At 61.3% G+C, this 57671-nt stretch carries 42 protein-coding genes and 2 pseudogenes (2 of these 44 running past the window's edge); 29 read left to right on the top strand and 15 right to left on the bottom strand.

Going from position 1 to position 57671, the window contains the following annotated elements:
* From ACVW1C_RS05180 to ACVW1C_RS05145, 8 genes are all read right to left on the bottom strand, one after another.
* Positions 1-928 carry the 5' end (the start) of a type I secretion system permease/ATPase gene (locus tag ACVW1C_RS05180; protein WP_456757474.1) on the bottom strand. Its footprint begins 1199 nt before the window's first position, so only the first 928 of its 2127 coding nucleotides appear in the window; its start codon is at positions 926-928; its stop codon lies beyond the left edge, outside the window.
* Positions 929-1221: 293 nt separating this feature from the next.
* Positions 1222-2925: a TolC family outer membrane protein gene (locus ACVW1C_RS05175; protein ID WP_456757473.1), complete on the bottom strand. Its 1704-nt coding sequence runs from the start codon at positions 2923-2925 to the stop codon at positions 1222-1224.
* A 447-nt stretch (positions 2926-3372) separates the two neighbouring features.
* Complete coding sequence (locus tag ACVW1C_RS05170) at positions 3373-3909, bottom strand: LabA-like NYN domain-containing protein (RefSeq protein ID WP_456757472.1); 537 nt, start codon at positions 3907-3909, stop codon at positions 3373-3375.
* Positions 3910-7603: 3694 nt separating this feature from the next.
* On the bottom strand, positions 7604-7870 hold the full coding sequence (locus tag ACVW1C_RS05165; RefSeq protein ID WP_456757471.1) for a hypothetical protein: 267 nt from the start codon (positions 7868-7870) through the stop codon (positions 7604-7606).
* Between the two features lie 1639 nt (positions 7871-9509).
* Positions 9510-10247, bottom strand: coding sequence for a hypothetical protein (locus tag ACVW1C_RS05160; RefSeq protein WP_456757470.1), 738 nt, complete (start codon positions 10245-10247; stop codon positions 9510-9512).
* Between the two features lie 322 nt (positions 10248-10569).
* Positions 10570-10947: a hypothetical protein gene (locus ACVW1C_RS05155; protein WP_456757469.1), complete on the bottom strand. Its 378-nt coding sequence runs from the start codon at positions 10945-10947 to the stop codon at positions 10570-10572.
* Between the two features lie 51 nt (positions 10948-10998).
* Positions 10999-11337: a hypothetical protein gene (locus tag ACVW1C_RS05150; protein ID WP_456757468.1), complete on the bottom strand. Its 339-nt coding sequence runs from the start codon at positions 11335-11337 to the stop codon at positions 10999-11001.
* A 30-nt stretch (positions 11338-11367) separates the two neighbouring features.
* Positions 11368-14553, bottom strand: coding sequence for a glycosyltransferase (locus ACVW1C_RS05145; protein ID WP_456757467.1), 3186 nt, complete (start codon positions 14551-14553; stop codon positions 11368-11370).
* Between the two features lie 979 nt (positions 14554-15532).
* Here ACVW1C_RS05145 and ACVW1C_RS05140 point away from each other — a divergent pair.
* Positions 15533-15907 (top strand): hypothetical protein, encoded by a 375-nt coding sequence (locus tag ACVW1C_RS05140; RefSeq protein ID WP_456757466.1) that lies wholly within the window; start codon positions 15533-15535, stop codon positions 15905-15907.
* 88 nt (positions 15908-15995) lie between these two features.
* Positions 15996-16379 (top strand): annotated as a pseudogene (locus ACVW1C_RS05135) (DUF4347 domain-containing protein); the annotation flags it as partial.
* A gap of 323 nt (positions 16380-16702) precedes the next feature.
* Here ACVW1C_RS05135 and ACVW1C_RS05130 read toward each other — a convergent pair.
* The 3 genes from ACVW1C_RS05130 to ACVW1C_RS05120 form a co-directional block, all read right to left on the bottom strand.
* Positions 16703-21520 carry a hypothetical protein gene (locus tag ACVW1C_RS05130; protein ID WP_456757465.1) on the bottom strand — a complete coding sequence of 1606 codons (4818 nt, stop codon included), beginning with the start codon at positions 21518-21520 and terminating at the stop codon, positions 16703-16705.
* A 313-nt stretch (positions 21521-21833) separates the two neighbouring features.
* A complete protein-coding gene (locus tag ACVW1C_RS05125) occupies positions 21834-22238 on the bottom strand; it encodes a hypothetical protein (protein WP_456757464.1) in 405 nt (134 codons plus the stop codon).
* A 144-nt stretch (positions 22239-22382) separates the two neighbouring features.
* Positions 22383-22742: a hypothetical protein gene (locus ACVW1C_RS05120; protein ID WP_456757463.1), complete on the bottom strand. Its 360-nt coding sequence runs from the start codon at positions 22740-22742 to the stop codon at positions 22383-22385.
* Between the two features lie 154 nt (positions 22743-22896).
* On the opposite strand from ACVW1C_RS05120, the gene ACVW1C_RS05115 reads away from it, so the two are divergent.
* From ACVW1C_RS05115 to ACVW1C_RS05100, 4 genes are all read left to right on the top strand, one after another.
* Positions 22897-23685, top strand: coding sequence for a hypothetical protein (locus tag ACVW1C_RS05115; protein ID WP_456757462.1), 789 nt, complete (start codon positions 22897-22899; stop codon positions 23683-23685).
* A gap of 125 nt (positions 23686-23810) precedes the next feature.
* Entirely contained in the window at positions 23811-26678 is a 2868-nt protein-coding gene (locus tag ACVW1C_RS05110) for a peptidase domain-containing ABC transporter (RefSeq protein ID WP_456757461.1), read from the top strand.
* Positions 26675-28075, top strand: coding sequence for an HlyD family type I secretion periplasmic adaptor subunit (locus ACVW1C_RS05105; protein WP_456757460.1), 1401 nt, complete (start codon positions 26675-26677; stop codon positions 28073-28075). The genes ACVW1C_RS05110 and ACVW1C_RS05105 overlap by 4 nt, the downstream gene beginning before the upstream one ends.
* Before the next feature lie 40 nt (positions 28076-28115).
* The gene (locus tag ACVW1C_RS05100; RefSeq protein WP_456757459.1) at positions 28116-29885 is read left to right on the top strand and encodes a tetratricopeptide repeat protein; all 1770 of its coding nucleotides are present in this window, start codon (positions 28116-28118) and stop codon (positions 29883-29885) included.
* A 256-nt stretch (positions 29886-30141) separates the two neighbouring features.
* Here ACVW1C_RS05100 and ACVW1C_RS05095 read toward each other — a convergent pair whose 3' ends face one another.
* The gene (locus ACVW1C_RS05095; protein WP_456757458.1) at positions 30142-31713 is read right to left on the bottom strand and encodes a hypothetical protein; all 1572 of its coding nucleotides are present in this window, start codon (positions 31711-31713) and stop codon (positions 30142-30144) included.
* A 640-nt stretch (positions 31714-32353) separates the two neighbouring features.
* On the opposite strand from ACVW1C_RS05095, the gene ACVW1C_RS05090 reads away from it, so the two are divergent.
* From ACVW1C_RS05090 to ACVW1C_RS05080, 3 genes are all read left to right on the top strand, one after another.
* Positions 32354-32872, top strand: coding sequence for a hypothetical protein (locus ACVW1C_RS05090; protein ID WP_456757457.1), 519 nt, complete (start codon positions 32354-32356; stop codon positions 32870-32872).
* Positions 32844-33857 (top strand): hypothetical protein, encoded by a 1014-nt coding sequence (locus tag ACVW1C_RS05085; RefSeq protein ID WP_456757456.1) that lies wholly within the window; start codon positions 32844-32846, stop codon positions 33855-33857. Before ACVW1C_RS05090 ends, ACVW1C_RS05085 begins: the two co-directional genes overlap by 29 nt.
* A gap of 289 nt (positions 33858-34146) precedes the next feature.
* Positions 34147-34359 (top strand): hypothetical protein, encoded by a 213-nt coding sequence (locus ACVW1C_RS05080; RefSeq protein ID WP_092125446.1) that lies wholly within the window; start codon positions 34147-34149, stop codon positions 34357-34359.
* On the opposite strand, the gene ACVW1C_RS05075 is transcribed toward ACVW1C_RS05080, so the two are convergent.
* Complete coding sequence (locus tag ACVW1C_RS05075; protein WP_456757455.1) at positions 34340-34492, bottom strand: hypothetical protein; 153 nt, start codon at positions 34490-34492, stop codon at positions 34340-34342. The two genes, ACVW1C_RS05080 and ACVW1C_RS05075, sit on opposite strands and share 20 nt — an antisense overlap.
* A 302-nt stretch (positions 34493-34794) precedes the next feature.
* On the opposite strand from ACVW1C_RS05075, the gene ACVW1C_RS05070 reads away from it, so the two are divergent.
* The 13 genes from ACVW1C_RS05070 to ACVW1C_RS05010 all read left to right on the top strand — a co-directional run bounded on the left by ACVW1C_RS05070 (position 34795) and on the right by ACVW1C_RS05010 (position 49094).
* On the top strand, positions 34795-36045 hold the full coding sequence (locus ACVW1C_RS05070; protein WP_456757454.1) for a glycosyltransferase family 87 protein: 1251 nt from the start codon (positions 34795-34797) through the stop codon (positions 36043-36045).
* A gap of 771 nt (positions 36046-36816) precedes the next feature.
* Positions 36817-37029 carry a hypothetical protein gene (locus ACVW1C_RS05065; RefSeq protein ID WP_456757453.1) on the top strand — a complete coding sequence of 71 codons (213 nt, stop codon included), beginning with the start codon at positions 36817-36819 and terminating at the stop codon, positions 37027-37029.
* 284 nt (positions 37030-37313) lie between these two features.
* Positions 37314-37820 (top strand): A24 family peptidase, encoded by a 507-nt coding sequence (locus tag ACVW1C_RS05060; protein ID WP_456757452.1) that lies wholly within the window; start codon positions 37314-37316, stop codon positions 37818-37820.
* Position 37821: 1 nt separating this feature from the next.
* A complete protein-coding gene (cpaB, locus tag ACVW1C_RS05055; protein WP_456757451.1) occupies positions 37822-38769 on the top strand; it encodes a Flp pilus assembly protein CpaB in 948 nt (315 codons plus the stop codon).
* On the top strand, positions 38769-39971 hold the full coding sequence (locus tag ACVW1C_RS05050; protein WP_456757450.1) for an AAA family ATPase: 1203 nt from the start codon (positions 38769-38771) through the stop codon (positions 39969-39971). The genes cpaB and ACVW1C_RS05050 overlap by 1 nt, the downstream gene beginning before the upstream one ends.
* Positions 39968-41419 carry a CpaF family protein gene (locus ACVW1C_RS05045; protein WP_456757449.1) on the top strand — a complete coding sequence of 484 codons (1452 nt, stop codon included), beginning with the start codon at positions 39968-39970 and terminating at the stop codon, positions 41417-41419. Before ACVW1C_RS05050 ends, ACVW1C_RS05045 begins: the two co-directional genes overlap by 4 nt.
* Positions 41416-43251 carry a type II secretion system F family protein gene (locus ACVW1C_RS05040; RefSeq protein WP_456757448.1) on the top strand — a complete coding sequence of 612 codons (1836 nt, stop codon included), beginning with the start codon at positions 41416-41418 and terminating at the stop codon, positions 43249-43251. The genes ACVW1C_RS05045 and ACVW1C_RS05040 overlap by 4 nt, the downstream gene beginning before the upstream one ends.
* Positions 43252-43266: 15 nt before the next feature.
* Complete coding sequence (locus ACVW1C_RS05035; protein ID WP_456757447.1) at positions 43267-43740, top strand: TadE/TadG family type IV pilus assembly protein; 474 nt, start codon at positions 43267-43269, stop codon at positions 43738-43740.
* A gap of 11 nt (positions 43741-43751) precedes the next feature.
* Positions 43752-45146: a TadE/TadG family type IV pilus assembly protein gene (locus tag ACVW1C_RS05030; protein ID WP_456757446.1), complete on the top strand. Its 1395-nt coding sequence runs from the start codon at positions 43752-43754 to the stop codon at positions 45144-45146.
* Between the two features lie 561 nt (positions 45147-45707).
* Positions 45708-47360, top strand: coding sequence for a type II and III secretion system protein family protein (locus tag ACVW1C_RS05025; protein ID WP_456757445.1), 1653 nt, complete (start codon positions 45708-45710; stop codon positions 47358-47360).
* Positions 47361-47372: 12 nt separating this feature from the next.
* Positions 47373-47774, top strand: a complete 402-nt coding sequence (locus ACVW1C_RS05020; protein ID WP_456757444.1) for a hypothetical protein — start codon at positions 47373-47375, stop codon at positions 47772-47774.
* Positions 47775-47888: 114 nt separating this feature from the next.
* Positions 47889-48437, top strand: coding sequence for a tetratricopeptide repeat protein (locus tag ACVW1C_RS05015; protein ID WP_456757443.1), 549 nt, complete (start codon positions 47889-47891; stop codon positions 48435-48437).
* Positions 48438-48575: 138 nt separating this feature from the next.
* On the top strand, positions 48576-49094 hold the full coding sequence (locus ACVW1C_RS05010; RefSeq protein ID WP_456757442.1) for a hypothetical protein: 519 nt from the start codon (positions 48576-48578) through the stop codon (positions 49092-49094).
* 432 nt (positions 49095-49526) lie between these two features.
* On the opposite strand, the gene ACVW1C_RS05005 is transcribed toward ACVW1C_RS05010, so the two are convergent.
* On the bottom strand, positions 49527-49964 hold the full coding sequence (locus ACVW1C_RS05005) for a DUF5658 family protein (protein ID WP_092125461.1): 438 nt from the start codon (positions 49962-49964) through the stop codon (positions 49527-49529).
* Between the two features lie 405 nt (positions 49965-50369).
* On the opposite strand from ACVW1C_RS05005, the gene ACVW1C_RS05000 reads away from it, so the two are divergent.
* The 7 genes from ACVW1C_RS05000 (at position 50370) to ACVW1C_RS04970 (ending at position 56901) form a co-directional block, all read left to right on the top strand.
* Positions 50370-50741 (top strand): hypothetical protein, encoded by a 372-nt coding sequence (locus ACVW1C_RS05000; RefSeq protein WP_456757441.1) that lies wholly within the window; start codon positions 50370-50372, stop codon positions 50739-50741.
* Between the two features lie 753 nt (positions 50742-51494).
* The gene (locus tag ACVW1C_RS04995; protein ID WP_456762998.1) at positions 51495-52469 is read left to right on the top strand and encodes a TackOD1 domain-containing metal-binding protein; all 975 of its coding nucleotides are present in this window, start codon (positions 51495-51497) and stop codon (positions 52467-52469) included.
* On the top strand, positions 52462-52752 hold the full coding sequence (locus ACVW1C_RS04990; RefSeq protein WP_456757440.1) for a hypothetical protein: 291 nt from the start codon (positions 52462-52464) through the stop codon (positions 52750-52752). The genes ACVW1C_RS04995 and ACVW1C_RS04990 overlap by 8 nt, the downstream gene beginning before the upstream one ends.
* Before the next feature lie 9 nt (positions 52753-52761).
* Positions 52762-54039 carry a glycosyltransferase gene (locus ACVW1C_RS04985; RefSeq protein WP_456757439.1) on the top strand — a complete coding sequence of 426 codons (1278 nt, stop codon included), beginning with the start codon at positions 52762-52764 and terminating at the stop codon, positions 54037-54039.
* A 23-nt stretch (positions 54040-54062) separates the two neighbouring features.
* A complete protein-coding gene (locus tag ACVW1C_RS04980; protein ID WP_456757438.1) occupies positions 54063-55190 on the top strand; it encodes an HlyD family secretion protein in 1128 nt (375 codons plus the stop codon).
* A 274-nt stretch (positions 55191-55464) separates the two neighbouring features.
* Positions 55465-56238, top strand: a complete 774-nt coding sequence (locus tag ACVW1C_RS04975; protein WP_456757437.1) for a hypothetical protein — start codon at positions 55465-55467, stop codon at positions 56236-56238.
* A gap of 441 nt (positions 56239-56679) precedes the next feature.
* Complete coding sequence (locus tag ACVW1C_RS04970; protein WP_456757436.1) at positions 56680-56901, top strand: hypothetical protein; 222 nt, start codon at positions 56680-56682, stop codon at positions 56899-56901.
* A gap of 543 nt (positions 56902-57444) precedes the next feature.
* Here ACVW1C_RS04970 and ACVW1C_RS04965 read toward each other — a convergent pair.
* Positions 57445-57671, bottom strand: a pseudogene (locus ACVW1C_RS04965) (ERF family protein); it runs 926 nt beyond the window's last position.

The following is a 57671-nucleotide window of genomic DNA, read 5'->3' as shown; positions in this document are numbered from 1 at the left end:
TGGCGCGATCGAGCGGGCGTTGCAGGAGGAATCCGATCAGCATGACGAGCGGCAGCATGATCAGCGGGATCCAGGCCAGCGGTCCGGCGATGATGAACAGCACGCCGACAAACAGGATGGCGAACAGCAGGTCAGTCGCCGAAACCACGCTTCCGGACGTAAAGAACTCGCGCACCGAGTCGAAGTCCCGGAGCTGATTGGCGATGATGCCGACCGAGGTCGGCCGCTGCGCCATCTTCACGGACATCACATGCTCGAAGATGTTGGCGGCGAGCACGACGTCGATGGTCTTGCCGGTCACGTCGATCATGCGGCTGCGGACCATGCGGAAGATGAAATCGAAGAGGATGCCGAGCCCCATGCCGATCGAAAGCGCGATCAGGGAGGGAATCGCTCCGTTGGGGATGACGCGGTCATAGACGCTCATCGTGAACAGCGGCGTCGCCAGCGCGAGGATGTTGGTCAGAAAGGCGGCGATCGCGATGTGTCCGTAGCTGCGCCAGTGCGTCTTCACCACCGACCAGAACCAGTGGTTCTTGGGAATGTCTCCCGCGGCAACGGCGCGCGCATCGGCCTGCGCGGCGCTTCTCACCAAGAATGCGTAGCCGGTATAGTCCGCCGCGATCGAAGCAACTTGAGCGATGCGCGGGGCGTTCGGCGTCGCCGGATCAACGAACTTGATGGCCTTGTTCGCCGGGTCCACGCCGAGAAGGATGAGCGCGGAGCCGTTCTTCATGATGAGGACGGCCGGCAAGACCAGCGCGGGAATGTCCGAGATGTCGCGCTTGACGGCCTCGGTCTCCAGACCCGCGCGTCTGGCTGCACGGTCATAGAGCGAAACGGACAGGCGTCCGTCCGTGATCGGAAGTCCGCCGAGCAGCGCTTCGCGGCTGACGGCGCGGCCATGATAAGCCGCGAGATAAGTCAACGTTGCGGTGAGGGGATCGTCGCCGAGCGCGCGCGGCCGACTTGTCGCGGCAGGTTTTGAAGTTGGGTCATCCGACGGGGGGCGGACGGCGTCAGCCGCCGCGCTGGGGGTCCGAAATAACAACTGAAACCTCGACAACCAAAATGGAAATGCAGAAATCGCGTTCGATGATTTGGTGCAGGCTACAACAAATAGCGAACGAAATCAGCGAAACTTGCTTTAAGTATTAATACGGGAATCGAAAGGGCCCCGTTTGGGGCCCTTTCTGAAGTCCTGATGTTGGCTGGCCGCTGCTATTGAGCGGAACTGGGGAAGGCCGACAGGAGCCAGTGGGGCTTTGTCGACGCATAGGAGCTCGCATTCGCCGTGACCGACGGATCCGCGTAAATGACATTAGGGCCGTCCGCAGTGCGCTTTTGCTGCTGCATCCATTCCGCAGAGCCGGGCACGGCGGCGGTCGTGGTCGAGCCGGTGAAGCGGTCGGCAAAGCCGATATCCTTGGGCTGAGCTGCCGCATAGGTCTTGGTGGGACGGGCAGCGGCGACGGGGGCCGGAACGGCGACATGCAGCGGTTCTGAGCCGGTTTGCGGCAGGTTCACGCGGAGGGTGGGGAACGAGTAGCGCGGCAGGCCGATCGAAAGCATGTCGGTCGGTGCGGCATCGACCGGCGGCGGAGCCTTCAGATATTCGATCAAGGTCCCCATCGCGGCCAGCAGCTGGTAGTCGGCGAACACGACGACGCTGCGGGCGGAGGTGAGCGAGACCGATGCGTTGAAGAACTGATTCTGCGCGTTCAGCAGATCGATCAGGGAGCGCTGGCCGAGTTCGTATTCCTTCTGGAAGGCCGCGATGGTCTTCCGGTCTGCTTCCAGCTGGCGCGTCAGAGCCGCGATGCGTGTGGCTGTAATCGTACGGGCATTCCACGCCTTGTCGATCGATTCATAGGCGTCGCGCTGCAAGCGGGCGTGGCGCATCGTGGCCTCGGTAAAGCGCTCGGCCTTCTCCGACCTGTTCCAGGCATCCTGGCCGCCGCGGAAGATGTCCCACGACATCACTACCTTGCCGCTATAATCCTCATGCGTAACGGCGGGAGTTCCGGGGTTCGACACGTAGGGGAACGAGTTGTCGTAATGGGTTGCCCGTCCCTCGAGATAGAACTTCGGACCGAACGTTCCGTCGGTGGCCTTGAACGCATGCTTGGCGGCGTCGGCGTCGGACTGTGCCGCCGCGATCGTCGAATTGAACCGGAGGGTGGTCGCCAGCGCCTCGTCGCGGCTGTGCGGCAAACCTGCAAGAGGGCTCGGGAAGCGAACATTGATCGGCTCAAGCCCGACAACCTTACGGTACTTCGCCCTGGCATCGTCGAGGCTGCGTTGGAATTCTGCGAGGGCCGCGCGGGCACTCTCGACCCGCTCGCGCGCCTGCTCCAGGTCGCCTTCGCCGGCGCGGCCACCCGAGAAGCGGGAGTTCACGTTGGAAAAGATCTTCTCGTGATTGGCGACGTTCTGCTGGGCAAGGCTCACTAGCCTGATATAGCGCACGACGTCCATGTAACCTTCGGCAGCGTCGAGGGCAAGCAGCTCGGTTCGTTCCTTGACGCGGGAGGCCGCCGCATTGACGCGCGCGGTCTGGCGCCAGACGTCATAGATTGACGAGAAGCCATCCCAGAGCAACTGGCGCACCACCACCGATTCCTGGCTGCCGTTGCGCCATGGTCCTGCACCCACAGTCGGCGCCTGAATGGACGGGGAGATGAAGCCCGGCGGCTGATCGAATTTTTCCGGTCCGTAGCTGGCGTCAACGCGCACCTGCGGCAGCAGCGTGCTCTGAGTCTGTCGCAGTTCGCTTTCGGTGGCCCGGCGATTTGCGGAAGCTTCACCGACGCCCGGGTTGGTCAGCATCGCCTGTCGTAATGCATCGTTAATGGAAAAAACCTCGGCACATGCCGGCGTTGCCGCCAGGCAAAGGCACGCGATGACCGCAAATGCCGACTTCATAATTACCCGCCCCAATTCACAAAAAGTATTCCTAGAATCCGCGACAGCGTAACGTAGGGCGGTTCCCCAACCTATGACATTTCAGCCACACAATCGCCCCAAGTGGGGCAGAGCGCTAAGGTGCTGGGGTGCGCGAATCCAACGATTTTGATTACAATTCAATGTTTTGGCTGTTGTTGAGCCTGGATACGGCCTGCTGCCAACCTGCAGCACCAGTGACCCAGACCAGAAAGATCAGTTAAGTTTTTCTTTCCGGTAGCCAGGCGCAACCACTGCTCCCGACGGGTTGCCAAATATGCTGTAGCTACGCGGACCTTGCGCCGCCGGGCGGCTGGTCAGTATTTAAAGCGACGTGCGACGTGCCGCCAGAAATGAGAGCCGGACCAGCCGGGTCGGGGACCGCTTCCGGGCGATGCCGGCGGGGAACGTCGGAAGGCGCCCGCGACGTCACTCCGGCGCAATCGGATGCGGCGGACGCTCGATCGACGCCCTGAGGCTCTCGAGTTCAACGAAGACATCGGCGTGTCTGCGAAGCTCATCGGCGATCATCGGAGGCTTCGTTCGAATGCTGGAAACGACGGTGACACGCACGCCCATCCGCCTGACAGCTTCGACAACGGCTCGCAAGTCACCATCGCCGGAGAACAGGAACGCATGGTCGATGCGGTGTGCGATCTCCATTGCGTCGACCGCGAGATCGATGCCGATGCTGCGCTTCATTCGTCGCCGTCCCTCGCCGTCGTCGTGCTGCTTGGCGGCCTTTCTCCTCACCGCATATCCGTTGTAATCGAGCCAATCCACCAGCGGCCGAAGGCTGCTGAACTCGTCGTCGTCCCTCACGACCGTGTAGAAATAGGCGCGGACGATTTGCCCATGCTTGCCGAACTCCGAGAGCAATCGGCGGAAGTCGATTTCGAAGCCGAGGTTCTTGACCGTCGTGTGCAGATTCGCACCGTCGATGAAAAGTGCAATACGATCGGTCATCTCAAGTCCCCATGAGGCCCGGATCAGTCGCCTTTTTGCTTTTCGTTCTAAGATTTTCTTGAGCGCATCGCGGGCGCCACCTAATGTCTTCGCTTAAATCACTTATCCTAAGGCAAGGGCTCGGTCGGGAAAAAGCACAGATTTGAGCGACGCGATCATCACGCTGATCGTGCGCCTATTGATAAAGATGCCTGAGCCGCGCGGAGCCCGAGTGCAGACGGACCAGTGCACGTTGAACAATGATGCTTGCCGGCCCCCCGACGTACACACACGTTCAGCTAGCAAGAGAATTGCCCGCTATGGCGCTTTGATGGCATCGGTTGCAATGACCGGGTGTTCTTATCTCCAATTCGAATATCCGTCGGCCCTCGGAACAACAACCCTAGCTTCGTCGGCGAAAGGTCCGTAGATGACGCCAACAGTGCGGCGAGCAGTGATAACGGTTGTCGCGCACAGGGTTACGTGGCCAACGAAATTACATGGAAAATTCAATCCAGAGTACCGTTGCGTTTGCTGCTGACGCGATATTTCGAGATACCACTTTTTTGCAATTCGGGTCTTTCGCCGGCAGCGAACCTTGCCGGCTAGTCCGAGTGAGTTTGCGCTCCCTGGTTGTGCAGACAAATTACTGTTGCTGGCGGGGATAACCGTCGCCGCGTATCTGTTGCGCGGCCTCAAAATCCTTTCACCGTCATCGATTACAAACCGTCGCGATCGACCAGCTGCTTGATGTGATGCTCGTTATCAGCAGGCGGCAAGTGGCTCGCAACGAGGGCTTGAAGTAAGCGACACAACAATCGGGCGTCCGATCGAGAGGCGAGCCAGGGCAGATTGGTTACGGCGCGAGGATGCTTTGTTAGCGCCTTGCTCTGCATCCTGCTGTCCTGTTGGGGGCCGCCGCTCGCAAACTATCGACGAGGAGGCCGATCCGGCGAACGGCAATGACAGCAAAAACGATCACCTGAACCGCACTCGTACGAGTAGAACGACTCCTTTCCGGAAAAAAACTGATTGGAGGATCGAGCCCCCGAACGCCCTGTCTTATCAGGCGTCGACCCCCGTCCGATCGGTGGCTTGTGGCTCGTCTTTTGTTTTTCCGGTCTTTGCCTCGGGAGCCAGCTCAGCATGAGCCTTCGGAATGATGGACCACCTGTCGAAGGACTGCGCTAAAGCAGGGCAGACACGCTGGGAATCCACAGCAAGCGCCAAGCGCGAAAGAGCGCGATCGCCTGGCCGCGGAATTGGCAGCCGCGGAGCGCGAGAGGGCGGTGAAAGCCTTCCGCGCGATCTTCGAGCGTTTAAAGGCAGAGCGCTTAGCAAGAGAAGCCGCTGAGCGGGAATAGGAACTTGTCGTAAGAGCGGATGTACCTGTCACGACCAGTGAACGGCCTCTAAGTCGGCTTCGGATGCTCTTTTGCGTTTGACTTGCGCGAAGAGCGCAGCGCACTCGGCCATCGCTGGGTCGTCGTTGATCCAGCGCTTCATTATCCCAAGTGTTCGAGCCTCTCATCGCCTGCCGTACTGCGCATGTCGCTCGTCGAACCATAGCGGAATACGCTCGCCTGCATCGAACCTGGTTTGATCACGAATGCCTCGCTTGCGGTCCGGTAACGCTCAACGCAGGTCGCATCCTTCTCCGGAACTAGCGCTTCCATGCCTGCCGCTCGTCGTCGAATTTCTTAAAGACGGCGACGGCAATACTATGATCACGGCATCATACTTGCGGCGACATTTATCTTTACTTCAGGATCTGCAATCACCCAAGTAGTTATAAGGGAGGGGAAATGGCTTGGACCTGGCGCTGGTGGGTATTCCTTGGACTATTGATTCCGATCGTCATCGCTGCGGCGACGGTGCGGCAATCAATGAACAGCCGGAACGTCGCCAGACTGGGCAAGGGCGATTTCCTCTCTTACGACACGACCGGGTGCTACCGTAACCGGGACGCTTGTCGTCGGCGCGACATACTCTGCGATCATCACAGCCCTGACCGGATTTATCCTCAAAATTTCAAACTGAAACACCCAGCTGGCACAAACTGTAGATATCAAATTTCTTTATGAGAGAACCAAGTTGTTCTCGCCCGGAGAACACCGGAGGCAGTTTGTGCCAGAATACTTAAACCTCGTGGCGTTTGCGCGATAACCCGCAAAGTTATCCCTTAGATACTCGGGATTATTGTGCATTGCACATTGGTGCTAGGCGCGACTGGCTGAGAGCTGGAACAAATGGTCCTGGTATCCAGTTATTGAAACGCTCGGCGCTTATCCACTTTATGGCGTCGGGTGTCTCTGTGGAAGCAGGCCCCGGCGCGCGACTAGCCCCCGCGTCGGGGCCGTTTTCAATCCCGCAGACTCGGCTCAGTACTGCTTCGCTGGGTCCGTTTCTTGTGGACTGGAATCATTCAGCCTTCTTGGGGGACGACGGTTGTTGCTTTGAAAACGTAAGCTTTAGATTTTCTGAATGTTCTTAAAACAGATAGTTCGCACCCAACAAGAACGGCGGAAACAATGGCCATCATCATTGCAATCAACAAATACTTCCAGAAGTAAACTTCTTGATCACATCAAGGATCGATTCCTTTACGGCCCTTGTGTTTTCTTCCTCTATTCTATCTGCGATAGACGGCTGGATTGCACCAGCTTCCCACCTCGAGCTCGTGGAACTGCGGCGAAAAGCTGTGCAGTATCTTAAATTTGCTGCGCGCGTCTCTGCTTCTTCCCGCAAATATATGATGGGGATGATGAGCCCGTCGAAGGATTGAAGACAGGGCCGCCAACCGAGGCGGTCTTACACTCCGAAGGAGTGCCTCATCTGACTCGCCATGCGCTGAACGGCGTCCGTGTACTGACCGTGATTGAAATGCTGATCGGCGGCGTAAAGAACCAAAATGATGCCGACCGCTTGCAATAAGCCTTTCATGAAACCGACGCTCCTTAAGATCTAGGCGGCTCCAAATGTCGTTAAGATTCTGGCAATCTATGCGGGACTTTCGTTCGCGTTAGCTCTGGCAATCGGCTCGGCTCCAACGTCTGCTCTCGCATCATCCAGCCGGCGAGTCGAGCGTAGCCGCGCCTCAGCGCTGATATGAACCATTCCCATGGTTCGTCTCGATCCATGCACTCAATAATAACGCGGCTGGATTTAAGAAACTGTTGATCCGTTATCGCCAGAAATACTCCGGAGGCCTCCACATTGATTAGGCAACGCCGGTCGGTCTGGACCTTGCCCAGTTCCCGTGATTGTGATGCCTTGGAATGCGGCCCCGTCACTCGCTCAGCATGGCGAGGTCTTTCTGCCGGAGAGAATGGCTATAGCACCTCGCGCGCGATGTTCTCGGAGACGTCTTCCGACTATCGCTCGCAGGTGTTGAAGCCGATGACGCGGTGGGAGTACTGGCCTGAGATCAAGTCCCCGGTCCCGGTCTCCGGTCAGTCGCCTCCTCGCGCCACGAGTGGCCGATCGGCCGCAGCCGTCTGCGACAACATGAACCCTCGGACGCCTCCAAGTAATAAGCTGGCTCGGCCGCATCCGTTGTTTCCAGGCGGGCGCACTGCGGTCGGCCGACAGAAGTAATAGGCAGGACACGGGAGATGCACCATCCCATCAGCTCGCAAGGACGGCCCCAGCGAGGAGGACAAGCTGGGGCCGAGCCTGCGTGGAGCAATTCCGACGAACCGTTCCGACGCGTGGCTTACTTTCTCATGTGGTCCTTGGACATCGCACCGTCCTTGGACATGGTGCCGCTGCTTTTGCCCGTCGTGCCTTCTCTCTCTTTCGGGTCATTCTGCGTCGCGCCCGGATTTGCAGCGCTTGGACTGCTCGATGCGCCCTGACCGCTGGTCGCAGCCGGAGAGTCTCCGCCGCCTCCGCCACCACCTCCGCCTCCGCCTTGTGCGGAGGCTGCAGCGACTGAGCCAAACACGAATGCGGTCGCCAAGGCGATTTTTGCAATTTTCATTTGGTCGTTCCTTCCGGTTTTCGTTGAACAGACTGAAAAACAGGGGGTGATTGAGATCGTTCCTAAAACGAGATTCTTCGCCCCGACGCGCAAAACTGTCAGCGCGTCAAATAGAGTCGATGACGTCTGTTGGGCGGATCTTCGCTTTGGCCAGGTGCTGCACGCGAAGGTGCCAGGTATATGCTGCGAACTCGTCGCGCTTAATGGGGACAGACTCGGCGTGAACTTCCGCAAGTTCGCCGCGAACTGACGGGCACCTCCGGCGGGAGCGACTTTCGCGCGATGGTCATGGCCTAATGCTAACGCACAACAACGCCGCCAAGCTTAGATACGTGCTGGCGGCGTGATCTAACTCTGGGAAGGGTTGCGACTGAAGGGGTATGTGCTGTCGCTGTATGCGAATCCCCACGGGTCATAAAATTCAACCTCTACGTTCACCGCCTTGCGGGAGCCAAGGTGAAGCGCGCGATCGACGTTCTCGAGGTACCGGCGAGCTGACCCATGAGCGATGATGATCTTTCCTCAAGATACGGCTGCGGTTTTGCGGTCTGTTTCATCGCGGTCGGCCTCTGGCTACTCATTTTACCGGGGTCGAGAGGACGAAATATTACTCTGGTTGAGCGCAATGATGCCCGGCGCTGGTGCCGGGAAAAAGCCGGCTTGGCGAAGTGCGAGTTAGCATTGCCTCAAAGGCAAGTTTGCGGACAATCGGAGTTTGGGACGAGCACGCTACACGTCCCCGGAACTACAACACCAGCCCGGTAACGGTGCTGGTGTTTTTTCAGGCGAACAGGTCTTTTGCGGGTTGCTTCATGCTCACGAATGTCCCGCTCTTATGGTGCTCGAGCCAGCCTTGGCCGATTGAACCTCGTCCAAACGGAACCTAAGACGTTCAAAGACCGGTCCCATTCCTCAGGGTGGCCTGCGCTGACCAGGTTGCTGACTGTTATCGGAACGCGCTAGTTTGTAGGAGTACCCCTTCAGATTTGGCCAGCAGGCTGCGACGCCGGTTACAATTTATGCTGCCGCGGATGTACCGGCGCTCTGCTGAACCCGAGACGGCCTGTTTACGGCGCCCGTGCCACCAGCAGACGGAATGACGGCCTCAGCAATGCCAACGCGGCTGAGGCCGTTTTCGATAGTGGGTCAGTTTGATTGTAGCGGTCGGCGGGATGGTAACCGCTCTGGGAGCACTTTGCTTTCATGGGACAGTGGCTAAAAGGGGCAATAATTATTTTCGGCGTGTGCGCCGCATGGATGGCGATTGGTTACTTGGTCTTCGATGCTGATGACGACGACGTCATCCAAACCACCAAGGCCCACAAGTCGTACCGTACAAATAGCCCCCCAAGCCCCCAGAGACCTTAACAGCTCCCGGATCATTGATATCGCCACGGTCGAAACGACCGGGAGTAACCCGTAAGGTCCTGGCTGTGCACCGAAGGGCAGGAACGAGTTGTTTTCTCGGAGATAGACTAAAAACACTCCCGGTCCTTATGTCCCCCAAATCGGCCGGGAGAGAGAAATGGCGACCTCGGCGCGCCGCCCGCGCCGGGGTCGTTCATGTTTTGGGGGTCCCTCGCCGAGGCACGGGGGAGAATTCTAGCCGACAATTTGTTGCGGAGCGTTGAGACGAGGCTCAGCTTAGACCAAGCAGGATTCGTAGCCGAAGAGGGAGGTCGGCCGCAGCCTTCAATTCCCGGCAGCTCCCCAGCCAGGCGTCGAAATATTCCTCAAGCGGGATAGAGCTGCGTCCTGGCCATCTGTTCAATGCCCCAAGTGCTTCCATGGCGCCCGGAGCGCGCTCGTATTCGGTGAGTATCGAGAGAGACGCCACTTGCGCGAAGCGATTGAGGCCTGGCTGAGCCTCGAGCGCGGCACGATGTTGCCTGAACCAGGTGCCGGGCTCCTTCGGATTACCCTGTTCGATGGCCAGCTTGCCGTAGCGCTCGACGATGTTCTGCCGATAGACGGCAACGGCCGCGCCGAAACCGCTGTCGTCGCGAAACGGCGGGTCGCGTGACCAGCTATCGGCCAGCAGCGACAGGCCCCGCAGGGAGAATGCTTCAACCAGCGCCTCTTCAAGCCACTGGGAGGGGCCGCCAGGCTTGGCGTCGGCCCGCCAGGAGTTTGCGGTCACGTGACCGAGCTCGTGGCCAAACTGATAGGCAAGCCTCGACCAGTCGCGCTCGCTGATATTAACCAGGATCCAGGCAAGATCTGTCTCTCTTGAATGCAGCCAGATCGCAGGTGGGCCGCCGGATGGACGTTCGTCGACCCGCAGGTGCACGGGTTGATCGTCCGAGACAAGGCGCACGCCGTCGAAGCAGGCTGCGCGCATGCGCTCGAGCACATGCAGCGCCGATGCGGGAATCATGCGGCCCCAGTCACCGGCAAGCTCGAGGGGGACCGAACGGAGGGTCGCCCGATCGGGTGGGATCGGTCCTATCCTGCGTGCTGTTGGGTTCGATCGGGAGCCGCGTTTCGAAATGCCCATGCAACCCACCAATGGAGCCGGCGTGCCGGCAACCTGTCATAACACTTCAGGCTCGATATCGATCCCCCGAGCGCACTGCCAAAATATCGAAAACAACCCCATGCAAAGGAGCGGGCGAGCCCGCCGGCGTCCGATACGACCACTTGACATGTCGGGCAAATCAACGGCATTATTCTATTATTCCGAAAATGCGCGGCGCGCCTCACACCGCGCCCGGAGACTTGGCACGTCGCCATATGCGAGCGCCCTGCAGTGAGCAGGGAAGAGGTCGTCCAACGACGAGGGCAGCCCGTGGGGTATCACCCGTGGAACGGCGGCTTGGGCCGGAATGCGGAATCAGAACGGACAAACAGCCCGTCGATCTGAAAAAGACATTACCCTGAAACCTGTGTTCATCCACTATGTCATAGAGAACCAGGTCCATCTGCCGCAGTTCGGATAGTATCTGGTCGATGGAAGGGGCGCCTCGGTTGTATTTCACGATCGGCAGTTCGATCACGGCCGCTTCGATGTCGCATATGAAGTCGCCGAAGCCCCTCAGGACGTCCAGCTCGGCGCCCTTGTACATCGAGTTTGACAAGCGAAAACCTCTTGCCGAAGGGGCGAACCAGACTTTTCAGTGTCGTCTGCGTCAACGAGCGTTCGATGAAAGGGAAAACCGCGTTTTCCCTGTATTTCGATGAACCTGTTTTGACGAGGCGAGGATCCATTTCGGTATCGACCACGTAAACGGCGTCTGAGATCGCTCCATTTCTCGAAGCAGAGCATAGCGGTATTCGGCGTTTCCGATCCGCCTCGATGTGTCCGCCAATGCTCCTTCGTTCTCTTCGAGTGCATCAATCATCAAGATAAACGCGTCAGGAAAGATAGAGCGAACCGCCGTCGAGAACTCTCCCGTGTAGGCGCCGATATCGAGGATGGCGTCGGGGTTGAAGCCCAGGCGATGAAGCTCTTCGAGCGCAAAAAACATGGTCGTGGCCGACCTCCTTAGGCAGTACTATCAGCGAGCGCTGCTCACAGCTTCGAAGTCCGGCTCCGCCGCGCTCAGCCTTGAGATCAGGTGCTTCCATTCGTTCTCCCGTGCGTCCCAGCTATAGGTTGCGGCGCAGTAGTCCTGTTGCGCGTGCACCAAATCGGGGCGACCTTGCCAAGGGTTCGCAATCTCGTCTTGCAAAACTCGAGCAAATTCAGTCGCGTGGACTACCGGATCTTCGCTCCAGGAATAAAGACGCGCAAACCCTGCAGTGGTCTCCGGAAGCGCTCCGAGGTTGGGGACGATTACGCGGCATCCTGCCGTCATGGCGTCAATAACCGCAAGACAAGATGTCTCTTCGAAAATCGACGGGTACGCTAGAAAATGAACGTCTCTGAGCGCGCGTTTAAGGTCCTCATTTGGGAGAAGCCCGTGATAAATAACGCCAGGCGTATCGGAAGCCCGTGAAATCAGATGGCTGTAATCATGGTCCTCCATTGCGTACAGCTTCATGGAAGACCAAACGTGCAACTCGGCATCAGACGCATTCAGTTCGTCCCATGCGTCGAGCAAAATCGCCAGGCCGCGGAAGGGGGTGCTCGTGTATGCGAACTTCAAGGGCGAATCGCGTTTCCACGCTCTGCGCTGCGGATCGATCGATGTCGCATTCCTTAGAACGACGCACTTGTCAGATGGGATATCGAAAGCGGCCTTGTATCGTTCCAATTGCCAATGCGAAACGAACACGAATACCGTCACCCGACTGACCAGTTCGGGGTCCGAGCACCACTGGACCGCTCGTTGATCTGAATTGTGATGCATCCAGAGGACGAGGGGTCTTCCCGTCAGGCTCTCGATGTCGAAGCTGTTCATTCTGAGGTCGATCTTGTCGATATCGGACCCGAGACGAAGGTGAAGCGCCTCGACCATCAGTTCTGTCCCGGCCAGAGGCCGGTCTGGCGTGAAACCGGCGGGCGCTTGGGCCAGAATATTCGAGCGGGGTCGCCCTGGCGCCAATATTATCCGATATTTCATAATGTATTCTCGTCCGACCGAGCCGAGTTGATCCCGGTAAAAACCCAGGTTTCCCGCGAGCCGCGAGTCGCCAGGATTTGCGCGCAAGGCTGCCTCGCCGTGTTCAATGGCCTTGTCCGGCAAACCAAGGTGGTGGTACGCCAAAGCTATCAGATCATCGATGCGGAATCCCCATGCGTCGGGGTCATCCAGATAGGATCCGGTCTTTCGGCAAATTAAGGCTTGGCTGCAGCTCCAAAGCAGATTGATCCACTCGGACTTAGAGTGGTAGTGCTCGCTCAGGTCGAGCCATAGCTCTCGCCGGTGCCGCGCGATTGCGATCCCGCTTTGCAGCCACGCCTCGGCCTTGTCTTTCTCGAGTCTCGCGAGGAGCCGCATCGCCTCGGACCGCTCTTCCTGCCAATGCCAGGGAATCGATAGACAGCGATGGAACGCCGCGGCGGCTTCTGAGTCTCTTCCGACATACATCAGTTCGCGTGCAAGCCAGAAGCACATCTGGGCATCGGCGGGATCTTCCTTGTGCGCCAGTTGCATCAGTGGCAGGTACTGGGCGCGACTTTTCGTTTCATCTTGCTGTTGCGCTATCAGAAGGTCGTGCGTCTCCGCTAACTTCTCGCGGGCGCCAATAAATTGAAGTTCTTCGTGGACGGCGCGCTTCCAGCGATAGTCTGTTCGGCTGTGAATCTTGCCCGCTCGAAAAACCCGTTGATGTCCCTGTGCAGTGGTGCCCTTTGCGAAATTGTAAGTAAGCCGCGTAGTGCCGTCATTCCAGCTCTCCAGCACCTTTTGGCGCCAGCCCTCGACGAGCACTTCATCCATATCAAGCGCAATGCAGATATCGACGTCTTCGGGAATGAGAGCCAGGCTGGCGTTTCGTGCGTCGTCAAATCGCCACGGCTTCACGGTGATCCGATGCACGACGACCCCGGCGGCTTGAAGCAGCGCGACGGTGTCGTCCGTGCTGCCGGCGTCGGCAACAATGAGGACGTCCGCCTCAGCCGCCGATTTGCACCAACGCTCGACGTGTGCCGCTTCATTGAGCGCGATTGCGTAAATCGCGATCTTTTTGCCGGCGCGCGCAGCGAGCTTCTCTTTCGCGAACCGCTCGTTTGCCTCTATCCTTGCACGGTCAGCCGCCGGCAGTTGCGGGTTGGACAGAAGCTGCTGGCAAGCGGCGAGACTTTCTTTGTAGCGGCCGCACCAATATGCATTGACCGCCAGCTCATCGAGGAGCCCGTATCCATAGATCCAGTCGACGACGAACAAGCCCGACGATGGATAACGAATTGCAAGGCCCCGCTGGGCATATTCGTAGCCCTGGTCGCTAAGTCCCTTGAGACGGCAGAAGCGCGATGCGCCGTGCCACGCTTCGGCGCGGGTGGGAAGGCTGTTGCTCGCTCGAAGGTAGGTCGCAATGACCTCTTCATTCGGGTGTTCAAGCTGCTCCTTGAGCTGCGCGGCGCTGTACAGGCTCTCAAACACCTCTTCCTGCCAGCTGCCGAGTTCGGCTCGCTTGAGATATTCGGTGATTGCCGCCTGTTTTCGTCCCGCATCGCGCAGGGTGTTGGCGAGGTAGAACGTATATCTTGCGACCATGCCGGAGTCGGTCTCTTGCTCTAACGCCGCTCTCAGCAAGCGCTCATCCCGATCATATTTCTCGATGCGGTTTGATCCGCTCGCGTGATCGATATATGCGATTCCGGCAAGCTGATCGGTTCGTCCCCGCCGAAGATTGAGAAATTCGTGTGTGACGCCCCTATAGTCTGCATCGGCCATGCGCTGAAGCAGTCTGGTGTTCCAATAGCTGGTACCGGAGCGCTGAAGCACCTGATAGGCTTCCGCTGAAAGCCGATCAGCAAAGCTCGGATCGGTGACCGTCAATTCCATGTCTGCGTCGGTCATCAGCAGGTAGTCATATTCGAGCGACGAGGCGCGGGCCCTCTTCAGAGCTTCATTGCGGGCCTGTGCGAAGTCGTTGAATGGAAATTCGTGAAGCTCGCCCGGAATGCCGCGGCGCGCGAAGAATTCGCGTATGAACTGCTGCGTTCCGTCAGTGGAGCCGGTGTCTCCAATCACCCAGCAGCTGATGTGATCGGCGACCGACGCGAGGCATCGCTCGAGATTGGCCATCTCGTTCTTGACGATAAGGTTGAGGCAAAGCCGCTTTGCATCTGACACTGCGCAAACTCTATGATTTATGGTTAATCCCTGCGCCAGACCGTTGAAATATGCTGGTCCGATCGAGACGGACGAGCAATCTTCATCCGCCATCCCTCGATATTTGTTAGACTAATCCAAATTTTTCGAATGAGGAGAGCAAAGGTCCTTTACGGTGAATCGGGCCGGTTGGCGAGGCGGTCCCGTATTTATGCGGAGCTCGGCTATGCAGGCATTAATTAAAAATCCCTTGCGAAGGCTGTTCTAATCCGCTTTAAAAGTGCGGCTTATGAAGGCTTAGCCCTTCAAGGTAATTTTTTTATTTCGATCGCTCTGAATTCTTGCTGAAATTTGAGACCCACGCAGTCGCCAGTGCTGCTTGGCCCAGTTTTTTCACGTACCGACGATTTTGCTCGGGCGCCTGTGCCCGGAGAGATCGCGTACAGCGTCATGAGTATTGCATGTCGAGTGATTGCGTAGGAAAGCCGAAGATCTGCCGGAAAGATGGGACTGCGTGGCCGCCGATCACGGCGAGCGGCGTCGAGACATGCGGTGGCGTGCTCCCCGGGATGGGCCTCCGAGAAATTCCGGCCTCCCCGAACTTGCCGCGCAGGCAGTCCACCGGGAATGTGATGCATTTCATCGTCGACCGCAATGCGAAGGCGATCGCACCGCAGGTCGCGCTCGCTGATCATCACCAATTCCGTGCCCTCGGGACGCGATCGAAGTTTGCGCGTCTCCCCGGCGGCTACGACATCAAAAATTTCAAAGCGAGCGGCGTGTTCAAGCCGGCCGCGTTTCGAAGCGACCGGGATCCGTCTCGGTCGGGTGGACCGAGCGGTCGGCTGACTTAAGCCGTTCGCCTGACGTCAGTTGTTGATCTTGTTGACGGGTCGAGTCGTTCAGCGCGCTCGGCACGGATGGATTTGCTGTGTGAATTTTGAACCGGAGCACGCCAGGCGCGTGTGTGGATTGTGCTCATTCTTTTTTGGAGTTGCGCATGTCGAACCAAGCCCTTCGAACAGAGCTGTCTTCCAGCCACCCCAAGCCGTCGACGCTGATGACCTCAACCGGCATCGCGGGCGAATTCGTGAACGTCCTCGTGACCGGCAATCTGCCGAAGGGCGAAACGACACGCAAAGTCACGTATCTTGTCGTCGATCGGAATACCAAGGCGATGCTGTCCGAGATTTTTCTGCCGGACGCGTCGAACCGGTTTGATTCCGTGAGTATGCTGCTGAAGGTCAGGCAGTGCTCCGGCGGCTACGACATCGGCACATTTGCCGAGGACGGTGAATTTACGCCGGCCGGTTTCCTCTCAGTCGGCATTCCCCAGGCCTCGCCGCCTGCGGGACCGAGCGGGCGGATCGCATGACCTCCGCCAATTCCTGCATTTTTGATTTTGCTGGTCGCGCCGCGCAACGCGGGCGGCCTTTTTTTCTTGTTACTTGAGGAATTTTCAAATGGCCCCCAAGTCAGAATTTCTGTTTGTCGATGCCTTCGTTCCGGATCTTCGGACACTGCTCGGCAACCTCAGGCCGGAAATCCAGGCAGTAGTTCTCGATCACCGCAGGCCAGCAGCGCCGCAGATGGCGGAGGAGCTAGAGGGGCGCGATGGTCTCGAGGCCATTCATGTCGTCGCGCATGGCGCACCGGGCCGGATCATTTTTTCATCGGATGAATGGTCGGCCGATGCGATCGAGCATCAGCTCGAAGACTTCACCCGGATTGGCCGTGCCCTCGCCGATGATGGCAATCTGCGGCTGTGGAGCTGCGAAACCGGTAAAGGCCATTCCGGCGACGCATTTGTTGCGGCGATGGAGCGGGCGACCGGCGCGAATGTCGCCGCGGCGCAGGGGCTCGTCGGTGCGGCAGCTCTCGGCGGCGGATGGGAATTGGTGGCGCGCAACCATGCGCAGCCGCCGCTGAGTATCGAGGGGCTGCCGAGATACGTTGGCGTTCTTGTCAACAGCGTCGCGAGCGTGCCGACCGGACTTAGCGTTCTCGAAATAACGTGGGCAGCGGCCGCCACTGCTGGCGAATACTTCATAGTCGAGAACAGTACGATCGTGGGGCAGTTCTATATCCCCGACGGCAATCCTACCACCGGTACGATTGTAATTCCAATTTTCATTACAACAGGCGGCACCGCTACTATCTTTGGTTCTACTTACAGTAGCAGTGGCGTTTGGACGGTCAATAGTACCGCAGCAAGTACTTCGTATTTTACCGCTATAACCGATGCTAGCCTGGTCGGCGCCACGGGTGCGACCGGTGCCACTGGCGCAACCGGAGCCACGGGCGCGGCAGGTGCGACCGGTGCCACGGGTGCGACCGGCGCCACGGGCGCCGCAGGTGCAACCGGCGCCACGGGCGCTGCGGGTGCGACCGGCGCCACGGGTGCCGCAGGTGCGACCGGCGCCACGGGTGCCGCAGGTGCAACCGGCGCCACGGGTGCCGCAGGTGCAACCGGCGCCACGGGTGCCGCAGGTGCGACCGGCGCCACGGGCGCTGCGGGTGCGACCGGCGCCACGGGCGCTGCGGGTGCGACCGGCGCCACGGGTGCCGCAGGTGCGACCGGCGCCACGGGTGCCGCAGGTGCAACCGGCGCCACGGGCGCTGCGGGTGCGACCGGCGCCACGGGTGCCGCAGGTGCGACTGGCGCCACGGGTGCCGCAGGTGCAACCGGCGCCACGGGCGCTGCGGGTGCGACCGGCGCCACGGGTGCCGCAGGTGCGACTGGCGCCACGGGTGCGACCGGAGCGACGGGTGACACCGGCGCGACTGGCGCCACGGGTGCTGCAGGTGCAACCGGCGCCACGGGTGCCGCAGGTGCGACTGGCGCCACGGGTGCGACCGGAGCGACGGGTGACACCGGCGCGACTGGCGCCACGGGTGCGACCGGCGACACCGGCGCGACTGGTGCAACGGGCGACACCGGCGCGACCGGAGCCACGGGTGCAACGGGCGACACCGGCGCAACCGGAGCCACGGGTGCGACGGGTGACACTGGCGCAACCGGAGCCACGGGTGCGACGGGTGACACTGGCGCAACCGGAGCCACGGGTGCGACGGGCGACACCGGCGCGACCGGAGCCACGGGTGCAACGGGCGACACCGGCGCAACCGGAGCCACGGGCGCGACCGGCGACACCGGCGCAACCGGAGCCACAGGTGCAACGGGTGACACCGGCGCAACCGGAGCAACGGGCGACACCGGCGCGACCGGAGCCACGGGTGCAACGGGCGACACCGGCGCAACCGGAGCTACGGGCGCAACGGGTGACACCGGCGCAACCGGAGCCACGGGTGCGACGGGTGACACCGGCGCGACCGGAGCCACGGGTGCGACGGGCGACACCGGCGCGACTGGCGCCACGGGTGACACCGGCGCAACCGGAGCCACGGGTGCGACGGGCGACACCGGCGCGACCGGAGCCACGGGCGCGACGGGTGACACCGGCGCAACCGGAGCCACGGGTGCAACGGGCGACACCGGTGCGACTGGAGCCACGGGTGACACCGGTGCAACCGGAGCTACGGGCGCAACGGGTGACACCGGCGCAACCGGAGCCACGGGTGCGACGGGCGACACCGGCGCGACCGGAGCCACGGGCGCGACGGGTGACACCGGCGCAACCGGAGCCACGGGTGCAACGGGCGACACCGGTGCGACTGGAGCCACGGGTGACACCGGTGCAACCGGAGCTACGGGCGCAACGGGTGACACCGGCGCAACCGGAGCCACGGGCGCAACGGGCGACACCGGCGCGACCGGCGCCACGGGTGACACCGGCGCGACCGGAGCCACAGGTGCGACGGGCGACACCGGCGCGACCGGAGCCACGGGCGCAACGGGTGACACCGGTGCAACCGGGGCCACGGGTGCAACGGGAGCCACGGGTGCAACGGGCGATACCGGAGCCACGGGCGCGACGGGTGATACCGGCGCGACAGGTGCGACAGGTGACACCGGAGCCACGGGTGCGACTGGCGACACCGGCGCGACCGGAGCCACGGGCGCGACGGGTGACACCGGCGCAACCGGAGCCACGGGTGCAACCGGAGCCACGGGTGCGACTGGCGACACCGGCGCGACCGGAGCCACGGGCGCGACGGGTGACACCGGCGCAACCGGAGCCACGGGTGCAACCGGAGCCACGGGTGCAACGGGTGCAACGGGTGACACCGGCGCAACCGGAGCCACGGGTGCGACGGGTGACACCGGCGCGACCGGCGCCACGGGTGCGACGGGCGACACCGGCGCGACCGGAGCCACGGGTGCAACGGGTGATACCGGCGCGACAGGTGCGACGGGTGACACCGGAGCCACGGGTGCGACGGGCGACACCGGCGCGACTGGCGCCACGGGTGACACCGGCGCAACCGGAGCCACGGGTGCGACGGGCGACACCGGCGCGACTGGTGCAACGGGCGACACCGGCGCGACCGGCGCCACGGGTGCAACGGGCGACACCGGCGCAACCGGAGCCACGGGCGCGACCGGCGACACCGGCGCAACCGGAGCCACAGGTGCGACGGGTGACACCGGCGCGACCGGCGCCACGGGTGCGACGGGCGACACCGGCGCGACCGGAGCCACGGGTGCAACGGGTGATACCGGCGCGACAGGTGCGACGGGTGACACCGGAGCCACGGGTGCGACGGGTGACACCGGCGCGACCGGAGCCACGGGTGCAACGGGCGACACCGGCGCAACCGGAGCCACGGGCGCGACGGGTGATACCGGCGCGACAGGTGCGACGGGTGACACCGGAGCCACGGGCGCGACCGGCGACACCGGCGCAACCGGAGCCACAGGTGCGACGGGTGACACCGGCGCAACCGGAGCCACGGGTGCGACGGGTGACACCGGCGCGACCGGCGCCACGGGTGCGACGGGCGACACCGGCGCGACCGGAGCCACGGGTGCAACGGGTGATACCGGCGCGACAGGTGCGACGGGTGACACCGGAGCCACGGGCGCGACCGGCGACACCGGCGCAACCGGAGCCACAGGTGCGACGGGTGACACCGGCGCAACCGGAGCCACGGGTGCGACGGGTGACACCGGCGCGACCGGCGCCACGGGTGCGACGGGCGACACCGGCGCGACCGGAGCCACGGGTGCAACGGGTGATACCGGCGCGACAGGTGCGACGGGTGACACCGGAGCCACGGGTGCGACTGGCGACACCGGCGCGACCGGAGCCACAGGTGCGACGGGTGACACCGGCGCGACCGGCGCCACGGGTGCGACGGGCGACACCGGCGCGACCGGAGCCACGGGTGCAACGGGTGATACCGGCGCGACAGGTGCGACGGGTGACACCGGAGCCACGGGCGCGACTGGCGACACCGGCGCAACCGGAGCCACAGGTGCGACGGGTGACACCGGCGCAACCGGAGCCACGGGTGCGACGGGTGACACCGGCGCGACCGGCGCCACGGGTGCGACGGGCGACACCGGCGCGACCGGAGCCACGGGTGCAACGGGTGATACCGGCGCGACAGGTGCGACGGGTGACACCGGAGCCACGGGTGCGACTGGCGACACCGGCGCGACCGGAGCCACAGGCGCGACGGGCGACACCGGCGCGACCGGAGCCACGGGTGCAACGGGCGACACCGGCGCAACCGGAGCCACGGGCGCGACCGGCGACACCGGCGCAACCGGAGCCACAGGTGCGACGGGTGACACCGGCGCAACCGGCGCCACAGGTGCGACCGGCGCCACGGGTGCAACGGGCGACACCGGCGCAACCGGGGCCACGGGTGCAACGGGTGACACCGGCGCAACCGGAGCCACGGGTGCGACTGGCGACACCGGCGCGACCGGGGCCACGGGTGCAACGGGTGACACCGGCGCAACCGGAGCCACGGGTGCGACTGGCGACACCGGCGCGACCGGGGCCACGGGTGCAACCGGAGCCACGGGCGCAACCGGAGCCACGGGTGCGACGGGTGACACCGGCGCAACCGGAGCCACGGGTGCAACGGGTGACACCGGCGCAACCGGAGCCACGGGTGCGACTGGCGACACCGGCGCGACCGGGGCCACGGGTGCAACGGGTGACACCGGCGCAACCGGAGCCACGGGTGCGACGGGTGACACCGGAGCAACCGGAGCCACGGGTGCGACGGGTGACACCGGCGCAACCGGAGCCACGGGCGCAACGGGCGACACCGGCGCGACCGGAGCCACGGGTGCGACGGGTGACACCGGCGCAACCGGCGCCACAGGTGCGACCGGCGCCACGGGTGCAACGGGCGAAACCGGCGCAACCGGGGCCACGGGTGCAACGGGTGACACCGGCGCAACCGGAGCCACGGGTGCGACGGGTGACACCGGCGCAACCGGAGCCACGGGCGCAACGGGCGACACCGGCGCGACCGGAGCCACGGGTGCGACGGGTGACACCGGCGCAACCGGCGCCACAGGTGCGACCGGCGCCACGGGTGCAACGGGCGACACCGGCGCAACCGGGGCCACGGGTGCAACGGGTGACACCGGCGCAACCGGAGCCACGGGTGCAACGGGTGACACCGGCGCAACCGGAGCCACGGGTGCGACGGGCGACACCGGTGCGACTGGTGCAACGGGCGACACCGGCGCAACCGGGGCCACGGGTGCAACGGGTGCGACAGGCGACACCGGTGCAACCGGAGCCACGGGTGCAACCGGAGCCACGGGCGCGACGGGTGACACCGGCGCGACCGGAGCCACGGGTGCGACGGGAGCGACCGGGTCGACCGGGGCGACTGGTGCAACTGGTCGGACCGGTGCGACTGGCGCAACGGGAGCGACCGGCGCGACCGGTGCAACCGGGGCCACCGGAGCCACAGGTGCGACGGGAGCGACCGGGTCGACCGGCGCAACTGGTGCAACTGGTCGGACCGGTGCGACTGGCGCAACGGGAGCGACCGGCGCGACCGGCGCGACCGGTGCAACCGGAGCCACTGGCGCGACCGGAAGAACTGGTGCCACGGGTGCAACGGGAGCGACCGGGTCGACTGGTGCAACTGGTCGGACCGGTGCGACTGGCGCAACGGGAGCGACCGGCGCGACCGGTGCAACCGGAGCCACTGGCGCGACCGGAAGAACTGGTGCCACGGGTGCAACGGGAGCGACCGGGTCGACTGGTGCAACTGGTCGGACCGGTGCGACTGGGGCAACGGGAGCGACCGGCGCCACTGGCTCGACCGGAGCCACGGGTGCAACCGGAGCAACCGGAGCCACAGGTCGGACCGGCGCAACGGGTGCAACTGGAGCCACCGGAGCCACCGGCGCGACCGGCGCCTCAGGCGGGCATGTCGAGACTGCGACTGGCCCGACCGGCGGCGCGACGATCGTTGCTGCGAACGAGACGCTGGTCCTGACAGGCAGCAACCTGTCCGGAACGGTCGATCTCTACAATGCGACGCTCGTGATCGAGGGAACGAATAACGGCGGCTTGACGGTCAATATGACGCCAGGAACCGTCAACTCCCTCGACATCCTGCACGTCTCCAACAATGCGGGCCAGAACCCGTCGGTCGAACACTTTAATGAGGGCGACAGCATCGGAGGTGTGGGTGCCGGAGTGCCGAGTTGGAACGGCAGCGGTCAGTTGTTCTTCGATGGTGGAAGAGTGACCGTCGATAGCAGCAACCAGGTTGGTGCCGGCTTCTATACCAACAGCAGCACAGCAACCCTCGACGGTCACACCTACACGGTGTGGACGCTCGATCCACCCGGAGGCGGGACGGGCGCGACCGGAAGCACGGGAGCGACCGGCTCGACAGGAGCGACGGGGTCGACAGGAGCGACGGGACACACCGGTGCCACCGGTGCAACGGGCTCGACCGGATCAACCGGTCACACCGGTGCGACCGGCAGCACTGGAGCAACGGGTGCAACCGGCGCAACCGGAGACCACCACGATCCAAGACTGACGACATCGCTCGACGAGCACAGTGTCGTCGGGCCGTGGAGGGCGATGTTGCTCCCGACGCAATCCGCGCTGATGAAGCTGGAAAATGCCGTCCAGCACATCGATCACGCGGGCGGCAAGCAACTGATGGCGGATCTCACCACCATCAAGAGCTTGGCCGACAGCCTGCTGGCCAAGATCGATCAGTCGAGCGCAGGCTCGGCGACCGATCCGAACCACAGCAGCGGCGCCGGCAGTGTCGGCCACAGCGACGAGCGGCCGAGCTGGATCGATCATCTGCCGAAGCACGGCTCTTGAGTTGTGAGGAGTATGGGAACGGGCGCTACGGCGCCCGTTCTTCGTCTAACGGATGAAATCAGGCTCGAGCCCAATTGGCCGACGTCGCTTCCTTAAGTTGTCGGCGGCTGCAGTTTTTGCGAGCGGGGGCGCGGTGCCCCTGCGTGCAAGCACTGGCAATCTGTTGACTGCACCAATCCAGTTGCACGGCGATTGGAGCTATGGCGAGGCGACGCTGCGCGTGTTGACGCGGGTGAGGGCGGTCAATCTCTCGAAGCTTCGCCTGTTGTCCGATCGTCAGCCCGCAGAACTGTCGATTGAAAACCATCATCAGGGCCCGCCCGCCATCTGGCTGCATAATGATCAGCCGGAAACAGCTTCGATTATCTTGAATGTCGGAGCCGCCGATTGGTGCAGGCTCGCCTATCAGTTCGGGCACGAGCTCGGGCATGTCCTCGCCAACAGCTGGCAGTTTTCGGCGAAGCCGCAGCCGCCGACGCAATGGCTGGAAGAGGCCCTGGTCGAGACTTTTTCCATTCACGGGCTCCGATTGCTCGCCGACAGCTGGGAGCAATCCCCGCCGTTTGCCGGCGACCAGGCGTTTGCCGGCGCGATCCGGCAATACCGTGCGAACCTGCTCCAGGCGAACAAATCGGATGGTGCCGCAGGTTCGCCGGACGACGCAGCGTTGTGGTTTCATGCCAATCGAGGGCAAATGGAAGCCGGTCAATCCGTTCCGCGCGGGCCCGCGATCCTCGGTATTCTGGCCGTATACGAAGGTGGGGAGCCTTGTCTCGAGGATCTTGCCGCGCTCAATCGCTGGCCGGAGCGAACATCGCTTCCATTCGACGCTTACGTCGCAAGATGGAAGCGCAGCTGCACGGAGATTGGCGCGAGCGGGATGTTGCCGGGACGCCTCGAACGATTGTTCGGGCTCGTATGAAGCCAGCGAAATGCGAGGGTGTCGCGTAAACCATGCGCCAGACTTCGAAGGTCGAACCGCTTAAAATCGTTGATTTTACCGAGGCATAGTGAAACACTACCGCGTATTGCTATTGGAGATTTATTGTGGCCGGCCCAGGTAGTGGAAACGACCAGGCAGGCGAAAACAAGTATATTCGCCCGCTGCAAAAAGCGATTGCCGGCTTGAGCCCTCGCGATGAGGCAGGGCGACTTGAACTCTATGATCGTGGCCGTTCGTTGCTCGCTAGCCGTCTAAGGGAGCGGGATGACCTCACGCTGGCCGAGTCCGAAGCCGAGGCTGCTACATTCGACGAGGCGGTAAACCAGGTTGAGGCCAACGCGCGCGTTGTTGCACCGTCATTCACCCAGCGAGCGCCACAGCTCAACATAGCGACGGTGTCCTTTACGGAAACACGAATTGTGGAGACGGTCCGAAAAGCTGGGTCGCAGCCCGATCTGAAACAAGAAGAGCAAGCGTCCTCGCGCCCGCCGCAGCAACGCGCTTTCATGCGGCGGACGATCCGCAGCAAGGTTGGTCGTACAGCTGACAGCGTCTGGACGCGTGTCCTTCCTCGACTGCGTGGCGCGGCCGGGCGCGCCGAGTGCCGAGCGGTTGAGGCGTTCACGAGCATAAGACTGCGTCTTGCGCGAAAGGCCGCTCGTTTCGCCAGCGCAGACGGTGCTTTCGACAAATCAGCAACAGCGCAAGGGGTCGGCGAGGTGACTCAATCCGTTCGGAGTATCACGCCGACTGCGTCGGGCGAGGGCGCCGACGGCGTTTCAAACCCGTTGCGTCAGGTCCGCCTGCAGGCGCTGATCCAGGTGGCGCGCCACCACGGCGTCGAACTCGACGTCAACGAATTCAGAGGTGACGCATCACAGTCGCTTCCATCGGCCGCGGCCATGTCGGAGTGGGCACAAAACGCGGGGCTATGGTCACGTGCCATTCGTACCGGCTGGCGCAATTTGCTGCGCATGAGCAGCGCCGAACCGGTGGTCCTGTTGTTCAAGGACGGCAGTGCCGGGTTGATGGTCGCCGTCAATGCCGAGCAAAACGTCATCCTGATGCGAGACCCGGGTGCGCCGCCGGAGGCGCAACCCGTCGCGGTCGACGAGTTGCGTCTTACCCAAGTCTGGGACGGCGAGGCGATCCTCATGCGCACCAACCGCGGACGGGTCGCCGCCGACGCACCGTTCAGCCTGCGCTGGCTGGCGGACATGGTGCTGCAGGAACATCGATCGCTGCGCGACATCGGGATAGCTTCCGTCACCATCAGCCTGCTCACCATCTTTCCACCGCTCCTGGTGATGACGATGGTGAACAAGGTGCTGCAGTTTCACAGCATCTCCACGTTGATCTTGCTGGCCACGGTCATGGCCGTCGTCGTGGTGTACGAGGCGGTGCTGGGTCATGCTCGCCGCCTGATCATCTCGGTGGTCGGCGCGCGGCTCGACGCGAGACTCAATCTTCACGTCTTCAACCGCCTGTTGCGCCTGCCGCTCGATTACTTCGAAAGGCATCCGGCGGGCGAAACCATGTTTCGCGTGGCCCAGGTTTACAAGGTGCGGCAGTTTCTCACCGGACGTCTGCTAACCACGTTCCTGGACCTGGTGACGCTCTGCGTCCTGCTGCCCTTCCTGTTTTATCTGAGCCCGATTCTCGCCAGCATCGTGCTCGGCTGCGCTGTCGTGATCCTGCTGATCATTCTGGCCTTTCTCAAGCCGATGCGTGAAATGTACTCTCGAGTGACCACGGCCGAGACCTGGAAGTCGGCCACCTTGAGTGAGACCATCGTCGGGATCAAGACTGTCAAGGCCCTGGCGCTCGAACCGCAGCGTCGGTCCTTGTGGGATGAGCGGATTGCAGAAGCTGGAAAATGGCAGCTCGCGTTCAGCAAGCTTTCCAACTGGCCCCAGACGCTGGTCACACCGATCGAGCGCATCATGGTCATTGGCACCGTGATGCTGGGCGCCTATATCGCCATGAACGATCCTTCCGGCTACATGGTCGGAGGTCTGTTTGCTTTCATGATGCTCTCTGGCCGTGCCGCGCAGCCACTGGTCGGGTTGGCGCGGTTGATTGAGGAATACGAGGAGGTCGGTGCAGCCATCGGCGAGGCCGCTTCAGTGCTCAACCGGCCGGCCGAGAGCAATGCGCGATCTGCCGGGCTGCGGCCAAAATTCGCCGGCGAAATTTCGTTTCAGGACGTTACGTTCACTTACATGAACACCACAGTGCCGGCGCTGGATCGTGTCACCTTCTCGATGCCGGCCGGAACGACGCTCGGAATTGTCGGACGCAGCGGCTCCGGCAAATCGACGATTACCCGTCTGCTGCAGGGGATCAATCGCGATTACAAAGGCTTTGTGAAGATTGACGGCGTCGATTTGCGTGATGTGGACCTGCGCCATTTGCGCCAAGGTCTCGGGGTCGTCCTGCAGGAGAATTTTCTGTTTCGCGGCTCGATCCGCGACAACATCATCGCGGGCCGACCCGGTCTGACGCTGTCGGACGCCGTCTACGCCGCGCGGCTCGCCGGCGCGGAGGAGTTCATCGAGCGTATGCCAAACGGCTTCGATACCTACATCGAGGAAGGTTCGCCGAACCTGTCAGGCGGTCAGCGTCAGCGTCTTGCCATTGCCCGGGCACTGATCACCGACCCCCGCATCCTCATCCTGGATGAAGCAACCAGTGCGCTCGATCCGGAAAGCGAAGCCGTGGTGACCAGCAACCTCGAGCGCATCGCAAGCGGGCGCAGCATGATCATAGTCTCGCATCGGCTGTCGTCTTTGGTCGACTGCGATCAAATCCTGGTGCTGGAGCAGGGCCATATTGTTGATTGCGGCAAGCATGACGTCCTGGTGGAGCGCTGTGCGATCTATCGCCAGCTATGGAATCAGCAGAATCGCCATATGGGGGCGCCAAAGCCCAGCGCGGCACCTCGATTGGTCGCGGGAGCACCGGATCAATGAGCGAGGTCCAAACGCCGTCATTGCCGACACTGTTCGGATCGAGGAAAAATGATCCGACTTTGCCGATCATCCTGGAGTTTCAGCAACCCTCCACCGCTATCATCAATACCCCGATCCCGCGTTCGGCCCAGTACGTGGTCTGGGTGGTGGCCAGCATGGTGGTTGCCCTGATCGGGATTGCAGGTGTGCTGCCCGTGGATCAGGTGGTTTCCGCTCGGGGGATCGTCGTTTCTCATGCGCCGACGATTCTGGTGCAGCCGCTTGAGACTGCGATCGTGCGGTCGATCGATGTGCAGGAGGGACAACGGGTGCGAGCCGGCGACGTGCTTGCCCGGCTTGACCCGACCTTTGCGGAAGCCGATCTCGTCGCGCTCGAAGATCAGGCCAGTAGCCTTGACGCAGAGGTCGCGCGGCTGCGAGCCGAAGCCGGAGGTCAAGCTTTCAAATTTGACGGCGACGATCCACATTGGATGTTGCAGGCCTCGATCTTCGAGCATCGCCATGCGCAGTTCGACCTGAAGCTGCAGAACTACGATCAGAAGCTCAAGGAGCTGGATTCCGTCATCTCCCGCTCGAACTCGGACGCGGTCGGCTATCGCGAGCGTCTTGATGTCGCCCAGAGTATCGAGGACATGCGCAAGAAGCTGGAAGCGACTCAAACCGGGAGCCGGCTGAACTCGCTAATCGCCAAGGATACTCGCGTCGAAATGGAGCGTGCGCTCGCCAATGCCGTTGCGACCGGCGAGGGCGCCAAGCGCGACCAATCGGCGCTTGCCTCTGAACGGGACGGCTTTATCCGCGGCTGGAAGGCCGAAGCGTCGCAGAAGCTGCAGGAGAGTTCGGCCAAGGCAGCCAACACCCGCGAGCTTGTCGCCAAAGCGAAGCTGCGGCGAAGGCTGGTCGAGTTGCGCAGCAATGTGGATGCGATTGTCCAGGCGGTCTCGAAAGTCTCGGTCGGCTCGGTCATGCAGTCGGGGCAGCAGTTCATCACCCTTGTGCCCACGGACGCGCCGCTTGAGGTGGAAGCCAACATTCCCGGCAGGGATAACGGCTTTGTCCATGTCAGCGATCCGGTTGCGGTAAAGTTCGACACCTTTCCATATTCGCAATACGGCATGGCGGAAGGCACTGTCCGCGTGGTGAGCCCGGATGCTTTCAATGCGCAGGCCGAGGCGCGCAATCCGACGAGCGCGGTTCCGGCATCCACGACGACGGAGCCCTTCTATCGCAGCCGGATCAGTCTTGACCGGATGGCTTTGCACGATGTGCCTGCGGGCTTTAAGCTGGTGCCTGGCATGCCCGTGACCGCCGATATCAAGGTCGGGCAACGTACGGTCCTGAAATATCTGCTGGGCTTGATGCTGCCGGTGACCCAGGAAGCCATGCGGGAGCCCTGAACCTGAATGGACCTGCGACCAACGACGAAGCGATTGCAATATGCTGTTTGATCGACTGATCGGCAAAGCTTCGCCAGCGGCCGCGCTGCGGCGCGGCTTGGGGCTGCTTGAAAAGGAGCAGTTCACCGAAGCTCTGCCCTTGCTCGCACAGGCCGCTCAAGCGGGCTTGCCGGAGGCTGCGTATCAGATCGGCCGGCTCTATCTGCAGGGTTCGGGCGTTCCGCACAGCGAGAGCGAGGCGGTCCGTTGGCTGCAGCAGGCCGCGTTACACGGCAATGTCGAGGCCCAATGTTTGCTGGCCGCGCTCCTTTTGCAAGGCATGGTGACCGCACCGGAAGCGCGTGCCGGCGAAGGAGCCGCTCGGCTCTTTTCGGCTTCTACAACGAACGCCGCCAGCCCCGCGCCCGATTTCGAGGCGGCGTACAAATGGGCACGCAGGGCGGCCCAAGCTGGCTCGGCGGAAGGACAAGCCTTGCTCGGCTATGTTCTGACTTATGGACCGGCCCACTTGCGCAACCTGGACGAGGCGCGAGACTGCTATCAGCATTCGGCCTCGAATGGCTGCGCGCAAGGCCACCTTGGCTATGCGCTGGCACTTGCCGGCGATGCTCGGATCTCGGAATGCAAGACAGAGATCGCCGAACATGTTCGCTCCGCGGCAGAGACCGGCATTCCGACCGCCGTTTTCATGCTCGGTGTTCTCACCGAAGAGGGAGCCGGCGTCGATAAAAACTCGGCTGGCGCTGTCGATTGCTATCGAAAGGCGGCAGAACTGGGCCACCGCGGGGCACAGGTGAAATGGGGAACGGCATTGATCGAGGGCAAGTCTGTAGCTCCGGATCCAGTGCTCGGAGAATCTTGGTTGAGACGCGCCGCGCTCGCAGGAGATGCGCGCGCAGCCGAGATGATCGGCGATCTCTATACCAGGGGCGGCACAATGCCGCCGAACTATGCGGAAGCTGCGAGCTGGTACCGACGCGCCGCAGAGGCTGGCAGCGCAACCGCGGCGCGCTCCTTGAGCTCGTTTTACATGACAGGCGCGGGCGTGCCCGCTGATGCTGAAGAAGCCGCAAGATGGTTACGGATGGCGGCTGAGGCTGGAGATGCCGGCGCCCAGATCGACCTGGCCCAGCAGTTGCTGGCAGGCGTCGATCTGCCCGGCGGGCGACCGCCGGTGACCGATTGGTTCAGGAAGACTGCCGCGGGCGGAGACCTCGTGGCGGCCTTCAATCTTGGAGTCTGCTTGCTGCATGGCGCAGGCACCGAGCGGGACGATCAGCAAGCTGCGATCTGGCTGCGACGCGCGGCGGAGGGCCTGCCGGAAGCCCAATACATGCTTGGTCGGCTACTGAGCGAAGGCCGTGGCGTCCAGGCAGACCTGAAAGCCGCGCGCGAATGGTTTGCGCTTGCTGCCGAGGCCGGCAATGCGGACAGTCAAGCAGCCTTGGCCGAAATGTTGGTCAACGGCCGCGGCGGCCCGGCCGATATCGCGAAGGCGATCAAGCTTTGTGGACAAGCCGCCGCCAATGGACATAGTGGTGCGATGTTCGCGCTCGGCGCCATCCATGGCGGAGGGCACGGCATCGCGGTCGACCGGGCTAAAGCCGCGCGCTGGTTTCGAGCCGCCGCCGAACTTGGCCACGGCCATGCCCAGCTCATGCTCGGACGCTATTTGCGATCCGGGACCGGCGAGCCACAGAATCTACGCGACGCGCAATATTGGTTTGAGAGCGCCATAGCGCAGGGGATCCTGGAGGCTGAAACTGACCTCGCCGAGCTCTCCGCGGTTACTTCGAAAGTCGCCGTTTAGCACTGCAGACACGAACCTGGCTCTTCCCGATCAAAGCCATTCTTCGAACCTACTGTCCTAAACCACGGTTTGCGCGCTGATTGTGAGGAACGACGGCGAACCGGGAAGAGTCCTGGATTTCAATGGTAGCTTTAAGGGACAGTATCCGGTTCGCACTCGTTGTTTCGCGCTGTGTCCTGCCGGCCGGCGCCAAGTCGGCTACTCTCTTAAAACCGAGCGGTCGGATCTGGAGCGCCATCGTCGCTTTCATACTAGACTATTGCAACGCGACAGATCGATCCCTGGCCTGCTGGATGCCACCGGCAAGCGCCTTTGCGTATAGCTCGCGTGCCTTCGTCACATCGCCGCGTGTTCCGTACGTCTTCCACGTGGAAAGAACGAGGGGATCATATGTCTCCGCGAGCATGAAGCTCGCCTGTGCGTTACCCGTCTCGACAGCGTGTTCGAGCACGATCCGCGCTGCACTGATATCCCCTTGGCCGAGCAGGGCGCTGGCGCGCATCAGCAACCTGGCCGCTTCCGGACCGCCTTGCGCCTCAGCGACCGCTGGCTGCTCTGTCGCAGCCGCCTCCGCGACTTGAGTGAGCGTGGGTTCGCGGCCCGGCGCCTCGGCCTGGTCGCGCTCTTTCTTCAGAGACTGTCGCAGCCCCGCCGTCGCGCTCTTGGCGGCCTTCTTCATCTGCACGGCTTCGTCACCGGCCTTGCTTGACAGCGCCAGCTGGGTCTCAAGTTCCCGCCGTGCCCTCGCCAGCTCGCCAGTCAGCGCTTCAGCCCTGTCGTGCTCCGTCTTCAAAGATTGTCGCAGCTCCGCCGTCGCGATTTCGGCGACCCGCTTCGCCTGCGCAGCCTCGTCACTGGCCTTGCTTGACGCCGGCAGCTGGGTCTCGAGATCCCGCCGCGCCTTCGCCAGCTCGTCCGCCAGCGCCTCGGCCCTGTCGTGTTCCTTCTGCAGAGACTGTCGCAGCTCCGCCATCCCGCTCTCCGCGGCCTGACTGAGCTGCGTCGCCTGATCGCGCGCCTTGTTCGCTCGCGCTACCTGCATCTCAATGATCTGCTGCGCTCTCGCCAGTTCATTGGCTAGGGCCTCTGCGCGGCGCCGCTCCTTTTCCAAAGACTGTTGCGCATCCGGCTGCAATGCCTCCGCACCTTGCTTGCCCTGTGCGGTATCCCGCCGTGCCTGTGAGATCGCCCGGTCCGCTTGCTGATGAAGACCCGGATCCCGCGCCAACGAATCGGCTTTTTGCAGGTTCTCTCTTAGGGCTTGGGTCTCTTGCTTGACGGCCTCCACGCCGGCTGTGCCAAGGCTGGCGCTATCCTGCTCACCAATGTATCGCGTCACCTGAGCCACGAGCTCAGGGTCGAAGTACCAGCCGATGAGCGACGCCCCGACCACCACCGCGGCGATCGAGGAGATGGCGCGCCGCGCAGCAGGTCCGCGATGCTGTCTGCTCTGCGCGGCCCGCACATCAGCAAGGACGCCAGTGACCGAGTCCGCGTCCGTAACCAGACGAGTTAATTCCGTCACCCTCGCGCGTTCGGCCAGGCCTGAGGGGAAACAAAAGGAGCGCGGCCCTGGCGACGCCGGGGAGGCGATCGATCCAGTTTCCTTTGGCGGAATAGATGCATCTTGCAGAATAAATTCATCACCTTCCTCGGGAAGGTACATTGTTAGCCAATGCGTCGCCGTGATCTCGCTTGGCTCGCCATTTTTCTTGATCCACCCGCGCCCGTCAGCCGACCACTGAGCAGGTTCGAAGCTTCCGCTTACGTCATCCTCGAGAATGACGAATGTCCCATCCTTTGGAGCGGTGTCGATCACGCGGCGCATGAATAAGACGCCTATTCGAAGCGGCTATCCAATTTTTCAGAAGGACTTCGCGAATACAGCAGACCCTACTCCACCCCATCAAAGGCCTCAAGATAATAGTCATTTGGGTGCCTGAGCTGGAGGCGGACTCGCTGCAGAGCGCGAGGCGCTGGAGACTTCGGTTGCGGTCCGATCGTGGATGGCGTGGCCCGCATCCGACCTACAGGTTGCGCGCGCCACGGCCGCGACCCGAAACTTGTCCGCCACAGCGGCCGTGCTCAGGCGGCTGAGGAATAGTTCTGGTCAAACCCCGTACTTTTGCGGGTCAATGTTAACTCCCGTGCCGCCCGAAGCAGATCACCGCTTATGCGCGTGGACGCGGAGCAGGTTCAAGCAAGAACAATGTCCTGCCGGAGCGAAACGTCCAGATCCAGAAGCTTCATTCGCACCTCCTCGAGGAAGTGCGCAGCAGGCATCGGCGGCGCCGGCCGACGCGGCAAGCCGCCGCTGGCCGGTCACCCAGTGGCGGCAATCGATCCCGGAGAGTTGTGTGCGGCTCCGAGGGGATTCCGGGACGTGTTATTGAGGTGAACGATACCCGGGGAGTGGGTTGCGTCCGTAGGGCTCAGTCGACAATGATCGGTAGCACGGGACGGAAAGCATGCATTCAAGCAACAGCTCGCTTCAGACGGACACGGAGAACGGGATCAGCGCGGCGCCTGCGCGCAGCGATCACCTTCGGCCTTGGCTGCCACTTCTATTCGGGGCCACGGCCTATCTGACGCTCGTCGGCAGGATCAACAGCCTGCTAAGGGATGCGGACATCTACTGGCATATCGTGGTTGGCCAGTGGATCATGGATCATCGTGCCGTACCTCACGTCGATCCCTTCTCCTTCACGATGCGCGATGCACCCTGGATAACCAGCGAGTGGTTATCGGAGGTGCTGTATTTCGCGGCGTTCAGGCTGGCTGGGTGGCCGGGACCTGCGGTGCTTGCCGCATTGTCGGCCTCCGTCGCGTTCTTTCTGCTCACCTACCTGCTGCTGAAACGGCTGCCGAACGTTCCGGTCATGATCCTGGTGAGTGGCGGACTTGTCTTGGCGGCGTTCCACATGCTTGCACGGCCCACATGTCCTGGTCTTTCCCCTGATGGTGCTGTGGGCCAATGCGCTGGTTGAGGCGAGTGAGGAGCGACGCGCGCCGTCGTTCGCCTATCTCCCGCTCATCACGCTGTGGGCGAACCTCCACGGAAGCTTCACGCTGGGCCTGGCGTTGATTGCGCCATTCGCCTTGGAGGCGATTCGGACCGCGGACAAATCCGCGCGCGCGGCCGTCGCGTTGCGCTGGCTACGCTTTGGCGCCCTGGCGCTTATCGCCGCCTGCATCACGCCATACGGGTCGGAGTCGATCCTAATCACATTACGCATTTTGAATCTTGGCGCGGTTCTTTCAACCATTGGGGAATGGAGGCCGGCACTTGAGTTTGGGGCAGTCAGTCCTATTACAATATGCTTCTTCGCCGGCATGGCGTATGTTCTATGCAGTGGGCTCAAACTGCCTCTGATCAGGGTCGCCGCTCTGCTGGCTGTGGTCTACCAGACGTTTGCCCACGTACGTTATGTCGACGTTTGCGCGCTGGTTGCGCCGTTTTTCATTGCCGGTCCCCTGGCGCAGCACCTGGCCTTGCCACAATCGCCCAACCGGAAAGTCGTCCCCGCGTCGCGGAGGGCCGTTGTCGCCGCGCTCGCGGGTCTCATGATCGCGACTGGTCTGATCGTGACGACGAAGGACCACGCGCCCCCAAATGCGCCGCGCGCTGCGATCGAAAAGCTCAAGCAGCTGAAAGCAAGCCGAATACTGAACGATTACTATTTCGGCGGGTATCTGATTTCCGAGGGCATTCCGACGTTCATTGACTCTCGCGCCGAATTGTATGGGCCGGTCTTTCTCAGCCGTTATGTGCGCGCCGTATCGCTCGAAGATCTCGCGGATTTTGTCAATTTGCTCGATGAGTACAAGATCGACGCAACGTTGCTTTTCCCATTTACGCCGGCCGTCGCTCTGCTCGACCGAATGCCGGAGTGGCAGCGGATTTATGCGGACGACACCGCCGTGGTCCACATTCGGCGAATGCATGCAGGAAGTGCAGATTCCCTAAAGTAGTCACTTGGTCGATGCTGCTGGTCGCGCCAGCGACAGGCCTAAAGAGCTGCGGGTGCTGGCATTGCGTCATTAGACGCGATTACTCTTTACGATAGCATCGCTGGAGTTGTTGTCCGGCGCAACTCGACCACCAAATGTGTCTGAAGATACAAAAATGGCCCCCGGCGATAGGGTTAACATAGGATTGCCGCGTGACAGCTTTCCTGCGCCGTACTAAAGTGGCGCTGGTTGGCAGCAAATTTGCTCGCCAACGTATTGCATAAATTTTTTTAAAAAAGGGATTTGCCCCATGTTGAAGTATTACATCAACACCACCGAAACCCTCAGGAATCTGCGCGCGGACCAGGACGGTGTCGTGTCGTTCGAATACGTGATCGTCGCTGCCTGCATCGTTGCCGCAGTTGTCGCCGCGTTCGGTACCGACACATCCTCGGGTATCGGGGCTGCACTGTCCAGCGCGATCAGCGCAATCACCGCGAAGGTCACTTCTGCAACGGCATAAGTACCTGATCGAACTGGCCGATCCGCCAGAGCGGCCACGACCTGATCTGCAAGTCGGCCGCGCGCACAGGTGTCGCGTGGCTGGCCTGCGGCTTGTTGAAGCGATCGCTGGCGTCGCCCGGCGCGTGGATCATCTTACGGCGCGCGCTGGCTGATCGCAGAATGTCAGGCTGTCATGCTGGAAAGAACGGCCGATGCACCGGCCGCGTCCTTTGTCGGCGCGCCAGCCCCGGCTTCACCGGCGCCTTCAATGGACGATGATGCCTCGGCAAGCGTGGTCGGCAACGGTTTGCGCTCGTCAATGCGGGCGGCTCTATAGCGGAAATGGCCAATCCGTTAGCCGAATGGCTTTGCGCTTCTGGCGAAACAGTTGTTTTTTCGAGGACCGGCGGCGGAGCTTGCTCAACGCCAACGTCCCCACGGGAAACATGAATCCATGTCGGTCAGGGAATTGGTGCCGGTCCGGTCTTCAGCAGCGATACCGGCAATGTGCGCGCGCTTTATTCTCTACGCGCTGACGATCTGTCTCATCCTGATGACCGGCTGGTTCGCGCATTGGGAGCTTGGGCAAAATAGACCCCTTGTCGATTTCGACGCATTTTACATCGTCGCGCAAAGGGTCTGGCTCGGCGAGGCTGGGCTAGCCTACAATCTGGACCAGTTCGCAAAGATGCAGATGGATGCCGTCGGCGCTAAAATGCCCCTTCTGCACTGGACGTATCCTCCCCCATTCGATCTGCTGATCGCTCCCATGGCATTCGTGCCGGTGGCGGCCGCATACTTCCTGTTCATCGCGGCCACCCTTGGCTTTTATCTCCTGACGCTCAGGGATCTTGCGAAGAGTTGCTTCTCGCAGATCGTCATCCTGCTTTCGCCCTCACTGTTCCTCACGGTTGCCTGTGGTCAGAATGGCTTCTTGACCGGTGGCCTGATCGGCCTGGTCTGTCTTACGATCGAGCGACGGCAGATCGTAGCCGGAATGAGCCTTGGCATGATGGTGATCAAGCCGCACCTTGCGATTGCGATCGGGGCGTACGTGCTGTTGACGCGGCGCTGGATGGCAGCATTTTCCGCCGCGGCGGTCATCCTTGCGAGTTCGATCCTCTGCACGTTGTTTCTGGGCTGGAATATCTGGAGTGCCTTTCTCGCAGGCGTCCACGAGTCCAGCGCCTTCCTCGAAGGGGGGACTGCTTTCGCTCCGTTTCGTTCGATCTCTGTCTACGCAATCTTGCGGACAGCCGGCCTTTCCAGTTCGCTGGCCTTTCTGGGCCAACTCGTGACTGCCGTGTTCGCGCTCTCGGTTGTGGCCTTCGCCACCTACCGCGACCTGCCGGCGCGCTGGGCTCTGGGTCTGGCAGCCATCGCCTCGCTGTTGATCAGCCCATACGCCTACGATTACGACCTGCCCATTCTCGGCGTAGGCATGGCCCTTTTGCTGCCCGACGTCACGCGTTACGCAAGCGAGCGCGAGCGCGCCGCCATCTACAGCCTGGCATTCGTCGCGGGATTTTACGGCTTCTTTCAGTCCTTGCGACTGAGCATCCAGTACGGAACAGGCCCGCTCGGATACACAGTCCCGGCGTTCAGCGGCTGCGCACTCGTCGGGCTGCTGTGGCTCACGCTTCATGTCCTGTTGCGAGGTGCGGGTCAGCCGCAACCGGCGCCAATTCGAACGATCGAGCGCTGAGCCAGGGCTATGAGCGGGGAGAGAAACGGCCTGCAATCGATCCCACCGCCGGACCGCCCAACGTGGGGGTGCTGTCCTAATTTGGACACTCGCGGCGGGGAATTGGGACAATTGCCAAGGCGTCGGGATGCTCAATGAGGAAGCTGCTGAAGAGACTGGTTGGACCAGGAGCGCTGGCCGATGCTGAGTATGCCATCGTCGTGGTAATCATACTCGCCATCTTCCTGTGGCTCATGAAGGCCATATGAAAGCAAAAAGGCCGCTCACTTGGCATGCGAATGAACCGCATCTCATGGTACCGGCCATAGTTGCCGCGACAACTCGGAAACGTGCACAGGCCCGCCCGACATTTAAAGTCTAAACTAGGCCCAGCTTGGCCGCCCATCACGGCGTGATCGTAAGGACCTACAGCGAACGATCTGGCCTGTAAAAGAAGCCGCGACATTACACTCACCAGTCGAACGATGCTTCAACCAGTCGCCAGCAGCGCCGAAAGTCTCCGTCGGGAGCCCGTATCATTCCGGATATTCGGGGCGTGTTTTCATCAGCAACAATGCTCCGCATAGCGAAAACATCGAGAAATTTCGGCTTATTCTCGATGATAGCCAAGATCGCCGGTTTGCGCGGCGGTGACCGCAGTAGGGTTAATGAACGATTACCAGATGACAGCTTTATTGCGAAAGATTATAAGTGGCTCCCAGTTGGCACCGAATTTTGCCCGCCAACCTCAAGTCATTTGTGCAAATTCATCGTAAAAAGGGATTTTTTCCTATGCTGAAGTTTTACGTCGTGACCACGGAAGCTTTCAAGCGTCTGCGCGCGAACGAGGATGGCGTTGTGTCGTTCGAGTACGTGATCGTCGCCGCTTGCATCGTCGCCGCAGTCGTTGCCGCGTTCGGTACGACAACTGGCTCGGGCATCGGCGCCGCACTCTCCAGTGCCATCAGCTCGATCGCCGCCAAGGTCAGCTCGGCCACCGCCTGATACAGCGAACTTGTTTTGGTTGGGGGGCCGTGGATAAGCCCCCCGCCACGTTCTTCTGCATTTGAGAAGTTAGATCGCAATTACGATCTCGATTCTGAAATCGTGTCCTCGGGAATTTCTCCCATGTTGAGGGCATGCATTGAGACCAAGACCAAGCTGGCGGATGCGTCGGATTTGACCGGCGGTGCGCCCCTGTTTTCAGAGGGGTAACACAGCCATTCGCTGCCCGGGCCTTGATCTGCACTACCTTTTTTCAATCGTGCATTTTTTAGGGCGTGCGTTTGATGAGTTGGATCGTTGTCACGACGTCGCTTCTTGAAATCGCGTTGTTGCTCTATGTCGCAACAATCGATATCGCGACGCGGCTGATCCGAAACGAGATTTGTCTCGCACTGGCGTTGCTCGGGATCATCGGCCAACTGGCCAGCCCGGTGCAGGTCGCGCAATCCCTAATCGCTGCTGCGCTGCTGCTGTTGCTGCTGTTCGTGATCTATCAGCGGGGAATGATCGGCGGCGGCGACGTCAAGTTGCTGGTCGCTCTCGCGATCGGTTTCCCCATGTCCGGCGTGATCGAACTGTTGACCACAACCGCGCTGGCCGGCGGCGTCCTGGCCGCTGTGCATCTGATGATGCGCCGCCTGCCAAATCCCAAGCTCGCGCCGGCGGGATCATCGCTGGTGCGCCGCGTCTATGCGGTCGAGCGCTGGCGCCATTTACGACATGCGCCGCTGCCCTACGGGGTTGCCATCGCATGCGGCGGTATCTGGACCATTTTAAGCAGAGGATTCTGACATGTCATCCGCCTTGCGTGTTTCGGTCATCATGGTGCTGTTGTTCGCCGCCGCGGCGCTCGGAATCATTGCCTGGAACGTCAACCAACCGAACGCACCGGTAGCGGTCGTGGAGAAGGCGCCGGCAGGTCCAGCGACTGTCGGATACTTTGTGACGACACGTCCGCTTTCGAAAGGCGCCTTGGCACGCGAAGAAGACTTCACCGTGCGCCAGGTAGCGCCCGATCGCGTTCCGTCAGGAGCGATACTCGAAACGGCCGACGCCAAGGCCGGGCTTCCTGGTTCTCTTGTTCGCAAGTTCGTCGAAGCCGGCAGCGCTATTACGTTGGAGGACATCTTGCGTCCGAAGGATCGTGGCTTCCTCGCGAGCGTTCTGGCCCCCGATAGCCGCGCCATCAGCATCAAGGTCGACGAGGAGACCGGCGTGTCAGGTCTGATCAGGCCGGGTGACTACGTGGACGTGGTGTTGACGCAGGTTTTCGACAAGGCCGATCTGGGGCGTCGGGCCCTTAGCGAAACCGTTCTGGGCAATGTGCGCGTTATCGCGATCGATCAAGAAATCGCCCAGGGCGGCCGACCTGTCATGAACGCCGTGGCCGGCAAGCAGGCACAAACTGTGTCGCTGGAACTGACGCCGGAGCAGGTCAAGAAGGTCTCCGTCGCAAAGCAGCTCGGGACGCTCTCGTTGGTGGTGCGGTCAGCGGCCGAACAGTGGGACAAGGCCGATACCGGCGCGATGTCCAGCTGCGACGTTTCGCCCGAACTTGCGCGGCAGAACGCAATCGCCGGTCAGAGCGCGACGATCGCAGTCTTTTCGTCAGGTGAAGTCAAGCGATATTCGGTCAGAAAGCAGGACCAGGACGGCGCGCGTGTCTCCTGCGACGGAGTGTCGGAGGCTGCCCGTCCTGCGACGGCGCTGGATTACGCAGGCGTGCCGGAGAAACGTTGATGAGTGTGAACATGGCAGTGATGGAATCGCCGGAAGAGACGACGTCCGTTGTCGCACGTAACCGCATCGTCTGCTTCGTCAACGACGAGCTGAGCGCTGTGGCCCTTCGCAGGGGCCTCGAGGGCAGCAACTTGTTGATCCGCCGTGGCAACATCCGTCAGGCGACACGCATGCTCGAGACCGACACCGACCTATTCGCGCTGGTGACCGACATCAGCGGGATCGATGATCCGTTCGCCGAGCTGGAACGTCTGGCCAGCGTCTGTCCACCCGACGTCAAAGTGTGCCTGATCGGCGAAAGCAGGGAGATCAACTTCTACCGCGAACTGATGGAAATCGGACTCACCGAGTACCTTCCGGCGCCAATTACCCGCGACATGGTGTTGGACCAGCTCCGGCCGAAGCTGCTCGGCGACGTGGCGCCCGCCCAAAACGATCGCGGTGGACATGTGGTCTCGATCTGCGGTGCGCAAGGTGGCGCCGGAGCAACCAGCATTGCGATCAACCTCGCGCTGCAACTGGCCGAGACCACCAAGGCCAAAGTCGCGTTGCTCGATCTGCATCTGCAGGGCGGCGAGACTGCGGTGATGCTGGGTGTTCGCCCCGGTCCAGGGCTGCGCATTGCCCTCGAGAATCCGATGCGGGCGGACACGCTGTTCCTCGAGCGCGCGGCGATCGAAGTGAACGATCGGGTTGTCCTGATTTCCGGAGATGAGGATCTTGATGCCAAGCTCGATTTCACCGAAGCCGGCGTGCGGCACGTGCTGGGCCTGCTCCGGCAGCGGTTCAATTACGTCGTCGTCGACGTGCCGGTGCCGTTCCCGGCATCGATCTATCCAGTGATTCAGATGTCACGTCACGTGCTGGTGCTGCTGGAAGCCGAGGTGACCGGCCTGCGCAACGCGCACGCGCTGCGCAACGCCGTCACCAACATCGCGGGCAAGGATCGCGTGTTTACCCTGCTCAATCGTGCCGACCGCGCCGGCGGTCTGCCCAGGGCGACCATCGTCAAAGCACTCGGCGCAGAGCCGGACATGGTGATCCCCGATCTCGGCAAGGGAATGACCCAGGCGGTCAATCTCGGAATCCCGGCCCTCAAGCATGTATCCGCGCTGCGGCGTCACTTGGCTCCAATCGTCCGGGAGATCACCGGCGTGGGCGCCATGCGGAAGGGGCTGTGGAGGAGGTGGCTTGGGCTATGAAGAAGTTCGGGAGACGTGCAGACGAGACGCCGATACGCCCGCCGCCACTGGTGCCGGGCTCGCCGACGGCGGCCTGCGGGCCGGACGCGCCACCGATCCCGCCAGAGCCGCAGCGGATCGAACCCGGCGTGGTGTCTCCGGTGTCAATCGTGCCTGCTCCAACGTCGAAGCGCGAACAACTTTCGATACACCATCCGGTGATGTCGGCATCGCTTCGCGAGCGCATCATCGAACAGATCGAGCCGTCGGTGGCGGCAACCGTTCCGCGCGATGTCCTGCGGCGGCAGATCGAGCAGATCATCCACGGCATCGCCAACCAGGAGCGGCTGGAATTGTCTGGCCGCGAGCAGGTTCTCCTGGCGGAGGAAATTGCCGACGACATGACCGGTTACGGGCCGCTGCGTCCGCTTCTGGTGGACGAGACGATCAACGACATCATGGTCAACGGGCCGAGCAACATCTATGTTGAGCGGAACGGCAAGCTGGAGCGGATAGCCGTCCGGTTTCGCGACAACGATCACATCGCGGCGGTAGCGCAGAAGATCGCCGCGCAGGTTGGCCGGCGCGTCGACGAGTCGAGCCCGATGGTCGATTGCCGCCTGCCGGACGGCAGCCGTGTCAACATCATCCTGCCGCCGCTGGCGCTTCACAGTCCTTGCATCTCGATTCGAAAGTTTCCAAGCCGGCGCCTGGACATCCGCGGCATGATCGAGAACGGCACGATGTCGGCCGCCATCGGAGAACTGCTCGAGATCAGTTCCCGATGCCGGCTCAACGTCCTCGTCTCTGGCGGCACCGGCTCCGGCAAGACCACGTTGCTCAATGCCATGAGCCAGTTCATCGATCACAGCGAACGCATTGTCACGATCGAGGACGCGGCGGAATTGCAGCTTCAGCAGCCGCACGTGATCAGCCTTGAGACGCGGCCTCCCAGCCTGGAAGGCACCGGGCAGGTGACGCAACGCGACCTCTTGTGGAATGCGCTGCGCATGCGCCCCGATCGCATCGTGGTCGGCGAGGTGCGCGGGCCTGAGGCGTTCGACATGCTGCAGGCGATGAATACCGGCCATGACGGCTCGATCTCCACGGTGCACGCGAACAGCACCCGTGACGCCCTGACCCGCGTCGAAAACATGGTGCAGATGGGGCAGGTCAATCTGCCGTCGCGCGCGATCCGGGCTCAGATCGTTGCCGCGTTGGATCTCATCGTGCAGGTCGAACGCATGCGTGACGGCCAGCGTCGCATCATTCAGGTCAGCGAGGTGATCGGACTGGAAGGCGAGGTGATCACTACCAACGACATCGCGTTGTTCGAGTACAAGGAAGAGGATGCGCACGGCCGGATATTAGGTACCTACAGATCCACCAACGCTGTTCCGAAATTCAAGAGCCGTCTTGTCTATTTTGGACTTGATCGAGCCTGGGCGGAGGCCATGCGGCGGATATGATAATACCGAGCTTCGTTCTCCTCATTGTTCTGGCGCTGCTGATATGTGCAGCGACGAACTCGCTGTGGCTTGATAGCAGGCTGCGCCGCGTCAATCGTCAGTTGGAGATTGCGCTGCCGACCTCGCGGTTGGGCAGCCTTCCGTCCATTCGTCGTTTCGAAACGTCGTCGCGTTGGCACTCGCTTTACGGTCTTGTCAACTACAGGCCCGAGATCGCTCACGCCCTGAATCCGGTCCCTGTACTGCTCGCCGGTGCCGTTGCCGCAGGAGGGGTCGTCTATAGCGCCCACCTGCTGGGATTCGCGACATCCATAGCGTCGCTCGCAGCAGCTGTGGTGGCTTTGTTGCTTGTGCGTGGGCTATTTGCGTGGCAGCAACGTAGCTTCACCAACCAGCTGTTTCGCCAGCTCCCCGACGCCATCCAGGTAGTAACGAGTACCGTCCGATCGGGATTACCCGTCAACGAGGCGTTCCGTACCATCGCCCGAGAGATGCCTCAGCCAACAGCCGGCCAGTTCGCCATCGTCTGCGACGAACTGAGCCTGGGTCGACCGCCGGAAGATGCCGTGGAGGGCATCTATCGCCGAACCCTAGTGCCCGAATACGCCATGTTCGCAGTGACGCTCGCCGTCCAGCTGAAAGCGGGCGGGAGTTTGGCCGAAACCCTTAAGACGCTCGGTGACACGGTGAGCCAGCGCGTTGCGCTTGCCGCTCGTGCAAAAGCCCTGGCGGGAGAGGTGATCTTTTCATCGCGCGCGCTGTCGTGTGCGCCTCTCGCTGTGGGGGCGCTGCTCTACGCGATCAATCCGCAGACGATTGATCTGCTTTTTTACGACCCGGTCGGAAACATGCTGCTGGCTTACGCGATATGCTCGGTGCTGCTCGGCCTCCTGGTGATCCGCGTGGATGGTCAGAAGGGAGACTGCGCTATGACCGCCGGTCTTGGCCTCGCGGCTCTCTCCATCGCGGCATTGGCTTTAACCTGCCTGTTGATCATCCGTGAAATACAGCTACGCACGCTGGATACGCGCGTATCGAATGCGGTGCTGGGCATTCCTGACCGTTCGAGTTCGTCTCAGGACATGATCGGCTGGTTATCCACGATCGGCGCGCGTTACAAGCGCTTCTATGCGGAGGAGAATCTCGACCAACTTCGACTGGTCCTTCAGTCGTCGGGTCTCAATCATCATCGAATGTTGCCGATCTGGATCGGTGCCAAGGCTGTGAGCACGTTCGTGTTCCCGATCGCGGCGTTCTTTCTCGCGCAGATCGCGGGAAAGCCGCTGTCGGACGTACTGATCTTCATGCTGCTGGGCCTGGCTTTCGGGATCATGATGCCGCGGCTGATCCTCTGGGGCGTGAAGCGCCGCTTTGATGCCGAGATTAGGTTGGGCACGCCGGATACCATCGATCTGCTGGTCGTGTGCAGCGAAGCCGGAATGGGTCTGGAGAGCGGTCTGGAGCGGGTGGCGGAAGAAATGAAGGCCACCAATCCGGCAATGGCGCAGGTGTTGAATGGCCTTCTTGACGATCTCCGGATGTTGCCGAACCGCGCCGATGCATTCGAGAAGCTGGCAGTCACGTCGGAGGGGCTTCGGCGCTTCGGCACTATGGTCAGCCAAAGCCTGCAATATGGCACCCCGCTGGGGCAGGCTCTGCGCAGTATCGCCGTGGATCTCCGTCAGGAACGCATTACCAAATTGGAGGAAAGAGCGCACAAGCTCGGCGCCAAGCTGACGATTCCGATGGTGCTGTTCCTGCTTCCAGCCATGTTCGTCATTTTGGGTGCAAGTCCATTTCTGCACCTCCTTCGAGCGTTCAAGCAAATCTAACCGTGGACAAGAACCATGAGCGGTATGCTGAAGCCCTACATCAAGATTAGTGAAGCTTTGAAGCGGCTGCGCGCAGCACAGGACGGCGTGGTGGCGTTCGAATTTGTCCTCGTGGCGCCCTTCATGCTGCTCATCATGTTCGCGACAATGTACTTCGGGATCGCGCTCAACAATTACCTCATATTGACCGCGGCGGCGCAGCAGGGCGCGCAAGCCATGTCCATGAGTCGCGGAACAGCGTCTCCCTACTCGACGGCCACGGCCGCGATCAACAGCGCCGCCGTCAATCTCACGACATCCCAGATCGCCCGGGTCGTAACGATCGGCGGTTCGACATGCAGCGCCGACAGCGCTTGCAGTTCGCTGCTAACTGCTGGCGTGATCACCTCCGTGGCGCTCACCTATCCCTGTAATCTCTCGTTCATGGGCTACAACTTCGGAGGAACGTCGTGCACCCTGGCCGTCCAATCCGCGTCCGTGGTTCAGTGAGGAGAGAAGCGATGTATCGATGGACCGGCACAATCGCGCGAAAGCTCAGCAAGACGTTTCACGATCGCAGCGGCGTCGCCGGAGTGGTGTTCGCAGTTTCTGCGACGGCACTCATTGGCATGTCAGGCTTTGCGGTTGACGTCGGCGTCGTTCTCAGCGCGCGCCAGGCGCTTCAAGCCAACACAAACGCTGCGGTGCTCAGTGGTGCATATCAGTGGAGCAAGACAGGGGGCACCGAGTCCGCCGCGCTGAATACGGCTCAGAACTGGAATGTGGCTCATCCCGTTTCCAATGTCAGCGGCATCACGTCGACTGCGTCAGCTGTCTGCGTCGGTCCCAGCCAGACATCCGGACTGCCGACCTGCGGGAACGGCGTCAACAACACGGTCGTGCTGAAGCAGACCGGAACTGTTCCGACATATTTCATCAAGCTGCTCGGCTTCACCTCCTGGACTGTCTCGGCGTCGGCGGCGGCGGCCAAGGCGGGCAACCCGACGAAACCGTTGAACGTCATGTTCGTGCTCGACACCACGGCATCGATGACTTCAAGCGACGGGACGAACTGCAAAGTTCCGGGCAAGTCCGGGCCCTCCAGGCTCGATTGTGCGCTTTATGGCGTGCAGTTGGTCCTGAAGCAACTGAACACCCAGTACGCGAAGGTCGGATTGATGGTGTTTCCGGGCATGTCGCAGACGTGGTCGCCCTGTGGATCGCCGAAGATCACCCCATATGGATCTCCAAGTATTGTCTATCAGATCATTCACAATGCGCTCGACACGGATTTTGCCACGACGGTCGGTAATCTGAATCACTCGTCGAATTTCATTAAGGCGATAGGCGACAACAGCGGTGGGTTCAACGGATGTCTCCAGGCCCCAGGAGGTGAGGGGACTTTTTACGCGCAAGCGATCTCAGCCGCGCAGACCGCACTTCAATCCGAGGGGGCGACGGCGAGGCAGAATGTCATCATTCTGCTCAGTGACGGCGAGGCGAGTGTTGATCAGACAAAGAATCCCCCTCAGATGAACTCCACGTATGCCGCCACAGCTTGTTCGCCTAGCACCGTTTGCGGCCGCCATGACGCACAGATGTGCAACCAGGCGGTCGTCAATGCTCAGACCGCCACCGCCGCTGGAACCTGGGTCTACGCGATCTTCTATGGCAGCGGTGCCGGTACGGCCTGCCCAAAGCAAGGGTCCGGATCCAGTACAATCTATGATAGCCCCAATGGCAAAAACGCCAATGTGTGGACGTCGTGCACTGCGATGCAGAAAATCGCTTCCGATCAGACGAGGTTTTACTCCACCAATTCAAACTGCAGTAGCATCAACCAGTACACCGATGTCGCAACCGCGTTTCAGCAGGTCGGCTCGACGCTGACCCAGCCGCGCCTGGTAATCTACTAGTTAGTCGTTCGGTGACGGTTGCCAGGGCGGCAGGCCCGTCCTGGAAACCAATTTGGGCGCCGCTCCATTCGCAGGGAAATATTGACTTCCCGAACGCGGCGCGGAATTGCGTGTGTCGATCAGCGAAACGCAGACTTGGCGAGCCGTTTGGCAAGGCTGCCTGCCGGTTCGATTCGCTGTCAGCTATCGGTTGGATCGCCGACAAGGCGGGATTCTACGGGTCGCACCCCCGCAGATCTGCAAGAGTGGTGCCTGCAAGCAACATCGGGGCTCTTTCTAGGGGCATGGGGCATTCCGGCGGGCGTCTCGTCTTGCAAAGAGGGCGTGTAACGGATCATGATCTTGAGGCCGCGTTTGCGGCCGGCGGGCGAGGCGTCTCCAGCGGAGACGGACCTGACTTGGTCGATAGTGCGCGCACGCCGGGAAAAGGAATTGCGAAGTAACGATTTATAGTTGGACCAGCAGTAATCTCGACGGCGTGGTGTATGCAAGGGAGTCGCCACGGCCGGAGTCCGTAAATTTGCGGGGATGAAGTCGGTTCGCTGCTGCGGGGGAAAGCGTATGGGGAGCGTTCGCGTTTCTGGCAGGGGAAGAGGCAGGTCTGTCGCGTTGAGCGCGATAGCACTTGGTGCAACGCTCGCTTCATTTGGAGCAGCCGATCGTGCGGCGGCTGCGGACCGGCGAACCTCGGGCGGCGTCTTCGTCAGCGATATGACCGACGTGCAGCGCGTCAAGCTGACCGTCAATAAGTCACGCACATTCAAGGTCGATCAGGCTTTTTCGACAATCGTGGCCGGCTCGCCCGACATCGTCGACGTGAAGTCGCTGAGTGACCACCTGATCTACCTCCAGGGCAAGAAAACCGGCACCACCAACGTCATCCTGTTCGACAGCTCGATGAAGCAGATCGGCATTCTCGATGTCGAGGTCACTGTTGATATCGGTAATCTGCAGCAGAACATCCAGGCCGGCACCGGTACGCGCGGCATTCGCGTCACTGCGTCCGAAGGCCAGGTAGTGCTGAGCGGCATGGCAGCCGATGCGGTCGTCGCCGAGCGGGCGCTCACAATCGCCAAGGGCAGCGTCCCCGAAGGCGGCGTCGTCGTCAACGCCATGAGCGTTGCCGCGCCGCAGCAGGTGATGCTTGAGGTGCGCTTCCTCGAGGTCAGCCGGCAGGCGGGGCGTGACCTCGGCGTGAACCTTTACGCGGCGAACGCCAATGGGACCAACGTTGCGAATACGGGTTTGGGTGGCACCTCAGCAGTGGGCCGAAGTCCTATCGGTGGCATCAATACCGCCAATGGCGCCTTGGGTACCGGGGGCGGCCCGGTCGGAATGGCTCCAACGGGTAGCCTTCCGGTCCTCGGCACGATCGGAACGCTTATCGGTTCTGCCGGTGGTGTATCTCCGGCCCCGTTCGGAAGCCTGCTGACCAGCATCTTGCGGACCAGCAACGGCAGTTCGGTGGACCTTTTGATCACTGCATTGGAAACGAAGGGACTCGCTCGCAGGCTGGCGGAGCCGAATCTGACCACCCTTTCCGGCGATGCCGCGCGCTTCCTGGCCGGCGGCGAATTCCCGGTGCCAATTCCGAACACGACGACGACCGGTTTTCCGACTGTCACGATCGATTACAAAAAGTTCGGTGTCGAATTGGCGTTCGTTCCCACCGTCCTCTCGCGCGGCGTGATCAATCTCCGGGTCGAGCCATCGGTCAGCGAGCTTGATTTCTCCAATGCGGTGTCGATCCAGGGGACGACGGTGCCATCGCTGACCCGCCGCGACGCGCGCACCACGGTCGAGCTGCGCGACGGCCAGAGCTTCGCCATCGCCGGCCTCCTGCAGACCCGCAACCGGCAGGACGTTTCGCAATTGCCTTGGATAGGTTCAGTGCCCGTGCTCGGAAGCTTGTTCGGCAGTAAGTCATACCAGCAGGAAGAGACCGATCTCGTTATCATCGTGACGCCGCGCCTCGTCGCGCCAGCGGCGCCCGGCCAGCAACTGGCGTCGCCGCTCGACTCCCGCCTGCCGGCCAACGACGTTGACTTCTTCCTCAACGGCCAGATGGAAGTTCGCAAGCGTTACGACGACTACGTCAATTCCGGCGGTGAGGTGAAGGGACCTTACGGCCACATCATCGCGCCTAACGCGATCGTACCCGCTCCGCCACCGACCGTTGGTGCGAACCAACCGGTCGTGAAGACCTTGAACTAGAGGAGGCGAGGGATGACCATCCGATATCTGGCTTTGCTCGCACCCTTGCTGCTCGGCGGCTGCTACGGCGTCTACGGGCACGACGAGATGGATCGCTACGTCCAGCGCTCCGACACCATCACGATGAGCGCCGGCAACGCCAAGGAAGTCAACGCAGTCACCCACACGATCCACCCATGGCCGGCCTATGTCGGCGATCGCCGGATCGCGTACGACGCGCGGCGTACCGGTGGTGCGGTGACGCGCTATGGCAATCAGCAACGTCCGCTGGATCAGCTTCCCGACATGGGCGATCCGACCAAAGCGATGGGCCAGGCGCCGCCCGTCACCACCATTCAGAATGTCAACACGACCGGATTGGGAGCGGGGACGGGAGGATCGGTGGCCGTCGGGGTAGGAGGAGGCGGCAGGTAACGAGCTGAGGATTGGGTTGTTGCGCTGACAGCGTCGGATCGCGCCGTCTGTTTTTTGTTAGGTAGTTTCACGATGGGTTTTCGAATGACGCAGGGAAGTCGCTGGAGCTGGAACATGGGACGAGCATTACGGCGTCTCATTCCGGCGCTCGCCTGCTGCTGGCTGGCTGCGGGCCTCGCGGCCTGCGACTACACGACGCGAGAGGCCGCGATCGTCGCACCCGTGGATCCGCCGGGCGGGGACCCCGTGCAGGAGCCGACCGATGTCAAATACTATCCCTCCGACGAGCCAGTGCGGCTGGGACTAGAGCAGTACAACCGCGGCAACTACGGAATCTCGCAGCGCTATTTCAAGGATGCTGTCGAGAAGGCGCCGAAGGATGTGACGGCCTGGGTCGGGCTCGCGGCGAGCTACGACAAGCTGCGCCGCTTTGATCTTGCCGATCAGGCCTATGCCCAGGCAATCCGGATTGGCGGCGAGACTGTCCAGATCCTGAACGACCAGGGCTACTCCCTGATGCTGCGCGGCAATCTGAGCGGCGCGCGGCGGAAGTTCGAGAAGGCGTATTCGCTCGATCCGGGCAACCCGGTCATCGCCAACAATCTCGAGCTTCTCAACGGCAGCCGGAAATTCATCGAGCGCCCGCCGAACAATCAACCGTAAGTTTGCCGCCTATCCGCCTGATTTTGTTGATGTTTTAGTTGGAACCGAACGGCGCGTGTTGAGGCGAGGAACCGTAAAGGGAACTTCAACGTTTTTGACGTAGCTAAACTGTCATTTCCTGACCGATGGCTTCGTCTCATGAATCGTCTTTTCAAGCTGCAATTTCTTGGTCCGTGCGTGCTCTTCGCCGCTACGCTGTGTGCGGAACTGGCTGCGCAAGCTTTGCAATACTCGCCCAGCTCCGAACTGCTCTGGTTCATCAATCTCAAGATCTTCGGCATCTTTCAGCGCAGCCACGCATTGTTGAGCGGGTATGTTGCGATCGACGGCTTCCAGCTCTTCGGAGTCGCGCTACCGCTGTTCCTGCTCGCCTGCCTTGGGCTCGCCGCAAAGGCGAGACCCGCATTCACCATCGCAACCCACTTGAGCGCAGGTTATGCGGGCTTTCTGGTCTACTCCTGGCAGGCCGGTGTACCAACCACGGCACAGGCTTCACTTGGATCGATCGGTATTCCGTCCGGCGCAGGCCTGTACGTGATGATGACGATCCTTGGCGCCTGCCTACTGTCATTTGCGATCACGCATGTGCTCTATCTGCAGCACGTGCGAAGCGAGGTCGGATCCTTGATGCGTTGGATGCGGGCAGTCTCGGCGTAACGGTTGTTTTGCTTGCGTGAGCCCACCGAGGCGGCTCGCTACCAACGATGCCAGATCCGCGGTGAGCTTCGCGTCGAGTAAGGCGCCGCGAGCGTTGGCACAGCCATCGGTCCAGCCGACCCGGATCTAATATCAAGGCGCGTCTATCCTTGATCGGGCACGTCGCTGAGATCCCTTACATCAAGGGCAAACACAACCACTTCCGCTGGAGCACGTAATCGTCGGGTATGGCCGGCGCAATTTTTGCTTTCAAAGAACTACGCGACCTCTTCGTTGGTGGAGCGTTGATGATACGAGCATCGTCCGACATTATTCCACGGCGTGATCGCCGAGATCGGTATCGGGTTAACACGACGCATAGGTCGTCGCGTCGCTCCTATGCATATCTCCAAAGCAAGTGGAGGATGTAAGGTCGCCCTTGCTTGAGGCGCTTCAATGTGAGCTGGCGATGATAACGAGATTGTTTAATACCGGCGTACAGCAGAATGCCACCACTATTGCGATGTTGTAAGGGTTGTTGCTGCGCCAGAGCAACCACATCATGAAATAGGTCAAGCCTAGCTTCGGGATAAGCCACCAGGGACCGAGCCACGTTTGGGCGACGTGCATGAACGGGTTCAGTTCGCCGAGACCGAGATTCAGGATGGTGTTCGTGGTGTAGAGGTCGGCGACCCCGAGAAGCAGGACCGAAAGCACCAGGAATGTCTTAGCCAAGTAGCGTCGCCCTAAAACGATCTCGTAAGCGAATGCAGCACCATCATGGTTGTTTTGCTCAGACCAAGCCTGTGCGGCCTCGTTGGTCGCGAAGACCTTCAGGTGCTCTGGGTCGCCAACGGCTTTGCTCGTATCAGTAAAGATCCAGACCTTCATCACATCATCTCGAACGACTCCGCGACCTCCATAGTTTAGCGCCGGGCGGGGCGGGAGCCTCGCTCCGTAGGGCTGAGAGCGGCGGTCTCTCATCGCGCGATATGCATGGCCGGGGTGTGGGGTTGAGTCGGCCAATACGCTTGAGCGGCCCATCGTAAATCGGCAAATGCCCACAGCAATTGCCATTCCTAACTAACCAGCGGGATATGGCGGAAGGTCTTCGTGTCGCAAAGGTGGTAGCGCGCCGCACCAATTGCGAATCTCGGTCACCGTAGAAACACGGGAATTTCGGGTGGGAAGACAGGGTTGCACGGCCCGCACATTACGGATGGCACCAATCCTGTCACGAAACTAAAATGCAGGATGACTGGTGGGACCGTGATAAGCGCTTCGAGGAGTTCTTACGTGCAAGTCATACGCAACGGATTTCTATCGCTTCTGGCCTTTGGAGCGTTGACGCTGGAAAGTCACGCGCAAGATCTGGTCGCATCGTTGGAGTGCGATTTTCCGCCCGCTTCGACTGGTGATTGGAACATGGCCGCGTCGACCCTGCAGTACTACATCGATACAGCAAGAGGTTGGAGAGTGAACGAAGATTCCTTCTCCTTCGATGGCCCGGCAAGCATTAATGTCGGTGGAACGGATCACACAGCTTCGCTTTCGATCACTATTTCCCGACAGTCAGGCAAAGCTACCAAAACCCTGTCGTCGGAAGGGAAATCCCTTGCAGTCAGCGGGCAATGCAGAAAAATGGAATCCTCCGGACGGAAGTTCTAAGCGCACCACGGGTCGTGGAGGACCCTAAGAAATTAACGCTCGGGTTCCTTTGGGACTGGGCTTTTCTCCCGCAGGGCTTATTGACTTGGGACCAGCCAGGGGTTGGGGTCGTTGGTTGATTTGTCCGGTCGTTTTTTTAAGCAACTCTCATTGTCCAACGATCGGCAGATCTTCTGCCAGCCTGGACTGTATCCCACGACGGGGCTAGCTCAGTGGCGTCTGATGGAGAATTACCACGCGGTGTCGCGCACGCAACGCCGTCGATTTGAGATCGGCCTCGCGACCCGTCACCACGACTTATCCACGGTCGCATTGCTCGAGCCGGACCTACTGAGCAAGTGGGGGCGTGAGGTCCTCCTAGCAGCCTGATGGCCATCGTTTCTGGCCTAGGTTCCTTAGTCACGTGCTGAGCGCCGACCGCTCGATCCCAAATAGGTTCAGGTCGATAGGCAACGCCCCAACAGCCAGCAGGATGTAAATCGGTATCGGTTGGTTTGGCTTCGTTCGTTCCCCGGAAGGAGTACCTCTTTAGAGCGGTGACGCAGGACGGCCTTGCGGCATTGTTGCCTTCTTCACATTGTTGAATGGCCAAGCGAACTAACCCCGCTCCGCGTGCTTGCGAGTGGTAGTGCCCAAGGGATTACTGTGGGAATGCTTGGTTCTCGTTCGCTTTTCTACTCTTCGGTTGCTGCTGGCACCGCTCGCTTCGATTCACCAATCTCCATTCTGGGAGTACCAGGCAGATTGGACGCGGTGCCGCCTGGGTGCGTCGAGAGTGATGATGGCGTCCCGGATATCATCGTATTGACAGAGACGAACGCGGCGGCGCTCGTCTCATCTCGCTTGAGGCCCGCGCTCGCCGCCGTTCTGCCGATCGTCGATGTATCCGGCCGGATCGGACAACGTAGCCAGTTTCGGCGGGCCGACATCGTTCTCGGCGGGTCCGGGTGCAACTCTCTGGCGGACGCGGCCCAAATGCTCAATCCCGTCATTCAGCGTGTGCACGGCTTGCCTCCGCCGATATTTGCGGCAACCGACCCCCGCGTCATACTTCTCGCTCGGCTGCTCGTACGTGAGCGAGGGATGGAACCCCGTCGCGATCCTTCCGTCAAGGAGACGGTATCTTATGACGACGAGATTGCCGTGCCGGGCGCGCGCATGCTGGCAGAGCAACTCGTCGGCTTGGGCCTGATGGAGCGGCGCTTTTTCGATATGCGAAGCGTCTGTCCGTATTGCGATTCGGCGCGCCTGTCAGTGCGGGAGCGATGCATCTCCTGCGGCAGTGCGGATGTTGCCGATCACGCAATCCTCCATCATATGCGTTGCGGGTTTCAAGGTCCCGAACAGGACTTTTTTGATCCCAGCAAGGAAGACGTACTGAGGTGCCCCAAGTGCACACGACGCCTTGAGGAATTCAGCATCGACTACGATCGCCCCGGAACGGTTTGCGTCTGTCGCGCCTGCGGACGCGTCTCCGGCGACACCGCCGTCGAGTTCGGATGCCTCGACTGCGACGCCGACATCGCCTCGGCCAACATCGACAGCCGCAGCGTCTACGCGTACTTCCTCACCGAAGCCGGCCCGCGCCTGTGTGATATCCGGTTCTCCCGCCATTCTGGCAGCACTCGAACCACAACAGGGGACGGCCGGGACGTCCATTCGAAATTTCCTCGCCCGCCAGGCAAACCTTGCGCACCGGTCGTGCATTTTGTGCGTGCGCTTGCATGAACCTGAAGGCGGGCTGTCACGCGGCCGCTCGTGGCAACAGAGTCGCCGTTTCTTCGCCGCCATCCTGAGAGAGTGCTTCACGGCGGAAGCTGAGATTGTCGCTACCTTTTCGACGTTTTTCGTTCTCATCTCCAGCGACAGCAAACATGACGTCGAATCTGCACTACCGGAAATCCGGAGCCGGCTCGAGCGTCATTTCGCCGTGAAGCCAATGATCGAGTTCGCAGCCTTCGCCCCAGACGAAGTCCTTGCGTTGGTCTCATCGAGAGACATTCCTCATTGAGGTAATGCAATGACAGATTTTGTCGCCGACGCATGGCATTTTCTCGGCGCGCTGCCAGGATGGTCATTCTTGGCGTTCTTCTGGTTGACCCTCTTCGTCGAGATTCCCCGTTATGCGATGGGCATCCAAGCCACCGCGGCCGCGCTCCTGTTGCGCGACTATCGCCGGTTTGGTGATCTTCCGCCGATGCCACTCGTTTCGATCCTTCTCGTCGGCCATAACGAGGAAGCCTCGATCGAGAAGTGCGTGCGTTCGCTGCGCGCGCAGACTTTCAACTGTTTCGAAATTATCTGCGTAGACGACGGATCAAGTGATCGAACTTTCGGCATCATGACGCGGTTGCGCCGCGAGGGGCTGGTCGACGCCGTCGCGCAGTTGCAACTGCGCGGCGGCAAGGCGTCCGGGATCAACTTGGCGGCCCGCATGGCGACGGGCGATGTTTTCGTTGTCGTCGACTGCGATTGCTCATTCGAGCCCGACGCGATCCTGGAACTGCTGCGGCCATTGACGCGCGACCCGAAGATCGCTGGATCGTCAGGCAACATTCTGGTCCGCAATTGGCGCGCCTCGATAACCGCCTCGCTCCAAGGCATCGAATACCTGTTGTCGATTTCTCTCGGAAAAGCGTTCTCGGACTCCCTTGATCAAGTATCTTGCGTATCCGGGGCATTCGGGGCGTTCCGGCGCGACGCGTGGAATCGCGTCGGAGGCATGGACATTGGGGGCGGCGAGGACCTCGACTTTACGCTACGGTTGCGCATGTGCGGCTACAAGATCGCCTTCACCCGCCACGCAATCTGCTACACGGACGTTCCGGACTCGACCTACAATCTCCTGCGGCAGCGCAACCGTTGGGAGCGCGACGCCTTCTGGATTCGCTATCGCAAGTATCCGCGCCTTATGAATCCTTTCAATCCGTCGTTTCGGTGGCAGGAGGCGGCACATGAATGGGACTTCCTAATATTCAACATATTGCCGACAACGGTCTTTCCTTTCTACGTCGCCTGGATCCTGGTCGCCTACGGCTCTTTTGGAGTGGTGCTCCTGATTTGCGTGTGGATCGCTCTGCTGCCGCTTGACGTCGCTTCGTTCGCCGGGGCGGCCCTTGTGACTGGCAAGCCGATCTACTGGCGACTGTTCCCCTTCGTTCCGTTGTTCGGGTTGTATCAGTCGTATGTCATGCGCATGTGCCGATTTTATGCCTATGCGACCGAACTCATCTTCTCGTCGTCCTTGACGGACAACTACGTGCCGCAAAAAGCTCGTGATCTCGTCAAGTGGAGATAACTCAGAACAAGCGGTGGGACCCGATGGCAATTCATTCATTGCGCCCGATGACAAGGCCGGACAACATTAAGAATCAGGTGCGAGCGAGCCAGTCGCTCGCCCGAAAGCTCTACCTCGCGGCATTGCTGGCTTCGGCGGGATGGATCGGGATGCTCGTCTTCGGACCGATGGTGTTTCTCGATGCCGACGGGATGGTGGTGCAGACACCAGAAGAGTTAACACCCGCCTTCAGCGCCCAAGTCATCGACGTGGCGGTGCGCCCCGGTGATCATGTCGCTGTCGGGCAGAGCATCGGGCACGTCCTCTCGACCCAGATGCTCGACCTCATTTCCGACCTGACCTCGAAGAGGGCGCAGTTCGACACTCGCGATGAGCAAATCAAGGCGCGCCTCGCCGCTATCGAGGCGATGCTCCCCGCGGCCGAGCAACGCGTCAGAGAGGCCGAGGTTGCCATGGCGTCCATCGGCAAGGCTCTGGCTCGCGGCTATAGCACGACGGCGCGTGCTGCCGAGGCCACCCGGGAGCGCTACGATGCCCTGCGTGAGGTCGCCTCGGTGAAGGCGGAGCAGGCCGGACTGGTAAGCGAGCAAGCGCTCGTCCGCGCCAACCGACAGCGGTTCGCGCTTGCTCTCGATAAGGCGCAGCGCACCTATGACGACGGCACGATCACCAGTCCCGTCGAGGGTACAGTTGGAACGCGTGTTGCGACCCCGGGGACCGTGCTGGCGCCCGGCGATCATGTCGCGGAAATCCATCACGGAACGAAGTATGTCCTCGCATACTTTCCAACAAATCGCCTCTATTCGGCCGCACCAGGCCAGGAAGTCGTCGTTACCGACGGCGTCAACCGACAGATCGGTCATCTGGAACGCATTCAGGCGATTGCCGATCAGTTGCCGGCAGAGTTCCAGACGACATTCCGTAGCGTGGAGCGCAAGCAGCTCGCGCGCATCTCCCTGGACGGCGATAGCGTCTTCCCGTTGCTTTCGAAGATAAAGGCGACCTCGCCTGGGGCCCCCTCGAACCTGTTGGCCGCCGCTCGGGTCGCCGTCACGGACGGTTTGACGAGCGGCGCCAATTGGATGGCCAACCGCACTCAACGGCTGGCGAATGGCGGCGCCGCCTGGGCAGCCGAGCCGGTCCGCAAATGACGGCGGGCCCTGCGTTACGGCCGGGGCAATGTCCCGGCGATTGTCCTAAGGGCCAAACCGCAGATTCGTTAGGCTGGCCGCGGACTCGACCTATTCTACCAACCTTCGGCGCGGAGGCATCGATGTGTGAAAAGTTTCCGATCTGTCCGCCGAGGTCGGCAGCCGTCGAATGATAACGGGACGATGGCCGACCCGCCGCGCCGTCCTGAAAGCGGCGGGAGCCGCCGCGTGGATGGCTCACGCCCGAGGGCAAGACTTGCATCCAAGGATGGGAATGTGGGTTTGGGGCGATCGCATTCTTTCGCCGGACGGCATGACCGCGTTCGCTGACACCCATGGAATTGATACGCTTTTCGTCTATGTTAGTCCGGCGGCGGCAACGGCACTCCTGGACCGGAATGCATCCGCGGTCGCCGCAGTCCAGGCGATGCGGAAAGGATCCCGCCGCGTCTACGCGGTGGCTGGAGAGCCAGATTGGTCGTTCGGTGACCATTCCCTGCCGGCGCATGCTGCCCTTCTAGTTCGCCTTGCCATGGCGACCCGTCTGTTCGACGGCTTACACTTTGACGTGGAGCCGAACGCATTGTCGGAATGGAGCGTGCCTAACAGCAGGGGAGCCTTGATCGTCGGCACGGTGAAATTTTACGCCATGCTTCGTGCAAGTGCGCCGGGCATCATGATCGACGCGGCCGTCAACCCGGTATTTGCAATGTTGCCCTCGGGCTCCCAGACCTTCTTGGAAGCTCTCGTCCACCATGTCAATTCCGTCTCGATCATGGCTTATCGCGCGTCCATCGCGCGCTCTCTCGACTGGGCCGCCCCCGCGGTGATGCAGGTGACGGCTGCGAAGCGGGCGTGGCGACTGGGCGTGCTCGTCGACGCCAACCCGAACGAACCTGGCACGAGTTGGTTCGGCACGCCGCGCGAGAAGTTCGTATCCGCCATGTTGAGCCTCGATTCCCTGATCGCGACCCGCTTCCCAAACTCTGACTATGCCGGGTTGGCGATCGAAAGCTATGATGGACTCGCGTTAATTTATACAAACTGAGCATTGGATTTCCTGACCGGTCTAGTCGCCGGCGCAGTTAGATCGAAGCGAGATATTCTCATCTCGATGGCGACGAGAATGTGCTAAACTTCTAGATCGTGCTGGGGCAATCACTTGAACCGAGATCATTGTGGATGCCCGCTCTGGGATGGAGCTGTCGATCATCTGGATAGCGGCGCCGGGCGGGACTACTGCGACATCGTCCGCAGTCAGGCGCGAGCGCCAGCTTCGTGGACTGGCGCGGCGACTCTTAGCCGACGGATGTTAGAGGCAGCCAACACTTCGCAAAACTAATAGTGTGCCAGGAAACAGTCGTAGCGTCATAGGTCGAGGTTGGCCGGTACGGCCTCCAATGCCGTCGCAGCCCCAACTCCCCCAAGCGAACTTGGGCCGGCGGGCTGGGAAATTGACCTGACCGTTCAAACCATGGCGAGCAAACCAGTGAAGGCACTGATTTCGGATTGGGAAAAGGTCGGCCCGGTTATCATGATTGTTGCGGGGGTCGGTCTGGTGCTTCTTGGCTTGATCGTCAGGAAGCGTCACCGCGGATCTGTTGAAGCCCAGGAAAAGGAAAAACGGCCGAGTAATTCGCCGGCCGTGCTTGGTTCATTGGCGGTCGCTTGTCAGGGCTCTTTTTATACGTTCGGCCTGTTCCTTGGTTAGCTTCTCGGCCAGGCTGTGATCCTTTAAAAGCGCTGGCCCCTTACGTTCTCGATCGTAGACCATCCAGTCGGTGCTTCCTCTCCGAACGATGAACCTGGTGTGTAAAGGCGGTGTGTCGTTCAACGATTACCTCCCAATTGGTCGGGCCGCCGGTCTCAAAATCACACACCAAACGACAGTTTATTCCTGTACTGGGACACCGAAATTCCCGGTACTACCTAAATTGCAAAGTCTGTGCCGATACGTACCGCCAGATCGCGATGCCCATCGGATGTTAGGCATCCCGATCGGAATCGAAGAGTAAGTCCATAAAAGCAATGACATAGAGACGTGGACTGCATCGGCGGCAGGAGCGTCGCCGGGATTGAACCCTAGGAACAATTTCCACATTGCCGGACTGTTCGCCTCCATCACACGACTCATCGTCGAGGTTTCCTATTTTTGGCCTGAACCAAATGCGAGTACCGGCCGCCGGCGATAGGGGCAATCTGGGCGCTCTGACACCGAGTCCTCGAAGCGTGGGCCATTCGCGTCTGCGGTAGCTCATGCGCGGTTTGGAATGGGCCGTTCATTGTGCGCAGTCCCCGACCCAAGGCGGGAGGGAGCAGCCGCGCTGACGACGGCCGTGAGCGAGCTGTGGACCGGACTTGCCGCCCACAAGTCATGCGCCATCCGCAACGGCTCAATCTTTAAGTTCGCCCACCAAGCCCGTTCGTTGTCGTGTCGATGCAGTTCTTGGTGATGAGTGCGACATAACGGAACGGTGAATT

The organism is Bradyrhizobium sp. USDA 4011, assembly GCF_054063415.1.
The sequence above is the reverse complement of the archived record's forward strand: the minus strand, read 5'-3'. Positions and strand labels throughout refer to the sequence as shown.

Coding starts and splice junctions, on each gene's coding strand:
- ACVW1C_RS05175 (WP_456757473.1), bottom strand. CDS start 2,925: ATGAAGTCGGCATTTGCGGTCATCGCGTGCCTTTGCCTGGCGGCAACG.
- ACVW1C_RS05170 (WP_456757472.1), bottom strand. CDS start 3,909: ATGACCGATCGTATTGCACTTTTCATCGACGGTGCGAATCTGCACACG.
- ACVW1C_RS05165 (WP_456757471.1), bottom strand. CDS start 7,870: ATGAAAATTGCAAAAATCGCCTTGGCGACCGCATTCGTGTTTGGCTCA.
- ACVW1C_RS05160 (WP_456757470.1), bottom strand. CDS start 10,247: ATGATTCCCGCATCGGCGCTGCATGTGCTCGAGCGCATGCGCGCAGCC.
- ACVW1C_RS05150 (WP_456757468.1), bottom strand. CDS start 11,337: ATGTTTTTTGCGCTCGAAGAGCTTCATCGCCTGGGCTTCAACCCCGAC.
- ACVW1C_RS05140 (WP_456757466.1), top strand. CDS start 15,533: ATGTCGAACCAAGCCCTTCGAACAGAGCTGTCTTCCAGCCACCCCAAG.
- ACVW1C_RS05120 (WP_456757463.1), bottom strand. CDS start 22,742: ATGATCGATCCAGCTCGGCCGCTCGTCGCTGTGGCCGACACTGCCGGC.
- ACVW1C_RS05105 (WP_456757460.1), top strand. CDS start 26,675: ATGAGCGAGGTCCAAACGCCGTCATTGCCGACACTGTTCGGATCGAGG.
- ACVW1C_RS05100 (WP_456757459.1), top strand. CDS start 28,116: ATGCTGTTTGATCGACTGATCGGCAAAGCTTCGCCAGCGGCCGCGCTG.
- ACVW1C_RS05095 (WP_456757458.1), bottom strand. CDS start 31,713: ATGCGCCGCGTGATCGACACCGCTCCAAAGGATGGGACATTCGTCATT.
- ACVW1C_RS05090 (WP_456757457.1), top strand. CDS start 32,354: ATGCATTCAAGCAACAGCTCGCTTCAGACGGACACGGAGAACGGGATC.
- ACVW1C_RS05085 (WP_456757456.1), top strand. CDS start 32,844: ATGGTGCTGTGGGCCAATGCGCTGGTTGAGGCGAGTGAGGAGCGACGC.
- ACVW1C_RS05080 (WP_092125446.1), top strand. CDS start 34,147: ATGTTGAAGTATTACATCAACACCACCGAAACCCTCAGGAATCTGCGC.
- ACVW1C_RS05075 (WP_456757455.1), bottom strand. CDS start 34,492: ATGATCCACGCGCCGGGCGACGCCAGCGATCGCTTCAACAAGCCGCAG.
- ACVW1C_RS05070 (WP_456757454.1), top strand. CDS start 34,795: ATGTCGGTCAGGGAATTGGTGCCGGTCCGGTCTTCAGCAGCGATACCG.
- ACVW1C_RS05065 (WP_456757453.1), top strand. CDS start 36,817: ATGCTGAAGTTTTACGTCGTGACCACGGAAGCTTTCAAGCGTCTGCGC.
- ACVW1C_RS05060 (WP_456757452.1), top strand. CDS start 37,314: ATGAGTTGGATCGTTGTCACGACGTCGCTTCTTGAAATCGCGTTGTTG.
- cpaB (WP_456757451.1), top strand. CDS start 37,822: ATGTCATCCGCCTTGCGTGTTTCGGTCATCATGGTGCTGTTGTTCGCC.
- ACVW1C_RS05050 (WP_456757450.1), top strand. CDS start 38,769: ATGAGTGTGAACATGGCAGTGATGGAATCGCCGGAAGAGACGACGTCC.
- ACVW1C_RS05045 (WP_456757449.1), top strand. CDS start 39,968: ATGAAGAAGTTCGGGAGACGTGCAGACGAGACGCCGATACGCCCGCCG.
- ACVW1C_RS05040 (WP_456757448.1), top strand. CDS start 41,416: ATGATAATACCGAGCTTCGTTCTCCTCATTGTTCTGGCGCTGCTGATA.
- ACVW1C_RS05035 (WP_456757447.1), top strand. CDS start 43,267: ATGAGCGGTATGCTGAAGCCCTACATCAAGATTAGTGAAGCTTTGAAG.
- ACVW1C_RS05030 (WP_456757446.1), top strand. CDS start 43,752: ATGTATCGATGGACCGGCACAATCGCGCGAAAGCTCAGCAAGACGTTT.
- ACVW1C_RS05025 (WP_456757445.1), top strand. CDS start 45,708: ATGGGGAGCGTTCGCGTTTCTGGCAGGGGAAGAGGCAGGTCTGTCGCG.
- ACVW1C_RS05020 (WP_456757444.1), top strand. CDS start 47,373: ATGACCATCCGATATCTGGCTTTGCTCGCACCCTTGCTGCTCGGCGGC.
- ACVW1C_RS05015 (WP_456757443.1), top strand. CDS start 47,889: ATGGGACGAGCATTACGGCGTCTCATTCCGGCGCTCGCCTGCTGCTGG.
- ACVW1C_RS05010 (WP_456757442.1), top strand. CDS start 48,576: ATGAATCGTCTTTTCAAGCTGCAATTTCTTGGTCCGTGCGTGCTCTTC.
- ACVW1C_RS05005 (WP_092125461.1), bottom strand. CDS start 49,964: ATGAAGGTCTGGATCTTTACTGATACGAGCAAAGCCGTTGGCGACCCA.
- ACVW1C_RS04985 (WP_456757439.1), top strand. CDS start 52,762: ATGACAGATTTTGTCGCCGACGCATGGCATTTTCTCGGCGCGCTGCCA.
- ACVW1C_RS04980 (WP_456757438.1), top strand. CDS start 54,063: ATGGCAATTCATTCATTGCGCCCGATGACAAGGCCGGACAACATTAAG.
- ACVW1C_RS04975 (WP_456757437.1), top strand. CDS start 55,465: ATGTGGGTTTGGGGCGATCGCATTCTTTCGCCGGACGGCATGACCGCG.